Consider the following 57,671-nt stretch of genomic DNA (forward strand, 5'->3'; position numbering starts at 1 on the left):
CCAAGTCTCTGCCATTTTGCTAAGCAGACCACCTGAATAGCCATTCTGTATGATCAAAAATGAATACCCGATGAGCATAAGCAGGATACGACTCGCCAATATCCATCCAATAATATAAAGCCAAGCCTGTCTTCTATCCTGCTCCTTACTCTTCCAAGTCACTTCAGGTGCTGGATTCGTCAAAACAAAATCCGTCAATACAGGTATAGTGCGGAGCCCCAATAGCGCAAAAAGCCCGAAACAGACCACAGAAGCGAGGGTGCCCAACATGGTCCAGCTCTGAGTCGAAATGGCCCAGTAAATAGCCGTCACCATCATAACAAGTATGAAGATGAAGGAAATGATTTTGTCGTGCTTTTTCATTTGATCCTCCAGTTATTTAGTCCGAACAATTGTTTAGGAAAAAAAGGATATAATTACCTATAGAAATATAATAGTCTTTGTGTATTTTTTTGTAAATCACATCTTATCTCTTCGTTCCTTACTCCCCCTCATAGCTGAAATAAAAGTTCAAAGGCAATTCATCATCACTTTGAAAACTGTTCGACATTCTGTAGGTTATATACAATTTATCCTCGCCCTTGCCGTATGACCATGATTCTTCGATAGAGCCTGTTAATGGCTTTAGCGGAAGAGCCATCCTGTCAATCGTTTGGATGGATTTTTCGACTTTGTCAGCCGCCTCCTCATCCGCAGGTTTGTATTGGTTCATAAAAGCAAGTACCAGTTCTCTCGCATCTTGATAACCACTTTCCGATCTGGGAAAGACCGTTCCTACCCGGTAACCAACGATTTTATTGGTCTTAACATCTACCACAATCTGCTGTATAAACTCCTTTTGATTCACGGATAAGATATCATCCTGCATAATTGTACCCAAGGTTGTATCGTATTCACCCACTGCATCGGCAATTTGCAAAGCAGCAAGCCCTTCTTCACGCGGCTGCATGAACACAGCCCGATGCTCTTCCACATGTGTGAAAAGCTCAGCATACTTGGGTCCTTCCTTACTGCATGCAGTGAATACCAGCAAAAGAATGACTATTCCACAAATGAGATTGAAATATGATTTTTTCAAACGAATACACCTCCTGGCCTGACGAAACCGGTTTGGTTGCCCCCCCCTAAACCTTACCATATATTTGAAAAAAGGCACAGATATTCAAATCTTATATTAGGAAATGAAGCCTGCCCACGGTAGTGGGCCCCAAAGAAAAAGCCCGAGCGTTTATGCTCGGACTTATTATCATTCAAATGGATAGATCCAGAAATGCTCTGTTCCAAAACGATCTTGGATTTCTTTATCCTCTAGCGTTTTGCTACCTAACAGTTCAGCGGCTTGGAATTGGGATTTATGCGCCTGAATGGATGCCATCTTTTGCTTCAGGAAATCTTTCACTTCAATGATAACCTGAGGCTTTCCAATCTCTTCAATATTATTGGCGAAAGCTATACAGTGAACAGGAGGTCTCTCTGCCTTGGGCATTCTTCCAACCGTTCGAACCACTGCAGCTCCGGTAGCATCATGATCGGGATGAACGCTGTACCCCGGATAGAACGTAATGATCAGTGAGGGGGTAAGCTCCTTCAGAAGCGCATCAATATGGCCCTCAAGCAGAGCTTGATCTTCAAATTCAATCGTTTTATCGTGGAAACCAAGCATTCTCAAATCCTGTATTCCAATCGCTCGGCAGGATTCTTCCAGCTCCTTTTTACGGATCTCTGGGAGGGTTACACGATTCGCAAATGGCGGCACGCCCATATTCCGGCCCATCTCTCCAAGTGTCAGACAAGCGTAGGTGACTTGGGTGCCGTTTTGCACATGTTTAGCTAGTGTTCCAGATATACCGAAGGCCTCGTCATCCGGATGCGGTAATATAACTAGAATATGTCTTTCCACTGAACTCCTCATCTCCTCTACCATTAGAACGGCTCCCGGCTTAATTGCAAGGATACGACCAGTTTGCCTTGGCTGTCATGACCGGCCAGAATTAATCTTTCGGTCTCACTCTCTTCATAGTGAGTTAGTCCTTCCGAGTACACCCAGCCTTGTGACATTTTTAGACCTACGCGATAAGGTCCATGACCGGAAATCGAACCATGAGAATATCGGATCACAGCATTTGTAATGAAAGTAGCCGCTGGGTGCTTAGAACTATCGAAATGGGCAGCGTATGCTCCCGTCGTCATCTCAAGATGGATATATAGATCCTGATCTTTAAGCAGGTCGATCCTCTCTTGTATTTCGGATTGATTAATTAGCTGCAAGGTTACGCCTCCATATCTGAATGAAATTATACCTACGAAAAATAAGATCCCTACCCTATTAAGGACGGATCTGTTAAAGGATAAGCGGGTCCGTATTTCTCATCAAAGTATAACTTCCAAAGGTTTGTAATTCAATGGTCACTCCTGAGAAGAGGCCTTACACATAAAAAAAGAGCATTAGCCCGCGTAGCTTGATCAAGCACTGAGATCACAATATATGGTAAAATCATTGTGGAGCCTTTGAATTAGGAGAAAGGATGGAGTGACTTGGGATTTCATGAAACGTCTCTTTCAATCAAATATCCAAACGTAATGAAAACACTAATTGCAATGTGTTTTTTAGAAGTTTCCTTAATAATTACTATGTATAATAGTACTAATCGCATACCTGACTTCCTGTTCTTCTTTCCAAGAATATGGTTCATCTTTATATTCATTATTATCATATTTTTACTCTATCGATTGCTCAGTTCCAAGAGTATTTCACTTGGCGACAATTATATTATTTCTTTAAATAAGAAAAGATACGATGCGGATGAAATAAGTTCAGTGTTTATCGATGGTAAACGAATTGGAATTAAGACTGTTGACAAAAAGTTGGTTCCACTACATCTGTACTTTACTTTTAAAAAGGAGAATACGGCTAATGGCATAGAGGAAATTAGGGAGTGGGCAAAAAGAAACAACAAACCCATAAGATATAAGTTCTTCTTTGGATGGATTTAAGCAAAGGGGCGTCCTATATCCATTTTACATGGATTTTTGGACAGCCCCTTATATATTTATTCACACTGCTGTCCAGATTGAATTACTTATGAAAATTGTATTCAGCCATTCATTCTTTCAGCCTTTTATCCAGAATTGGGCGGATGAACCAGATATAATAAACCAGACAGAGAAGCAATACTACAGATGTCAGAAAAAAGGGGATTTCATAATCCTGTCCAATCAAAATCCATCCCGTAAGCAGAGCGGCGCCGGATGATCCGAGGCTCCGAAATACGGATCTCATCCCTGCGTAGAGATTCCTCTCCCGCTCCTTAAAGGCAGACATCAACTGACTATCCAGCAGATTAGACAGCATCGTAAGCCCTCCCCCGCGAACCAGAAACACGATTGTGAACATCCAGACCGGCATAGCCCAGGATAATAAGGCGAACACGAGTATGTTAACCAAAAAGACAGATACGATCGCCACATTGTGGCCGAAACGCTCTAATACATAAGGCGTCATCAAAGAAGCTGCAAACAAAACAACTCCGCTTACCGCCAGCAGAATGGACACTTTATCATCCATCCAGTTCAGTCTATACTTCACAATTACATTAAGAAATGACCCAGTGATGGCTATCGCTCCTCCGAGCAGGGCCATGAATACCGAGAACAGCCAGAGTGTGCCGGAAGGCAGCTTTTTCCTCAAGCTAGAGACTTCACGGTTCACTTCCAGAACTTCAGAGGTTCTAACCGTTTCGCTTTCCCTCCCCTCAGAGGGAAGCCAGAGTCCTCTAATCATACTGTGAACAACGAAAACCAGTGCAGCAAGCAGCAGCGTTAGCCCATACCCATCCCCGCTATCAGCCGAATTCGGCAAGTATCCGGCAGCCAGGGTTCCTGCCCCTGTAAATGCCGTAAACACGGCAAACATCAGGGAGAAGGCACTTGCTTCTTCCTTGCGCGAGCCACAATAGTGAAATAGCAACTGCACCTCAGTCGTCTCCACAAGAGTAAGGCCAATCGAGACCAAAGTTTGAGCCAAATAGAATATGCCGGAATGATTGCCAATCGCATAAAGTGCACTTCCTGCCGCTATAAACATGATGCCGGATACTAGCAGCTTTTTACGACCTATACGGTTTGCCGATATGGATACAGGAATAGCCAATGCACCCATGATCAGTATACCTATGGACATGAGCAGCCCGATTTCATCCTCCTTCATTCCTTTGGACAGCAAATGCAAATTAAGAACTAGCGAATACATACCGATGCCGATGCCATACATGGCTTCGGTCATAAGAAACCGGCGGACGCCGACAGACAGGCGCAGCAAGTTCCTCATATACCCAGACATACCCATAACCCCTTTCTTTGGTGATACAGTCAAATAGGAAGGGCTCCAAACGGAGCCCCTCTACTTTCAAATGTATATTTTAATTGTAGGGACCAAGCCCTATTCCGGCTGTGTCTTCTTTAGATAAGCCCGCCATGTAATACACCACTTTGCAGGATCATCAAGAGAAGATTCCACATTCCGGTGAACGGTGCTGTTGTGCGGAGCTAATTTGACGATATGCGGCTGCGTGTAAGCTTCATTCGAAATATGGGACAGCGCCTCGATATATTCATCAAGATCTTCCTTCGAATAAGATTCAGTCGGCTCCAGGGTGAACGGCTGCGGAACGATGTACGGATGATGGGAAGTCCAATAATGCAGGCCGAAATCACACATCCGGCGGGTGATGTCTTCTGTCGTTACCCCAGTCTCATCCGTAAGCTGCTTCCAACTGTACCTTACCTGTTCAAGACGTCGACCTTTGATGTAAGGAGCGCTGGCTCCGCGGATTTGCAGAATTTTGTGATACAGGTAGTTATTATTCAGTACAGCGATTTGGGCCACATTCTTAAGACCGTCTGGCCCCAGACTCATAATCCAAGCGTAGGAACGAAGTACAGTCTGGGCCACGCCGTGGAAGCTGCGGACTTTGCCGATGCTATCACCGCTTTGCTCTACAAGGACATAACGACTGCCGTCCCAGTCAACAAGCGGACCGGGCAGGAAACGCTTAAGGGAATCGGTTACCCCAAGAGCGCCTGTAGCCGGCCCTCCACACATGTGAGGTGCCGCAAAGGTCTTATGCAGGTTGAAGAAACACATGTCAAACCCGGCTTCCTTGGCCCGGGTGATACCCAGCAGCCCATTCGCGTTCGCCTGATCGTAGAAGCAGATTCCTCCTGCTTCATGAACCACGTCCGTGAACTCACGAATACGATGATTGTATATACCTGTGTCTTCCGGATTGGCCACGACGAAACCCGCCGTGCGTTCAGAAATGGCATTCTTCAGCTTCTCCAGATCCGGGAATCCGTCTTCGTCAGGATGCAGTGTAATAATCTTATATCCTTTAACAGCTGCGGTCGCCGCTTGGGACGGATGTGAAAAGATCGTCGTAATGATCTCATCCCGCTGTTCTCCCTCGCCACGTGAATCATGATATGCGCGTACAATGGAAGCCATGGCCAGCAAGGCCTGGGTGCCACTGCTTGGCTGGAACGAGAAAGCATTCATCCCTGATATTTCACGCATCGCCTGATCCAGCCTATAGTAGATTTCCAGAATTCCTTGAACGGATCCAGCATCCTGCAGAGGATGCAGTTCCATCAGATTTGGGGTACGTATAAGCATTTCATTGATACGGGGAATATATTTCATCGTACATGTCCCCTGTCCGATCTCTACGTTAAGGTCGGAACCCAAAGTCTCTTGAGAGAGTCTTAAAAAATGCCTAAGAACTTTGGCCTGACCGATCTCGGGCAGCGCCGGTGCTTCTTTTCGCCGCATCGCTGATGGAATTCGGGCAGAGCCTAGACCAACAACCTCGGCAATCCCAGCCTCGGTGCCCGGCGGGATCACTCCGCGCTCACCCGATCGGTGAAGCTCGAAGATCACCGGTTCATCCCATTTGGCCTGGTGAAAGCGGCGCACCTTATGATCTCTACGAATCCGTTTCATGGCTTTCCTCCTACTCTTCTGTATTATTAATTCTTGCAGACAATGTTCTCGATAGCTGAGGCAAGCCGGTCCAGATCTGCCTGCATATGAATTTCAGTTACGCAGTATAGAGCACATTGTCCCCACTGGGGATATGCGGAGGATAGATCTTTTCCTCCGAAAATCCCTACTTCCAAAAGACGCTTGTTAATCTCAGCAACAGATATTCCAGTCTCGTTGAAATCTAAGACAAATTCTTTGAAAAAGGCTGTATCTTTAAAGCGCAAAGAGACCCCAGGAATGGCACACAGCTTATTCGCCGCATATTGAGATTTCTTTATAATGGTCTCCCCTACTTCCTGCATCCCCACTGGTCCAAGCAGGGATAGATAGACTCCGGCGGTAATTCCCCACAGGGCTGTCTGTGTTCCCACTGACTCCTTCCCCTTCTCCCGTTGGGCAAAGGATGTACGCTCATAGGCTACATCACCGAAGCCATATTCACCTTCCACTTCAGTAGGAACAATACCGAACAAGCGGGACGGATATTCCATCACATAAGTCTCTTCATCCCGGGTAGCGATGAATCCGGCTTGACCCCCACCATAGTTCATATGCATGCCCAGCGGCTGCAAATCCCCACAGACAATATCAGCGCCATAACGGCTTGGAGGTTCCAGTACGCCAAGGGAGATTGGATCAACGCCCACAATAGAGATAGCATTTACCGCGTGCACAAGCTCAGATATTTCAGCACCCTGATCCTCAATAATTCCGAGATAACCTGGATTCTCGAAGTAGAACGCCGCCGTTCCTTCCTCAAGCTTGCCCTGCAGATCATCCAAATCTATTTTTCCTGTCACCGGATCAATTTCCACGTACCTAATCTCCATTACAGGTGTACAGTAATTGGTAATGATCTTGGCTTTATCCGGATCGACGGATCTGGAGAGTAGCGCAATCCTGCGGCCTGTAATTCGACCTGCCATTCGGATGGCCGTGGAGGCTGCCTGTGCCCAGTCGAAGGTAGGGACATTAACTACGTCCATATCGACGAGTTCGGCCATCAGGCTCTGATACTCGAACAAGGACTGAAATCGGCCGTGGTCTTCGTAAGGCTCTCCTGCATAAGCCGTCACGAACTCCGAGCGCTGATTAATTTCGTCGCATACAGCCGGAACGAAATGCTGCCAGCAGCCAGCCCCGAGAAAGTTGATATAATCGGCGCCATGCTTGTTCTTCGCAAGCAGAGCCTCGATATGTCGACGAAGCTCATATTCATTCATAGCTGGAGGAAGATTCATCTCCCGCTTAAGCTTCAGACTGTCTGGAATAGCATCATGCAGCTGGTCGACGGAGCTCAGGCCGATTTCCTTCAGCATTGCCTCACGGACTTCCGGTGCTGTATTCGGGATATAGGGATGGGCATAAGTTCTGTGTTCAGACAAGGTTAACGCCTCCGTCCTTAAAAGGTTGATTTAAAGTATTTATTTCTTTAACCGTTAGGCAATGCCGCCGCCATCCACAACGAGTACGCTTCCGGTGACCCAGGAAGACAGATCGCTAGCTAGGAACAATACCGCATTTGCGATATCACGTGGTGTACCCAATCGCTCCAATGGACGTCCCCCAGCAGAGGCTATGAGGAAAGTAGCTTCGTCCTGTTGAAGCTGCTTGGCTTCATCGCGTAAAAGCGGCGTATCCGTGTCACCTGGGGACACGCAGTTCACGCGAATGTTCGCGGGACCGTGGTCAATGGCCATGGCTCGGGTGAGATTGACCACTCCAGCCTTGGCTGCACAGTAGGAAGCGGCACGGTCCCCGCCTTTAAGGCCCCAGCCGGAGCCGGTATTAATGATGCTGCCACCACCTCCGCGCTCCATCACCGGGATCATATATTTGGAGAGTAGATAGACTCCCTTAAGCGATACATCCATCACCAGATCCCAGTCGGCTTCCTCAAGCTCGACAACGGTCTTGCGGCGGATAATCCCCGCATTATTGAACAGAATATCGACTTTGCCGTGCGCGTTCTCAATCTCTGAGGCGGCACGCATGCAGTCCTCTGAAGAGGAGACATCGCAGCGCTGGAAGGTAGCCGCCCCTCCCCGCCCTTTAATCTCAAGAACAGCCTGCTCCCCTTGACTTACATTGATGTCCAGCACAACCACATGTGCTCCGAAATCTGCAAGCAGTCCAGCCGTAGCAAGGCCAATACCTGAAGCACCTCCGGTAACAACAGCTATCTTTCCGCTTAGATTGAGTACATCCTGTGTGTGGAGCATGCTGTCTCCTCCTCTCATTGTTGTGGTAACCCAAACAGCATTTGTCTACCAAGCCACTCTGGCGTGGTATCTTCTGATAAAAACGGAGTGAGCAGAATACGGAATGTAAAAGCTTCCGATGTTACCTTATGATCCGGCATCTGGGCAGGTCCACAACTGTTGCTGCCCAGCCCATTCTGCCGGTAATCCAGATTCAGCGTGACGAAGTCACGCGGAACAAGCTCGCTTGCATGTTGTGCCTCTTCAAGATCCTTGTCCGTATAACGGCGCGCGCTGAATTCAAGCGTCGGACTACCTGCAGCAAGTAGACCAAGTCCGGATGCGTCTGTGACGGATAACCATCTGACATCCATCCGGTTCCCATTCTCCTGCGGATATATATATGGAGTGAATAGTCCATCAATTGAAGCTGTGTACACTCCAACACGGCATGCCTCTTTGCTGTCCGAATAATTCTCACCAGGTCCCCGGCCATACCATTTCACCCGATCCATGTCGCCTGGAATCTCCATCTGAAGTCCAATCTTAGGCAGCATTTCTGGTGGCTTGCCCTCCGGTGTGCCCTGCACATCCATAGTGATTTGCCCTATACTGGTTACGGTATAGGTGATTACACACCGGAAACCCCAATCAAAAACTGGCGGAGCAATCCTTGAACTCACAGTGATGCGGATGTTCCCTTCATCAAGCCAGGCCCAGCTAACCTCATCAACACGTTCTGTTAGCCGGTCCAGGTGTGCTTTGCGCCAGTCCGGTAGCACATACATGTCATTGTCGATCGGTGCACGCCAGAAATTCAGCCGCGGTCCGGCTTTCATTAGTTCCTTGCCATTCAGACGAAGCGAATCGATTCGCCCGCTCCGCGTGTCAAAGATCATCCGGAAGTCCTCATTTGCGAGAATGATCTGTCCAGCAGCTTCTGTGCAGTAAAGATTCCGCCTGATCTGCTGACTTCTCATCCCAATAGCAGCATTGGAATGGTCATCTGAATGCCCTGTATGATTATCGCCAACACGATTTCCCAACTCATCCTGCATTAGAAACTGAGCCCAAGCCACTTCATGCCCCTGCTCCGCCCAAAGACAGTCAGCGGCGATCGAGAAGCTGATGTTCAGCCACTGTTCCGCATCCTCACTGCGAAGGAGAGCATCAAGACTGTGGTCATAAGGAATCTCCACTTCTGCCTGTCCGCCCGCTTCAATCTCTGGCAGTGCAAGAACCCCGCTTTGAACGGTACGTCCATCCATGGTAATGCTCCAATCAGCATATAGGTGATCCAGTGTAAGGAAATCATAGCGGTTAATCACATTAACCTTATTCCTGCTTATATACTCGACGCGAACCGGCTCGATAATTTTCTTATATTCAAGCAGGCCCGGTGATGGCGTTCGGTCCGGCCGGACTAGACCATCTATGACGAAGTTGCTGTTATTGGGCACATCCCCGAAGTCCCCGCCATAAGCATAATCAGCCTTCCCATCCGCCGTCTTCCAGCTCAGCCCGTGGTCAATCCATTCCCACACAAAGCCGCCCTGCAGTCTATCGTACTTGTCAAAAGTATCAAAATAAGGTCTTAATCCACCGGGGCCGTTGCCCATGGCATGCGCGAATTCACACAGAATATGCGGCTTCGGATGATCAGTCAACTGACCGAAGCCTTCCATCTTCTCAACGGAGGAGTACATCGTGCTTACCACATCACAGACCTCAGCTTCGCGATCTTCTTCGTAATGAATAAGCCGTGTTGGGTCAGCTTCTCTGCACCACTGCGCCATCGCCCGGAAATTGCAGCCGAAGCCGGACTCATTCCCAAGCGACCAGAAGATCACGGAAGGATGATTCTTGTCGCGCTTAACCATTCGCTGAACGCGCTCCACGTAGGCTTCCTGCCAGGCAGGATCATCGCTGAGTCTGGAAATGTTGCCTAGCAGTTCGAATCCGTGTGTCTCCAGATCGGTCTCTTCCATAACATATAAGCCGTACTCATCACACAGATCATAGAACCGGGGATCATTCGGGTAGTGCGCGGTTCTTACAGCGTTAATATTGTGCTGCTTCATCATCTTGATGTCCTGTAGCATGGTGGAGACGGTGACTGTGCGACCTGTATCCGGGTGATGATCGTGACGGTTGACTCCTTTGAGTTGAATCGCCTTTCCATTCACCAGGAATTGTCCGCCGCGCACCTCAACTGTGCGGAATCCAACCCGCTGAGCCGTCATCTCTACCGTATCTCCACTTTCATCCAACAAAGTGATCTTCAGATGGTACAAATTGGGGGATTCCGCACTCCACAGTTCCGGCTGTCCTACCGGCATTATAAGCTGCACATTCTTTCCTGCAGTAACCCGATCCTCAGCCCATGCAACAGATTCACCACTTCGTTTAAGCAGTTCAAGCCGCAGACTGCCCTGTTCAGCAGCTTCCCCTTGTATGTTCACATGAACAGACAAGATCCCATCACGGCTTGATTCATCCAGTTCCGTTATAATCCGATAATCGGCAATGCGGAGCGAAGACGGCTCGGAGAGCAGATACACATCTCTAAAAATTCCGCTCATCCACCACATATCCTGATCTTCCAGATAACTGCCGTCCGACCATTGGTACACTCTAACGGCTAAAGTATTGTGGCCCGGTTTCACATAAGGAGTGAGATCGAATTCTGAGGTTAGGCGGCTGCCCTGACTGTATCCGACCGGTTTGCCGTTTACCCAGATATGAAACGCACTATCCACCCCGTCGAACTTAATGGCGACATTCCGTCCGTTCCAGGATTCAGGCAGCATGAACTCTCTAACATAACTGCCTGTCGGATTCTCGTCAGGCACATGCGGGGGGTCTGCCGGAAACGGATAATATAGGTCCGTATAATGTGGAGTTCCGTATCCCTGTAGCTGCCAGTGCCCCGGAACCTGAATCTCATCCCAGCCGGAAGTATCATACGCCTCCTCGTAAAAATAATCCGGAGCCCACTTTGGCCCCTTTGCATAATTGAACTTCCATATGCCATTCAAGGATTTGAACCAGGGGGAGCTTCCCCTATTGTAAGTTAGTGCCCCTGACCAGTCAGAATAGGGGATGAAGTAGGCCCGGCTTTTGGCCCGCCCTCGCTGAAGGATGCCAAGATCATCCCAATCCCTCCCGATAGTTTGCTGTGACATGGTTCATTTCTCCTCTCTTTTCTCTACTCTGCGTTGTGTGCTGTTATTAGATTTTCCGAACCCGCTACGGCGAATTAACCTTTAATGCCCGTAGTCGCAATGCCGCCAACGATGTAGCGTTGAGCGAAAAAGAAGATTGCCAGCGGCGGAATCGAGATCAGAACTGTAATCGCCATAATGGACTGCATATCCACACCGTACATCCCTTTGAACTGTGAGAGCCCTAGGGTCAATGTGTATTTCGTCTGGTCGTTAAGGAAAATCAGCGGACCCAGATAATCATTCCAACATCCCATAACCTGGAACACAGCGACCAGGATCAGCGAAGGCCCCATCAGCGGGACAATAATCCGTGTTAATACGGTCAGCTTATTGGCTCCGTCGATTGTAGCTGCTTCGTCTAGCTCCCGCGGGATGGTGAGAATGAACTGCCGCAGCAGGAAAATGAAATAGGCGGACCCGAAGAAAGACGGTACAATAAGAGCTTTGAGCGTATTAATCCATCCCAGAACGTTGAACAGCATATACTGCGGGATCATAGTGACTTCCCAGGGAATCATCATTGTTGCCAACACAACCAGGAACAGAAAATCCCTGCCCTTGAACTGAAATCTGGCGAATCCATAGGCTACGAGCGTGCATGAAATCAGTTGACCAAACGTCGACAGGATGGTAATAATCAGTGTATTTTTCAGAAACATATTGAAAGGTTGAATGTTCCACGCCTCTGCAAAATTGCTGAACTTCCATACAGAAGGAATCCATTTAGGTGGAAAAAGATACAGCTCGGACTGTGACTTGAGCGCAGTCGTAACCGCCCAGAACAGCGGAGCTATGAACAACAGTGAAAAAAAGAGCAGCAGAACGTATACCAGTATTTTCTTCACAAAGAACGTCTCCTTCCTTGAGCCTTCAGCTTCTCCTGAGGATTCTTCTTCATTTCACCTTCGTAGAACACCCAGGCTTCCGAGGATTTGAACACAAGAAAGGTCAAGCCGAGCACGATCAGGAACATGAACCAGGCGTTAGCTGCCGAATATCCCATTTTGAAATACTTAAACGCATTCTCATACATGTACATGGCATAAAAATAGGTTGCTTTCATTGGACCACCTCCGGTCAGCAATAAAGCCAGGGTCAGCTGCTGGAAGGCTGCAATGATGGATGTAATTAAGTTGAATAAAATCGTCGGAGTGATCATCGGAATCGTCACACTGAAGAATTGTCTGAGCTTACCTGCCCCATCAATGGAAGCGGATTCATAAAGATCTCTCGGAATCCCTTTGAGGCCAGCCAGAAAGATCAGCATCATCGATCCTTGTCCCCAGAGACTTGCAATCACCATCGCTACTAATGACCATTGCTTATCATTGAGCCAATCAGGGCCCTGAATACCGATCAGGGACAGAAAGTAATTCAGAATCCCGTAATCACCGCTGTACACCCAAGACCAGATCATAGCCAGAGCGACACCGGATATAACGGAGGGAATATAAAAGGCGGTTCGGAATATAGCACTGCCCCGTGTCTTCTGATTCAAGAGAATCGCAAGCCCAAGCGCCACAATGATGTTCAATGGAACGAACAGAGCTGCAAATTTGAGGGTGACCCCGAGTGAGGTCCAGAATAACGGGTCATCCGTAAACATTTCCGCATAATTGCCAAACCCGATAAAGTGTACTTCGCCGACAATCGGCCAATCAAAAAAAGAGATGATAAGGGAAAATAACAATGGCCCCAAGGTGAACACGAGGAATCCGAAGATCCAAGGAAAAATGAAGAGGTAGGGAACAGCCCTACCCCAACTACGTTTTCGTGTAGGCTTGAGCTGGGCCATAGGCTCCCCTGCTTGATGCAGAAAGGTCTGAGCCATCTCTTAACCTTCTTTCTGTAAATGTGTTATTTCAAATAACGTTGACTATCTTTAACAGCCTGATTCAGCACTTCCTGGGCATTGCTGCCGTGCATAACCGCTTCCACCGCAGCAGAGAGCTGGCGGTTCACTTCATTCCATTTCGGATTGAGCAGGAACGCAGGTGTATTGCTGGAACGTTCCAGCATCGTGTAATACGGTTTATAGAGCGGGTCCTGATCTTTCTTCAGCTCGTTTACGACACTGACCCTTACAGGCAGATCTGCCACACGCATCTTGATCGAATCATTAGATACATAGAATTTCACGAATTCCCAGGCCAGATCTTTCTGCTTCGAATCCTTGGCGATGGACAAAGCGGACTCCGCGAGCACGCCTTTGACCGGTTTGCCCGGGAACGCAGGGATTTCGACCGTTCCTACATTTATGCCTGCCGTCTTGAACGATTCCAGCGGCCAAATACCGCTCTCCCACATAGCGATTTTACCTGCTTTAAAAATGTCATCTCCGCTCTGCTGGCCTTTGCCTCCGGTCAGCACAGCCGAGCCGTTCTTAACCATGTCGCCGAGCATCTGGATAGACTCAGCTGTCTCTTTGCTGTTCATAAATCCTTCAATCGTTTTGCCGTCATCAGAGATGAACGAGCTTCCGTTGCTCCATACGAAGCTCTGAAGGTCATACGTATCGTTCTCTGCCCGAACCCCGAACCCGTACTGCTTCTTCGACTTATCGCTGAGCTTGGCCGCGATGTCCTGGAACTCCGTCCATGTCCATCCATCCTTCGGATAAGGGATCTTGGCATCATCGAACAACTTCTTGTTGTAATAGACCACACGTGTGGTGAACCCTGCCGGAATGCCATATAGCTTGCCGTCAATTTTGCCATAGTTGAACAATCCCGGATAGAAATCTTCGATGTTCAATTCTTTATCTTTGCTCGAATAGCTGTCCAGTGGTTCCAGGGATTGATGATAGGTCGGGAAATCCCACATATACATCACATCTGGCGGATTGGTTGCCCCGAATCCGGCGGCAAGCTTCTGGTCAAAACCGTCTGCATAAGCCTCTACCTGAACCTTCGTGCCCGGATGGGCTGCTTCGAATTTCTTGGCGATGTCTTGCTCAATCTTGAGCGCGTCTCCGGTATCCCATGTCGCAAAACGAAGCGTCTTCGTCTCCCCTGAGCCTGCAGCACCTGTGGATGATGAAGGCTCACTGTTCCCCCCGCAAGCTGTGACCATAGTTGCCATTAACGTAGTGGCAAGTACAATAAGAGAAATTTTCTTTTTCACTGTGGCAGCCTCCCCTTTGAATGAGGTAATAATAATTGAACCGCTTTCATCTTAACTTTTATGAAAGCGGTTCAAAACCGATATCTATTCGAATGTTTGCGTACTTTTGTTCGATTTACAGATCGGGGTGTCCATCTGTTCGAATCACGGCGTCTTTTTGTTGTATGCGGTAATAACTAGGCGTCTGACCCGTGCACCGCTTGAACCATTTGCTGAAATATTTACTGTCGCCCAGCCCTGTCCGCTCCGCAATATCCTGCATCGTCAACTGCGTATCCCGCAGCAATACCTTGGCAAGCTTAAGCTTCCTTTTATATTGAAAAGCCACAAAGCTGTCGCCAACCGTCTTCTTAAATAAGATCGAGAAATGGCTTCGGCTAAGTCCCACCTGGCTCGCCAAATCGCTAACCGACCAATCCGCTCCAGGGTTCTCATGCAGAAGCTTCACGGCCTTCCAGATCGGTTCAGGCCAGTCCTGAGACGAAATACCATGCAGCTTCTCGACTTCCGCTTCCTTGTGAAGCGCCATGAAGGCCTTGCTTAAATCTTCAGCGTTGCCCAGCGGTCCTCTCTTAGCCCATTTCAGCTTCTCGATTTGGCTTTTCATCTGAACGAGCAGACTGTCCGCAATTTCCTGCTCGTCACCAGGTACAATCCAGTAGCAAAGGTCCTCACCGTAAGGGATGATAACAGGTGCACTGTGGGGCATCCGGCTATTCTCATCCTCATTAAGCTTGACGAGATCCAGGTAAGTACAATCGCATCCACAGGTCTTGATCAGATAAATGTACAAGGGTTCCCTATTCAGCGGCAGCTTCTCCCTAATGAGCTTATCTATTTCGTCAACAAATTTGCTGCTGTGTCCACTCTGCCAGGCAAACAAGAGAGAGCCCAGACGTTCTCCATAGATTTCGCTTGTTTCAGCATCCGCTACGGGAGCAGACGATGTCAGCTCCCTCTGGAACTTCTCCAGCATTCCTTCCAGCTCTTCATCTTCAAAGGCCGTCTTAAGCAGATATCCTGAAGCCCCAAGCTTAATTCCCTGCTGAGCAAACTCGAAGTCACGGTGACAGCTCAGCAGAATAATCCGGGTGTCCTTATCGACCTCTTTAACTTTGCGTAACAGTTCAATCCCATTCATCTCCGGCATGACGATATCGGTGATCACTATTTGAGGCAGGTGAATCTGATAGGCCTCCCAGGCTTTAAGGCCGTTTGGCGCATCCGCCACCACTTCCATCCCATACTTATGCCAAGGAATTGTAGAGCGAAGTCCTTTGCGCACGATACTCTCATCATCTGCAATTAACACTTTAATGGTCTTGGTTGTCTCCATGCGGACTCTCCTCCTTCTTGGGCCACCGAATTACGATAGTAGTGCCTTCACCTTTCGTAGAATGCACCGTCAAGCCATACTGCTGTCCGAAATGAAGCTTGAACTTCTGATTCGCGTTCTGAACGCCGAGTCCTCCGCGTCCCTGCGGTTTACTTTCCGGCTTTGCAAGCATAAGCGCCCTCAGCTTCTCTTCAGTGATCCCTGCACCGTCATCAGACAATGTTAACAACAGATGCTCACCTTCCTCCCGTACACTTAACGAAATGTTTCCCTTCCCATCTTCAAATCCATGAAAAAAGATATTCTCGAAGAGCGGCTGAAGGGTCATACGGGGAATCAGATACGGCTTAAGCTCTTCTTCACAGGTCTGTTCATAACTGAATGCGGACCCGTAACGGATCTCTTGTATTTTCAGAAAATGCTCAATCATACGGAGTTCACGTCCTAGTGTGATCAACTCCTGAGAGATATCCAGATTACCTTCGAGCACCATCGTCAGATGATAGAGCATCTGGCGGATATCCTCTGCCCCTTGGAGCCTTGCTTTCCACTGGATAGAATTCAGCGTATTGAAGAGCAAATGTGGATTAATTTGGTAGTGGAATGCCTTAAGCTCGGCCTCCTTCTTCAGCCGCTCACTCTGCTCCACTTCCTGGACAAGGGATTGAATTCCCCCTACCATACGATTGAAACTGGTGTCCAGACTTCCGAGTTCATCCTTGCCTTCCACCAAGGTCCTCGTGTGTAGCTTGCCAAAGCTGACCTTCTGCATCGAGTCTTTCAGCCTGCGAATTCGAGCTGTGAATTTCGATGAGAATATATAAGCTAGCCCAAAGGCAAGCAGACAAGAAACAATGGCTACAAGTACTGTGTTGGAGCGGATCAGGTTCGAGGAAAAATAAAATGCTTTGGCCGGCAATCTTGCTTCAATCTTCCATCCGTTGGCTGCCAGTGTCCTATTCCACACCACGTCGCTACCGTCTGGAGTGAATGGAGAATCTGAATGGTAAACGGGTTGCCCTTCAGAATCAGTTATCGTCAAATGCGCTTTGGTATCTTCTTCAAACATATGGAACATATTTAGAAGAACCTGCGCATTCTCTTCAATTAAGATCGTGCTTCCATGCTGGTTTCCAGCCGGATTATTAATCCGTACAGCGAGCCCCAGTATAGGTTCTCCGGTATCCGAAGCTTCCATGCCATGATTCATAGGATAGAAGCCCAGCCAATAGGGCCCTTTGGATGAATAAGTAATGGCCCGCCAGGCGGGGATATCATTAAGCTTACTGACATTCAGATTATTCTCTCCATAGTAATAACCAGAACGGGTAATCAGATAAATACCTCTTGTCAGATCCGTCTTAAGTGATTTAAGCAGCGCCTCGAAGTCATCTTTATCCATAATCTCCTGATACGTAGTTGGAACGTGATCACCTAGTCCCACCCGTGCAGGATCAAGGAGATACGAATAAATTGTTCCTGTCGTCTGATTCATCCGGTTCAAAGCGGAGCTGATCTGCTGATCAAGTTGTGCCACGGTGTTCTCCCCGTATTTCCCGAATTGAGAGTTGATGACTATAGCGGATTGATAATAGTTCAAGGCTCCCAGTGACAGTAGCGGAATAATCGCGACAATAAGAAAGCAAAAGAGCAGCTTAGTCCGGATGCTGAAATAAGAGCGAATAGAGAAGCGATGATATAACTTCTTAAAGAAATGACTCCACATGACTTCTCATCCCCGCCTTATATATTTCATTTTTATAGTTGAAGTGTAGCACGGACTGGCACGCTCGGGAATATCTCGGAAAATGGGAAAGCACTTCCCCTCACGCCGGTCTTGACCAGGAGGAAGTGCCCGTATGTTTTTAAGTTGTATACTCGTGCCCTAGGATTAAGAAGACACTTGAGGTCCAAGTAAACGCCCTGTCGCGAAGCCCTTGACCCGTCAGGGCATCGAAGTTCTCAGCCATGCCACTCTTGTTCAGCATATTGCAGAATCGGCGGGCTACCTCGCTTGCCAGTTCAACATCCCCCGCCGCGGCCACACCTTCCACGAGCAACATGGTTGATGGCGCCCAAATCGGGCCCCGCCAATAGCCATCCGGCGTGTAGTAAGGGCTCTTCACACTCTCTGTAGCCCAGCCGTTCGGCGTCAAGAAACGGCTCTCATCCCGCAGGCCATCCAGCAGTGCGCGCAGGATTGGCTCCGGCAGCCGCTTGCCAAGCAGAATGGGCACGAAGAGCAGCAGGCTGTCGCCGTCGGATGCTTCGTGAGTTCCAGAACGGCAAGCGGTGAACCTTCCATCCTTCCAGAAATGACGCAGCATTTTCTCCAGGGTCTCCTCGCCTAATCGTCTCCATGCGGTGCTTTCTTCGGTAAGCCCCAGAAGCCCGGCAATTTCGGCAAGCAGTTCAATCTGCAAGATTAAAAATGCTGCCAGATCCGGACTCTCCACCGGAATCCCGTTATTAAAGGCAGTACTGTTGTCCCAACCCGAATCGTTTCCATGATTGTACTGTGGTATACCGTCCTTGTCGTTATCCCGGTAATGGAACCACCAGTTCGTCCACTTGCTCAAGGGCCCATACACTTCACGAAGATGGGATTCCTTAATATAATCCGTCCGCTGCATCATCCAGGCCAACGTCCAGCCATGAATAGGCGGTTTGTTGCAGTTCCAAAGCTCGTACTTGTCGTTAATAAAGTCCGGAATCAGGCCACTCTCATCCTGGCGATCGAAGAAAATCATAAACTGGTCCCAGGCCAGCTCCGGGTGATGTCTGACCAGAGCCATCGCATTGAAGCAGTGATCCCAGCTCCAAATATTCGTCATCCAGTTCTTCGACATATACATTGCTGGCCGGGTCAAACATCCTTCCGCGGGAACCAGACAGGACCAGTTAATATAAGCCGCCAGTTCACGGCCGTCTTGCCAGCGTTCGGGAACGGTCAAGCTGGCACCCAGCCACTGGTCATATTCCTGTTGCACCGCTAGTACCGCTTCCTCCCATGGTGTCCAGGCATCACGCCGTTCCCATACCGTGCGGAATTCTTCCACCGCGAACTCGGCAATTTCCGTACCCGCTTCAGGGGTGAACTCCGCCACAATGCGGGAACTTTTGATTTTGTCCCAAGGTACCTCCATCCGGAGAGCCCCGGTTAACCGGGTGAGCATGAACCGGCATTCATGGGTGAAGCTGTTTACTTCCCAACTGCCTGCGCTATGTTCATAAGCATAATCGTAGGCTGAGGTACGGAAGGTTAGGCGGATGCCACATCCTCTGCTCTTGAAACGGACCGTACGGGCATCTGTGATACAGATCTCCGCATAGATATTGTCGGTATCCGTATTCAATCGAAGCAGTGCAGGCTCTGCCTTAGCCTCGTACGGAATATACTGATTACTCTCATCCAGCAGTTCAATTTGAAAAGCTTCACCAAATTTATCATCCCCACCACGCACGGTCCGTAAGTAAAGTCCCTCCGCCCTGACATCCGATTCAGGTAGTTCAGAAATAGCCAGAAAGGTGCCTCTTCGGCTGAAGGGTACCGTGTTAAGATTAAAGTTCATATCGTCGGACTCCTTTCCAAAGGAAGTATGCGCTTTCAGTTTATCCAAGGCGTCAGAATTACGAAACAGACAGGTGTTAGCGATGGGGCGTCATATTGTTGGAGTGAGAAGTCTGAGGCGTACACGGGTGTCTTTTTGTTAGGTGATCAGGGGGACAAATGTTAGCACGTCTTTGTAAACGAGCATATCGATAGGGAAACGGCATATGAGTTTGATAGAAAAAAAGGTTATCCGTAATACCTCATGTAGGCATTAACGGGATAACCTTTTGCTGGTAATTTAATTTAATGGGATCGAATAAAACAGTCGGGATCCTTTGTTGTTGGTATACCATACAATTTTGTCGCCGCTAACAATAGGGCTGCTTTCTGATAGTACAAAGTTCTTAATCGTTTGGATACCGCCAGTGGTTGCACCCTCTCCATTTATAAGAACATATTTCAGGTCACCCGGATGATTCTCTTTATCAAACTCCTGCCACAGCACCATCATTTTGTCGTCTGTGATTTTTACTAGTTTAGGAATGGAAGCGATCTGGTTCGTACCAACATATTTAGCCAAGGTGATGTGGTTCACTGCTGTGCTAGACAGGTTGGCTTTTGGTAGAACACTAAGAACGATATCTCTCTGATCCTTCTCCAGTCCCACCATCTCATAAGACGTATATTCTTTGACAAGCGAATGGTCAATCGTATTCATAGCGACAACATAGTTCGCCGAAGACATCTCAAACCCGCCTATAGAAACGCCTGTGGTGTTCGCTCCGATTTTGCCGGGAATATTAAACAGGTCTACCTCGTTATAGCTGGTTCCATTTCCTTTATTCAGCACAATCGAACGAGGATAGGCATCACCATGATCCACTAGAACATGCGTAGCACCATCAAACAATACATATTGATCAAAAGAGTGGCTGACATGATTCTTCTGGAATCTTCCCAGATCATTCGTCACGGTCATTGTTTGGGTATTCACGATAATGGTCAGCTGCGATTGATGATTTAGTTTATCTTCTGTCGTGTACCTTGTACGTGAAGTGTGGAATACAAGCGTATCACCAGTCTCGGCCATACTACCAGAGCCAGAATCAAAAGGGCTAACCGTATAACTCTCGCCACCCTTAATGGAGACACTATCTACTCTATTGAAGCTTTTATCATAACGGACAATACGAATCACTTCTTTGCTATCATTCTCTTCGCGATTCTCTTGTCCAAAAGCAATATAGTTATACTTCTCCCCACTATAGAAACCACCAAATATCGGAAGCTCAAAAGGGATACTCTTATTTCCAGTTAGTTCAAACTTCTCATTATATGATTCAATCGTAACTTCCTTATTCACCTCAAGGACACTTTCAGTCCCGTCATTATTATTCACGAGATAGGAAGTGGCCGTACTTTTCCATCTGGGAAAATAAGAAGATACAGCGTTACTTTCGGTTTTCACCGCCGTCTTTACCCGGTAAGCATGATCTGGAACTTTTGAGAACAAGGATATGCGATCAGACTGAACGTCATATTCGATATCGAATGGAATTTTCCCCGCCAAATCTCGCAACTGAACATAGTTATTCTCGTCAATATTGTACGCCGTAATCGACTGTAGCTGTCCGTTCACTATCACTTTAGAGGTCGACAGCGTAGCTGAATAATTTCTATTGCGACTATAGTAGTTGCTGCTAGCTTTCTTTTCGGGAGTATAGGCTTGCCCGGTTATGATCTCTATCGCATTGTTTGCTTTATTCCAAGTGATATCAAATTGACTGGCTGTTCCCGAGAAATACTCCGCTACATCGCGCAGCCGGAAATAATTGTTGTTCGAGATATTGAATCCGTTCAGATCCCTTTGTTCTCCGTCAAAATATGTACTGCTCTCGGTTACCTTAGCCTTCACCGTACTGCTCGCAAAGGTTGTAGTGCCTAGTGCTGGTATAACCAGTAATACAATTAGCAAAACACTAAAAATCCTCTTCATCCAACTTTTCCCCCATTTATATATAAATAAAAATACTATAATTTTTATCGGTATTTTATTCCTATTCCTCCACCACATAACTTACAAACGCCAAGCGCTTACTATCCGGAGACCACGAATTCACGTTAATCGTACCTTGTCCTCCAAACAATTGTACTAGTGTGCGATAATCTCCTCCCGTGCTTGCCATCAATCGAATCTCAACATCCTTATTCGCAGGGTGATCGCCAGGATCTACATCTCCTTTGCGGTAACTCAGGTAGGCTATCGTCTGACCATCTGGCGATACATGCGGGAACCAGTTATTACTCTCATCAAAAGTCATCTGTGTTTGCTCAGTGCCATCGGCATTCATTCGCCATATCTGCATCAGCCCTGTACGCACCGAGTTGAACCATATATGTCCACCATCTGGTGAATATTCAGGCCCATCATCCAGCCCAGGCGAATCCGTCAGTTGTACCTCTACTCCCCCGTCTACTGGAATGGTATAAATATCATACTGACCATTGCGCTCTGCACAGTAAGCTAACTCAGCACCGTTTGGAGACCAACCATGTAAATAGCTTGGAGCATTCGGTGTAACTAGAACCGGTTCGCCACCCTCCATGGGAAGAATATATATACGAGATTTACCATCTTCTTTCGTATGGTGACTAATTGCGATTTTAGTGTTGTCAAAAGACAGAACATGATCGTTATTACATTCCGCAGCAAATCCCGAGTCAATTTGAACAAGCTCACAGGTTGCGATGTCGAACGAATAGAGACAACCTCGACTATTATAAATAAGATGCTTACCATCGCTAGTCCAATTGGGTGCCTCGATTAAATAATCAAATGAGCGGAGCGCAGTACGTTCCCCAGTATGTACATCTACGATTTCTAATGTGCTAATCACTTTCATTGTCCTCTCTCCCATCGTTAAAATATGTACATAACCCACTTCGACAGCTATTCTTAATCCCCTTTCTTCTGGTCATACTATTGTATAAGAAAAAAGATCCGCCTCGAAGAGTTCACTCCTCAAGGCAGATCCATACTCATCTTATAAACGTCCAGCCGCTTTTACTTTTACCAGCAAGGCATTGCCCGGCAAGTATGCAATCGGAATATCCTCAGACAATACGATCTGAACGGTATTGCGATCTGCACCGGCTAGAACAGCTTGCTCTATTGCATGGCTGCGGGCATCTTCCTTAGCTTCATCATAAGACATTTCGTCCAGGGAATAAATGCGCTCTGTCTCCCCGCTCACCTCACCTAACGCAGCGCCAATCGCATTCGCAGCATCATAGTGATCCGGTCTCACAATCCGTGATACACCTTCAAGCTTGTCTGCCACAAGAATACTTCCGCCACCGACCAAAATGACGTCAACAGGATCTGAGCTTGTCTTCATCCGATCAATCGCTTCCTCGATATCCCGCGTAATGATCTCATCTGCTCTCTTGCAGATCGATTCATCAAGTACCTCTGTCTGCGCATCTTTCCACTCGTATCGATTAAGCTTCACCGCCACATCGGTTGCTGTGAGCGTATCACCACCAAAGATGAGGCCGCGCTTCAATAGCTCGTACCCCACGCTATCCGGACCCACTGTTACCTGATCCTGCGTTTCATCTAAGTGAACGATTGTACCGCCGCCGATCCCGATCGATAAGATATCCGGCATGCGGAAGTTCGTGCGAATGCCGCCAATCTCAACCGCAGCGGAGGATTGACGCGGGAAGCCTTGCATCAAGACGCCGATATCTGTCGTGGTGCCACCGATATCAACAACCAGTGCATCATTCAGACCTGACAAGTGTGCCGCACCCCGAATGGAATTCGTCGGACCGCAAGCAATCGTCAGAATCGGGTAACGAAGCGCATATTCACTGTACATCAGTGTTCCATCGTTCTGACAGATGTATAGGCTCGCGTCAATTCCATAAGTGTGAAGCGCCTCTTCGAAGCCCTTTACGACTCCAGCAATGACGTTAAGTAATGCGCCGTTCAGCAACGACGCGTTCTCACGCTCGAGCAATCCAATACTTCCAATCTCATGAGATAACGTCACAGGCATATCTGCGCCAAGTACTTGCTTTGCTAGTTCTTCGACACGTTTCTCCTGCGAGGTATTCACTGGGGAGAACACACCACAGATCGCAACCGCTTCGACTTCACCCTTCATTTTCAAAAAGCAGTCTAGAATCTCTTCTTCATCCATTTCAACAATCGTGCGGCCATCATACTCATATCCACCATGAACAACATAAGCATGTGGGCAAACCGTTGCCTTAAGTGTATCGTCCCAATCCGCAAGTGGAGGAACCGCAGTTGTTGCCGGTGCCCCGATTCGAATCAAGCCGACTTTCCCCAAGTGCTTGCGCTCTACAATAGCATTCGTACAGTGCGTAGTTCCGAGCATTGCATAACGAATCTGCGCCGGATTCACACTACTCTCTGCTAACAAACGACGGATGGATTCAGTAATGCCTTCATTCACATCACGTGTGGTATGCACTTTTATCGTATGAATGGTGTTTAACTTGGAGTCGAGCAAGGCTGCATCTGTATTGGTCCCGCCGACATCAATCCCAATGCGGTATATTTCTTCCATGTTGTCTACATTCGTATGAGACATTACTCTGCTCCCCCTTTCTCTGCTGCCAATTGTTCAATTGGAACATAAGGTGCATCATAGCCAAAATATTGTGGACCTACCGTCTCGAGGCCCTTTGGTGAACGCCATTTCGGATCACAAGGGAAACCAACCACACTCACCCGGGCACCGTATTTCAAATTCTCAGTCGTGATTGGCATACCGGTATCCTGGTCAAGCACAGAGATCAGGTCAGGAGTAATAGCAATTGAATGTCCATCTTCTGTGGCAAGAAGGAACTCATTCTGGAAGAACAAAGTCATCGTACGTCCCTTTTTAGCATCTGTACCTTCGAAGATCGCTTCACCGCGTGTAAATCCGCCTTCTGTACGACGGCGAATGTCTACTGCCTTCCCCTGGAACAACGCATATCCATTCAGCTGCTTCAGCAGCATTTCAATTGGATTCTGCTTCAATTCCTTGGACTCGAACAATGTTTTTCCGATTTCATACGCAAGCGTCAAGGTATGTGGAATTGCACTTTGCTTTACCTGCGCTCCAGTTACCGGATAATCACAAATCGAAGCTGATCCGCCCATTTGAATCGTAACCGCACGCGCCATCCGCTCTTCCCAAACACCGTCGATTGCATGCATAAGCACACCGTTGCCGCGTTCATCTGCCATCGTAATCGGACTGCAGTCAATACCGTCCAAGTAGAATGTCACCATTTGCGATTCTGGAAAAGCCCGTCCCATGGCATCCGCATCTACGATAGGAATATTGCGTTCCGCAGCCGTAATTACGGGAACCAGAGAGTTACCGCCACCGACCTCAATCGGCATAATGGCGCTCACCTTGCGTCCAAGCTCTTTCTCAATCATATCCAAAGGCTTGATCATTTGCTGAATCGAAGGAATCTTCTCATTCATAACCGTAGGTGCGCCAATCATGGATATAGGAACAACCAATGCATCGTCCTCCAGATCCTCAGGACTTAATAAACGAACAGGACCATATTTGCGAATGGCTTCCATCGCCATCAATTTACCAATATGCGGGTCACCGCCCCCGCCTGTTCCAAGAACGGCTGCACCAACAGCAATGTATTGCACCGCTTGTTCATTTAATTCTGTTAGTTTGTGATTTCTCATGTTGTTATCCCTTCTTTGTCATGATTTTGCCGACAATCCACTGCACGATAAAGGCGAACATAAACGCATCTAATGCCGGTACGCTCGTGATTTGGAACCATCCAAATCCATCTGGCGCTGCGGTTGTCATAAAAGCGAACAACGTAGCTGCAACCCACACCGCTAAGGAGCGAATCACCCAGTTCTTATTGCGATCCAGACCTTCAAAAGTGAATTTCTTTCGATCTACAAGCAAAAATTCGGACGTGTAGATCCCCCCGATTGGAGAGACAAACACCGTAATAATATTTAGGAAAGATAAAAACTTATCATAGATGCCAAGTACGGCAAGCAACGTAGCAAAGATACCTGCCACAATAGTAATTAGCTTTTTCGGAACCTTTTGGAACACAACAGAGAACCCTAGCGAAGCAGAATATAAATTGTTCGTGTTTGTCGTCCATTGGGCAAGGGTTAAGACGATAATGGCTGGAAGACCAAGTCCTAGCGCAATGAAAATATTCGTCAGATCATCTGTGTCCATAATTCGAGATAGGAAAATAGCTACAATCGTCATGAAGCTGTTACCCACAAAAAAGCCGATAAAGGCCGCTGTTATAGCATGCTTCGGTGTGCGCGCCCAACGAGCGATATCCGGTGAAAGCACCGTGCCGACAATAAAGATACCAATAACAAGCGAGATCGCTGTCCCCATCGGGATCGCTGCTCCGCTAATCGGTTCCCACACGGCTGAAGCTCCTTTGGTGTGGAACGCGGAATAAATAGCCACTCCGATAAACAAAATAAGCAATGGTACGGACCAGGTGCTTAGTCGTTCAATAGATTGATATCCCCAAATAGCTGTCGACATCATCAGAAGCCCACCTATGAATGAAAGCACCCCTAAGGACAGATGAATATCCCATAATTGACTAAAAGCAGTCTGCATATTCGAAGCGAAGAACCCGACCTGCACCCCAAACCAACCGAGTGAGAAAATACCGAGGATAACCGCTACGACACGTGCACCCACATTTCCGAATAGAAACCGAGAGATCATCGATGTCGATAACCCTGTTTTCGCCCCTACATACGCACATAACGCTCCGATCACCCCTAGGATTAACGAACCGATTATGGTTGCTGTGAGTGAATCCGTCAGATTCATTCCATTGCCAAGCTGAGCACCCAAGAACATCGCTGATAGGTCAATCCCGATGGCGATCCAGACGAGCGACATAGATAGCCATTTTTTACGCAAATGCGCTGGAACCGGCTCTCTCTCAAAATCCCCCGAGCTAAGCTCGTTCCCCTTTACTTCACTTACTTCTGCCATTCTCCCCATCCCCTTGTTGTTATCTTCTTCTGTAGCGCTATGAGGACGCACCCTTCCAATACATTTCAAACGCATGGTTTAGCTTACGCTCATAAATTCCTTTAGAAGTGTAATAGAAATACTGCATGCTTAATCCATCCATCAAGTTGAGAAAAGCATCTGTGAGAAGCTGCACGGATTGATCGCGAATTACGCCCTCTTCCATCCCTTTTGAGATGAATTGTTCAATGATCTTCGTCAGCATCGCGTCGGACTCTAGGAATGCTTCCTCAATCGTTTCCTTTAAGAATGCCGGTGGGAAGACCACATACCTCAGCACAATTTTGCTTGCTTCAGGACTCTTCTGATAGAACTCATACTGTCTAGACAATATGCCTCGTAGACTTTCCTGGGCACTCAGTACTTTCTGTTCTTCCGACAGCTCTTGAATATAAGTGTTATAGGACTGCATAGCCTCACGAAAGACCGTCATAAACAAATCCTCTTTATTCTCAAAAAAGGCATAGATCGCCGGAGTCTTCACGCCAACTTCCTTCGTAATTTCAGAGAGAGCCGTACCCTCGTAACCCTTCTCTCCGAATAGTCGCATCGCTACTTCTTTCAACTTGTTTTTGGTCAAGACATTCCACATCCCTTACTTACTTAATTAACGTTAATTAAAAAACACTATACATCTCTATGCATAATAATTCAATAGTTTTCATAAAAAATAAACCTCAATACATGCAAAAAAGCCGACCAACGTCAGGATAATTCCTGAATTATGATCAGCTGAGCGGTGAAATGGGTTAACTTTAAATGCATAAACGTGCTTGGGTTAATGTAATCTTTCATCAAACATGAGTTGAATTTGAATACCAAAGGGATCTTCAATGATACCGTAGGCTTTACTAAACACATTACTAGATAAAGGAGCAATAATTTTTACGCGCTCATCCGTGATTAAGCTTTTATAGAAACCTTCAATTTCCTCTAAGTCAGCACTTTGAATACATAATGAAGTGTTATTACCCACTGTATATTTCTCATTCGTATTCATTGTATCTTCTGCTATCATTATTTTTGTTTTTCCGATTAACAGGACAGAGTGAGTAATATAATTCTTATTTTCATCCGTAAGCTGTATGGAGCTGTCACGTTCTGCTAGTTGTTGATAGGTAACACGTAACAATTCCTCTGCATTAAAATGCTTTTTGTAAAATTCTATAGCTTCCTTGGCTCTTCCCTTCATCGATAAGAAAATAGCTACTTCTAGTGTTGTACTCATAGTGTAAATCTCCTTCGTATATTTGATATGTGATCTTAAACTTATTATCATATATAAAGGTATCAAAACATGACACCTTAATAAGGAGCTTTTTATATGAAGAAATCAGAACGCTTAAATGACATGATGAGATACTTAAACGGGCGAGAGTTTTTCAATCTAAGTGACCTTATGGAGAAATACAATATTTCAAAAAGCACAGCGCTACGTGATGTTACTTCATTAGAACAATTGGGTATGCCTATTTTCGCGGAACATGGAAGACACGGACGTTATGGTATTTTGAAAAATAGATTGTTATCCCCTATTATTTTCACGATAGATGAAGTCTATGCACTGTACTTTGCTATGCTGACGCTAGAATCTTATCAATCTACACCTTTTCATTTAAGTGTTAACAAGCTAAACGAAAAGTTCGAGCACTGTCTATCGAGTACACAAATCAACCAGATTCATAAAATGAAAAAGGTTCTACAATTCGAAATGTATCAGCATAAGCATGTCAGTCGTTTTTTAGATAAAATCCTGGCAAGTATTCTAAATGAATGTGCCTGTAACATTGAATACACAAAAAATAACGAGACAAAAAGCTACCCTGTACAATTCTTCAGAATTTCCGCGAAGTTTGGTCAATGGTATGCTACTGGAATAGAGTTAAATACGAATACATATAGAGTGTTTAGATGCGATCGAATAACCTTCATTGAAGAAGAGGAAAGCTCAGCCCGCTATTCTATAGAAGAACTTCTTAGTCGTTCCTTAGAATTTTATCAATCCGAGAACAGTATTCACTTTGAAATTGAGATTGCGGAGCAAGCCAAAGATATTTTTTATAAAGAGCATTACCCCTCTATGAAAATAGAAGCTGGCCCGAAAACAGTCATAAAAGGATTCTATAATCCAGGCGAAGAAGAATTTCTAGCTAATTATTTCATGCGTTATGGTCAATATGTTAGAGCGGTGAAGCCTGAAGGCTTGAAACAAATGATTCAGGATAAGCTAGAGCAACTCTTAAGCCACTATCAGAAATTATAAAGCTACTCAAAAGTGGTAAAAAACACATCTTGAAGAATGGCCTTAGCTTTCTTAAGATTGCGTGTATCAAGTTGGTTAAGCATATCTACGATTTGACTCATTTCATCGATTTCCATTGCCTCATGAGATTCTCCAGCATTTAATGGTACTTCTTCAGCAACCGATTCCGGATAAACCCATGATGCTTCTAAAGTATCCTCGAACGCTTGGTTCAGAAATAACAATTCATCTGTGTTATATCTCTGTAGAAACCGATTTATCCCTTTATTCATCTCCTTATGTAGTGCTTGATGCAAATCGAATATTTCTTTTCCAAGAGGTGTTGTAAGAAACAGCACTTCTTTTTTATTATCGGGGAGAAACTCCGTGCGAATAATTTGCTGCAGAACTAATTTTCTAGTGATTTTGGACACGCTACCTTTCGGAATTCCGAAATGCTTCGAAATGGTAGTGCCATTCACCGGCTCAAGCTGTCCAATTGCATCGATTACATGCAGCATCATGACTGTGGAGTCTTGGAGGAAATCAATGATAAGAGGATTACTACAGTTCTGAATCAACCACGCCTTCTCTTCATCATCCTCCGATTGAAATCGCTTTTGTAATTGGGGAATCATATCTATCAATTTTTTTATCATAATATCCTTATTAGGTAAGTTCTCGAAAGAATGCGTCACTGTTAAGTCTCCTCGTAAATTCATCTTATGCTCATTTTAACAAGACACAGCTCATAAATAAAGTTTCCTAGAAATAATATTGACAACAAGGAAACTTAAAACGTATTATTGTTTCCATAGTTAATATTTTATTTCTAGGAAACAATAAAAAGAAGAGAAGGTATTTATATGAATGTCTTAGTTATTTTTGATCATCCATACGGAGCATCAGCGTCCGAGAATATCCCCCATCAGCGAAGCTATTCCGCAGCCTTATTAGCCTCCGTAATGCGAGGTCTTACCACCAAAGGTCATACGATTGATCTTATCGATCTGCATGCCGATGGATTTAATCCAGTCATGTCGCGCGAAGAACTTGCTGCTTGGCGACAAAAGAAAACCACCGACCCCCTAGTCGCCAATTATCAGCAGCGGCTTATGGCAGCAGATCATATCGTCTTCCTATTCCCCATTTGGTGGGAGGCCATGCCCGCTCTCACCAAAGGCTTTCTTGATAAGGTATTCGCAAAAGGTATTGTCTACGAGGAAATTAAACCTGGAAGGCCCTTCAAATGCTTGCTCACGAATCTTAAAGGAGTGTCACTGCTGACCGTAATGAACACGCCCGACTTCTTTTATCGCTGGATTTTTGGCAACCCCATCACCAAAATTCTGTTCAGAGGAACCTTCCGCAAAATGGGAATACGGAAGAACCTCCGTTGGTATAATTATGCCGGGATGTCAGATCGCAGCTTAGAAGAACGGGTGAAGCATCTTAATAAAACAGAACAACGTTTTGCACGACTAGAGTAGATTAGATTACTGAAGCTGGGACTGATTTCGAGAGCTGAACCTCGGATTTGTTCGCCTCCCTGAGCACCAGCAATCCGATGAATAAGGATACAACACCAATAATGATCAGCAGTGCTCCCAGCTCCTGACTGTAGGCTGTTAACGCCACATCCCGAAAAGCCATCCCGCGTATAAGACGATTAAGCCAGTTCATCGGCAATGCCCAAGCGGAAATTTGAAAAAACTCCGGAAACGCTAATGGGCTCAATTGGATTCCAGTGGCAAGAAACGACGGATACAATACGAAATTAGTTCGTAAATTAACTTTGGATACGTCTTTGGCAGTATAACCAATCAACAGGCCCATAAGTGACAGAGCAAAGGCATACACAAACAGCGGAATAATAAAAAGATAAGGCTCTGCTTCAAAGCGCATTCCCCCCACCTGCTTTAACAAGCCATAACACAGGAGCAGCGAGATCGTTGATAAAACAGCGTAAGGTACACTACGAACCCAAATCTGCCAAGGAGACTTCCCGTTTGCAAAAAGTTTCCCCTCCTGCCGTAAGCGAGGGGCAATTGAACCTGCTGCGCTTGTTGTAATCATCAGTACCACAATATTCACAAATCCAATGACCATAAAGCTCACATAACTTGTGGTCGGATTAAACAACATCCGCTGCTGCAGGGACAACGGCGAAGCAAGCCCTTTAGAGGTTTCGGCATCCAACCCTTTCTGAATCAAACGGGTCATAGAAAGAGTCATATTTTCCGTCTGGATGACTTCCTGAATCGCAGTTCGGATGCCGGTTAGACCTGATGGCATGGTGTTATCCATTAAGATGCCGAGATTCGTTGATATCCCCTGCTGCTGATGTTGCCCTAACTCTTTGGGAAGGGTGATGACCGCGACAGCTTGCTCATTTGCCAATAATGTTTCTGGATTTAGGCGACTGGAGTATACATTAGTTACCTTCATATATGGAGAAGCATTTATTTTAGAGATCAGCTGTCGTGAATACGAGCTGTGATCCTCATCAATGACTACAATATGCGATTCGCTGATTTGATTCTTCGAGAACATCAAGCCAAAAAATATAGCCGCGATAAGCGGACCAATAAAAATCAGGCGTAAATACTTACTGCCCGCCACGTACTTCCACTCATCAATCAGTGACTTCATCGAGCTTCACCTCCGCTGTCATCCCCGGAAGCAAATCAGCATTCGCATCCATAGCTATACGGACAAGAAACATGCTTAAATCGGCTTGCCCTTTTTCACGTGACATGCGTAAGCTCGCAAATTGAGGGGCGGCTGCAATGGAAGTAACGACACCCGTCACCTCGGCTGGGCGGTCCAAATACGGAAAATGAACGTCAATACTTTGATTCACCTTTAGCTTTTGGATTTCGCTCTCCTGTATGTAAAGGTCTGTATAAAAGTTGTTTTTTTGCAAAACCGCCATTGGCATTCCTAGCTGTATTTGATCTCCCGGGTTCACAACAATCCTGTTGACCGATCCGTCCTCCGGCGCGAGTACATCTGTTTCTCCTTCTTCAGCGGATTTAACCTTGAACAATACCTCTCCCTGTTTTATAGAATCACCTACAGCCACACTGACCTCTACAATTGACCCTGGACTGTTCTGATAAAATATAGTCTTTTGCTCTGCATCAAGAATCCCTTGTTTCCTGCTCTCAGCTTGACTGACAGCATCCTTTCCTTTTATAGCAAGTAGCGAACCTCCAACGATTAACGCAATCGCAATTCCAATATATAAACCTGCTTTTATCTTCATTTCCCACTCTCTCCCCTTACCATTTTTTTAGCCGTATTTTCGGCAGCCTCCATAATCACTTCTCCCAATGTGGGATGAGGGTGAATGGTCATCGCCAAATCCTCTACAGTTGCTCCCATCTCAATGGCAAGGGCAAGCTCCGACACCAGTGTAGATGCTTCTACTCCAACAATTTGGGCACCCATAACGATTCCCGAGGTTGGGTCCGCTACAATTTTGACGAACCCTTCCGTTTCCCTCAAGGCCAATGCTCTCCCGTTAATCCCAAAAGAAGATTTGCCAATAACCAGCGGGATGCCTTTTGCCTTTGCTTCTGTTTCACTTAAGCCAACACTGGCCAGCTCTGGATCAGAAAAAACAACAAGCGGAATGGCTCTATAATCAACCTCGGAGGAAAGACCTGCAATGGCTTCTGCCGCAATTTTAGCTTCATAGGACGCCTTATGAGCAAGGGCTGGACCCGACGTAATATCCCCAATTGCAAAAATATTCGGGATAGCCGTTCTGCACTGTTCATCTGTCTCAAGGAACCCCCTGCTCGTCACTGGCAAACCTATACGGTCCAGCCCTAAATTGCCGTCTGTATTTGGTTTTCTGCCGACAGTGACTAACACATATTCCGCTGTCACATGCAGCTGCTCCTGATTTTTCAAATAATGCAGTGTGATGGCGTCTGCACTCTGCACTACGTTCACAGCTGTCGCTCCGGTAATCATCTTAATCCCATCAGCTTTCAGCTGCCTTCCAACAGGGCTCACAAGCTCCGCCTCAAATCCAGGCAGCACTTGATCTCCTCCCTCCAGAATCGTTACCTTTGTTCCAAATTTGGCATACATTTGCCCCAGCTCAACGCCTATATATCCACCGCCAATAACTACTAGGCTAGTTGGAACTTCACGGAGCGACAGAGCTTCTGTCGAAGACAAAACACGTCCGCCAACTGGAAAGGCTTGCAGCTCAATCGGACGTGATCCTGTGGCTAAGATGGCATTTTTAAAAGAAATGCTTTGCTCTTGTCCAGACTGACTGATAATAGCGGTATGCTCATCGACCAATCTGGCCTCCCCTTCCAAAATGCTCACACCTGCAGTCTTTAATAAATAGCCAACTCCACCTGCCTGCTTATTCACAATTCCTTGCTTGAAATCCTGAGCATTCTTAAATGAAACTGCCGCATCCGCAGAGCTGAACGGTCTAAGCAACTCGTAACGATGGGATTCAGCAATTAATGCTTTGGAGGGAATACACCCAACATTAGTGCAGACCCCACCTAGCTGATTGCGTTCAACAATCGCCGTTCTCATTCCAAGTTGTGAAGATCGCAGCGCCGCCACATACCCACCCGGACCTGATCCAATGACCAACGTTTCTACGAACTCAAGATTCCCCATCTCCTGATACCTCCTGTACCTGCTATTTTAAATATGATGATCGTAATATATTATTACCATCATATTTTAAAACCGTCAACAACCGTGTTTATCCTTTCATAAGCAGACAGTGCTCAGAATCGTTAAATTGACAGGCTTTATTATGATGCATATAATATTTTAAAAGTAGAATTATGAAGCTATGGAGTGATTATGATGCCCTATCCCAAAGGCCATAAAATAAAAGTACGGAATACGATTGTTGAAAGTGCTGCCCAGGCTTTTCGCACCCATGGCATTCATGATGTAAGTGTTCCATTCATTATGAAGGGAGCCGGATTGACTCACGGCGGGTTTTATTCACATTTTGACAACAAAGAACAACTCGTCGCCGAAGCCTGCCGGTATGCCATCAGCGATACCATCGCACTTTTGCAGAAGGTCGCGGACCAGGAAGAGCAGAACCCAAAAATCAATGCGGTCATTGACTATTATTTAAGTCCGTATCACCGCGACAAAACGGAGATGGGCTGTATTATCCCTGCCCTTTCTGCCGAGATATCTCATTCTTCCGAAGAAGTTCGGCAAGTATTCACCCAGGAACTGGAGCGGATGACTGCTTTTATCTCCGATCTGGCGGGAATTGAACCCTCCAAAGGTAGCGCACTGTTCAGCACCATGGTTGGCTCTCTAGTTCTTGCAAGGACTGTAAATGACCCTGAACTGAGCGACAGCCTTCTTTCGTCAGGCAAACGGTATGCTAAAGAGCTGGTTACGATCTAAAAACAATAAACACCCCAAACAAATGAATCCAACTCAGAAAATTTTCGTAATATTATGAATTATAGATAACTGAGGGGTGTATCCAATGAACGAGCAGTATGCTGCAAGGGTTGAATTGTTCGCAGAGAACGCGCAGAGGATCAAAAAGGCTTTTCCTTGGCATAATGCAATGGTTAGCCGTTTGGCGGGGTTACTGTACACAGCAGAGAATAAAAGTGCAGATGAGGATGCGATTCGTGCGAGCCACGAGCTTATTAAAGAAAATACCGGAATGTTTTCTTCGTTTAGGGGGAATTCGGCAATCAGTATTGCTACTATGCTCTCTCTTTCTGCTGACAAGGAACAACAGCTTGCTAACACGCTGACCGTGTATGACTTATTGAAGGATGTCAAATTTAGAGCCTCTGATTATCTCGTCGTTGCCGCTTATCAAATCGCCGCTAATACGACAACAGATCAGTATCAGCGTACGGTAGAACGCGCAAAGATGTTTTACGATAGCATGAAAGCGAAGCACCGTTTCCTTACCGGACATGATGATTATATCTTCTCTGCCATGCTCGGCCTTTCCGATATCGACGTGGACAGCGGCATCGACCGGATGGAGCAGCTTTACACTACACTAAAGCCTGAATTTATGTCGGGGAACAGTGTGCAAGCTCTGACACAGGTACTGGTTCTTGGAAAAGAAGCTTCAGAAGCAGCGGATCGTGTACTGGCATTACGAGATGCGTTCCGTGCACATGGCATCCGGTTAGATAAGGAATATACCCTTTCTTCGCTGGGCGTGCTAACTTTGCTCTCCTCCAACAATAAGGACATGGTTACGGAAGTCTCAGAGACCTTCGAATTACTGCGTACCAAAAAAGGCTTTGGCAGCTGGTCCATTGTAAAGCAGGAATTGCTACTGCTGTCAGCTGCGCTGGTAGCCTTCAAATATGTAGAGGATGTGCAAAGCGGCATTGTAACCTCGATGCTTTCCACCAGCATCACTAATATTGTGATCGCACAGCAGGCTGCTCTTGCTGGGGCTGCGGCTGCGTCGGCTGCGGCTGCAGCTTCATCTTCTTCGAATTAAGTGGAAATGTGAGGGAAGACATGGACTCGATACAACCAATCACCGCTAGAAATGAAGAATGTTTATACCGTCTACTGAATATTTGGGAGTTATCTGTGCGGCATACACATCTATTCCTGTCTGAACAGGACATTGATGCGTTGCGGCCACTGGTTATACAAGGGATGGAGCATATAAGTCATCTGCTTGCTTTTATAGATGACCATGACCAATCGCTTGGATTCATAGGGATTCAGGATAACAAGATTGAAATGCTATTCGTAGAACCTGCTGCAATGGGAAAAGGAATTGGTAAATCGCTCGTTGCTTATGCTATTCAGACACTGAACGTACGTTACGTTGATGTAAATGAACAAAATCCGCAGGCCTTAGGTTTCTATGAGCATATGGGTTTTCAAGTTTTTGAGCGTTCTGCACTGGATGAACAGGGGAATCCTTTTCCTATCCTGCATATGAAGTTATCGATCGGCTCACGTTAAAAGATTCCATCTCCTCTCAAAGCAAAAGAGACCGCTTCGAGTAGCCATAACAATGGCTGTTCGAAGCGGTCCTTTGTGTTTAAGTAGGATCAACTTTTGTTTTTGGTGTGGAAGCTCCGCTTATTCTACCGACTTCAACGCCTCAATCATATGAATCCGTTTGAGCTTAATATGCATGAAAGCCATGACTATGCCTGAGAACAGCAGTGTTAATAGCGCGGCATACACATAGCTTGGCCACTTAATAATCGGCGCGAACATCGTCGCATCCAGCTCAGCTGTATTCAAGACGAAGCTGTGCAATATAATGCCAAGACCCGATCCGGCTACAATGCCAAGTAGGCTTAGCAGCATATTCTCGCGGTAAATATACAACGTTACTTCCTTATCATAAAATCCCAATACCTTGATGGTTGATAGTTCCCTGATCCGCTCAGAGACATTAATATTGGTCAAATTGTAGAGGACGACAAAAGCTAAAGCAGCAGCCGATACAATGAGTACCAAGGTTACAACATCCATACTCTTCATGGTGTCATCAAAGGCAGTACCTACGTTGCTGGAAAAGCTGACCGCGGCCACTCCCTCATTATCCGTTAGCTTCTCGCCGAACTTGTCCTCCCATGCTTTATCGTGCGTGGTATACTTCAGCAGCTCTGTGTTGAACACCGGTTCTTGTCCAAATACGGAAGAATAATACGCAGGTGTCATATAAACATAGTGCATTACATAGTTCTCTGTAATCCCTATGACCTTAATCTTGAATGTCTCGTTATCCTTGTCCACCACATTCAACTGGTCGCCGGGTTCAAGCCCGTATAATTTAGCCAGCTTCTCCGAGATTATAGCGCCCTCGTCCGAAAGCGTGCGTTTTTCTCCACTCACTCGATCCCGCAGCTCCACATAATCGGATATCGCATCAACAGATGCAGGGATGAACATATGCACATCCTGATCATTTACACCACTGCCATGCGCTTTCATCGTTTCCTGTGCCACACTTAGTGATCCAGTTATAGTGGACTCGCCAGTGATCAATTGCTCGTAGGCATCCCGCACATCAGCAGACGCATCTTCATGCAGCGCTACAAGTGCATCATATTTCATAATCGTGCCGAACTGCTGAGGGGCAATGCTGCCGATCGAGTCTTTAAGACCAAACCCGGTCAGAATTAGCGCCGTACAGCCGGCCACGCCGAACACAGTCATGAACATCCGCTGCTTGTAGCGGAATAAATTCCGTGCGGTAACTTTCTGAACAAAGCTCAGCCGTTTCCATACAAACGTAACTCTCTCCAGTAGAATCCGCTGCCCGCTCTTTGGCGCCTTCGGACGCATTAACACAGAAGCATTGCTACGCAGCTCTACACGTGCGGCAATCCAAGCCGTCAATGTAGTGCAGATAAGCGCCACTATAATGGAAATGATGGAATACGACGGATAGAAGCTTTTGATAAGATCCGGCAGATTATAAAGCGAACTGTACGCATTATAGATAATGGTTGGAAACATGGTAAAACCGAGCGCAAGTCCCGCAACCGAAGCCGTCAAGCTGGCGAGTGTACCATAAACCAAGAATTTGGCCATAATGTCACGGTTGCCATACCCAAGCGCTTTAAGTGTCCCGATCTGCAAACGATGCTCCTCGACCATTCGAGTCATAGTCGTCAAGCTGACCAGCGCAGCAATCAGGAAAAAGAATACCGGGAAAGCACTTGCTATTGCCGACAATCGATCAGCGTTGTCTTTATATTCGGCATATCCTGGATTGGCACTTCGGTCTGTGACATAGACCTTCGGGAGCCCTAGTTCTGCAAGCTTTTGCTCCCCTGCAGCCAGTTCCGCCTTGGCAGAGACCAGTCCATCAGCAATGGCTTTCATGTTTGCAGCTTGTCCCTGCTGCACCACTTCTGACTGGCGCTTTAAATCGGCGAGCTGCTTCTCGGCGGCGGCCACCTTGCCCCGTCCACTGGACAGCTCTTTCTCACCTTCCGCGCGCATCTCCGCAAGCCGAGCTTCCGGCACACTGGACATCACCTGCTCTACTGACTTGGTATGCTGCTCGATCAATCCCTCATACTCTGGTGAATAAGCCTTCACTCCGGTTGTATCCTTGAAGGATAGATAGGCTTCCGTATAGACCGGGAGCTTAAAATCTGACTCTGGGATCGCTGCGAATGCATCCGCCGTCCCTTTACCAATTCCGCTGGTGCCCCGGGTACTCTTCTCTATAAATTGAGGACTTCGCACAAAGCCCACAACAGTATAATTCAAAGTTTCAAAGTTGTTCGACAACTCCGCATCCGTTCCAGCTCCGCTGAACGTTATTTTGTCGCCCAGCGCATACTTTCCAGCCAGCTTGTCATCCAATACGATTTCTCCGGAATCCTCTGGAAGACGTCCTTCAATCATACTGTACTGGTTAAGAGGTTTATCTGAATCGTAAGAATGGACTTTGAGTATCAAAGCATTATCGCCGCTAAACACATCTGCGCTGTAACCTGGCTGAACTTCATCGATCCCCGGTACATCGCTCAGCAGTTCGATATTATCTTTGGTCAAACCATAGTTGGTCTGCACCTTCAGATCCATCAGCCTCGTCTCTTTGTAAAAGGTTCCGGCTGTATCCAGCATATCTGGACCGGCTGACTTGATGCCAGAAAAGAAACTAACGCCCAGCATGATAATTGCAAAAATCGAAATAAATCGGGCCTTAGTGTGCCTAATTTCACGAAAAATATCTTTCCATAACGCACGCTTTTTCATAGATGCCTTCTCCTTACCATTCGATATCTTCAACGGATACTGGCGAAGGATTGGTTACCATCTTCCGTACCTTAGCATTATTAATCTCAATAACCCGGTCTGCCATTGGCGCAATCGCCAAATTATGCGTGATTACGATGACCGTAGTGCCTGTGTTACGGCAGGTATCCTGAAGCAGCTTAAGCACTTGCTTACCAGTATTGTAATCTAGCGCACCTGTTGGCTCATCGCAAAGGAGCAGCTTCGGCTGTTTAGCTAGCGCTCTGGCGATAGCGACACGTTGCTGCTCACCACCAGACAGCTGAGCCGGAAAATTATCCAGCCGTGCACCTAATCCCACATCCTCCAACACCTTACGCGCATCTAGTGCACGCGGGGAAATCTGAGAAGCAAGCTCAACATTCTCCAGTGTGGTAAGATTCGGCACTAAGTTATAGAACTGGAACACAAAACCCACGTCATTGCGGCGGTAGCCCGTCAACTCCTTGGCACTGAACTTGGCTATGTCCGTACCGTCCACAATGACCTGGCCTTCGTCAGCAGAATCCATCCCGCCAAGAATATTAAGCACCGTCGATTTGCCCGCACCGCTGGGGCCGACAATCACTGCAAACTCACCTTTATTTATCTCAAAATCAATTCCGTCGTTGGCAACGATCACACTTTCACCCATTTTGTAACGCTTGTACTCATTTTTGACAGCAACAAAGCTCATTCTCCATCCTCCTGTCTCTATCCAAACCAAGCCTAATCACTTTACATTGTTTCAGTTTATCATAATTAGAACGCCCAAGTCCGAATGGCAAACCCTCATTACTCAAGGATAAATTCACATCATTAATAAGTTCATTTTTTTGTAACAATAATGTAACAAGGAAATTTTACCGTAAACGATACTTAGTCAATTGATAATGTTATAATCACTTTGTTTTATTCACTCTTTTCAGGCAAGAGTGAAAGAACAAGAACAATCAGAAACAGGTGATCAGATGTTCGAACTGAAATGGCTATGGCAGAACTTAGAGGGCAACCGGACACGATACATTCTAGCGCTCTGCCTCTCAGTAGTGGGTTCAAGTCTTACGATTGTAAACCCTTACATCAGTCAGCGCATTGTCGATACGTTTATAGCAGGTGACAATGCGCTGCAGAATCTTACACAAGAACGGCAATTATTGATTATGCTCTGTCTGGGCATGATTGGATTTTCTCTACTGCGCACAGGACTTGCTTATATTACAACTATGCAGTACGAAAGATCCTCGCAAAACATGATGTACAATATCCGTATTTTTTTGTACAACAAGATTCAAGGACAGGACAGAGAATATTACGACCGTAACCGTACCGGTGATCTCATGACCAAGATGACCGGGGATCTGGACATGGTTCGGCACTCGATGGCATGGATTTTCAAAACGATCATTGAATCGCTAACGATCTTCATTGCTGCTGTTATCTATTTTTTCACTATAGATGCTCAGCTAACGCTGTGGATGCTAATCCTGTCACCGCCCATTTTTATCGTGGCTTACATATTCGCTAAACGCGTCCGTCCTATGTATATTGACCTGCGTGAGCGGCTGTCCCAGCTTAACACGACTACTCAGGAGAATATTTCAGGCAACCGTGTGGTTAAGGCTTTTGCCCGCGAAGAGTTCGAAGTTCAAAAATTTACGGAGAAGAATGTCAACTACTCTACAGCGAACAAAAAGGCCGCCCTTGTATGGCTTGATTACTTTCCTTTTCTGGAATCCTTCGCTCAGGGCTTCAACGTCATTCTAATGCTGGCTGGTGGTTTGTTCCTGATGAACGGCCGGATCACCTTCGGTGAATTTACAGCTTTCTCTTCACTGATCTGGGCTATATCCAACCCTATGCGCAACATTGGTATTATTATCAACGACATTCAGCGCTTTTTTGCGAGCTTGTCCAAAATCATTGATATCTATTACGCAAAGCCTAATATCGTAAACGAGCATACGTCTACTGACAAACGCCGTTACGAAGGCCGTATTGAGTTCGATCATGTCCGCTTCAAATATGACAGCGCTATCGTACTTGACGATGTTAGCTTTACCGTAGAACCTGGTGAAACCATAGCAATCATGGGCTCGACCGGATCAGGCAAAACAACAATCATCAACCTGATTCCTCGCTTCTATGACGTAGCCGAAGGACGTGTACTCGTCGACGGCGTTGATGTCCGAAAGCTGGAGCTCGATGAGCTGCGTGATAATATCGGCATGGCGACCCAAGATGTGCTCTTGTTCTCTGATACTATCGATGGAAACATCGCCTATGGTGATCCTGATCTTCCGGAAGAAGATGCGATAAGCTTTGCCGAGCTCGCAGCCGCACACGACTTCATTACCAAAATGCCTGAAGGTTATGATACCGTTGTCGGAGAACGAGGAGTCGGCTTATCTGGAGGTCAAAAACAGCGTATCGCTTTAGCACGTGCTTTGGCAGTTCGCCGTCCGATCCTCATTCTGGATGATACGACCTCTGCTGTCGATCTTGAGACGGAGGAGCATATTCAGAAAAGTCTACGCGAGCTGGATTATCCTTGCACGAAGATTATTATCGCGCAGCGTGTATCTACGACCGCGCAGGCTGACCGTATTCTCATTCTGGATAACGGGAAGCTGGTTGAGGAAGGCACCCACGCCGAACTGCTAGCGAAACGAGGCTACTACTATGATGTGTTTAAACTGCAGAACGAGGGTATTGGAAGGCAGGTGACCGCAAGTGGCAAGGAATAAATTCGACGTCGATGAGAATCTGGAATCGCCGTTTAATATAAAACACTTCCGGCGTGCGATGGTATACATCAAACGAAAGAAAACGCCAATGATTGTTGCATTTATCCTCAGTGCACTTTCAGCGGCCATTTCACTATCAGCTCCACTGATCATGCAGCATGTGATCGACGTGACCATTCCGGCAAAAGCGAAGCTTGCGCTACTGGGCTGGGCTGGACTGATGCTTCTGACCATTGTGGTCAGCGTTTATCTGGCTACTATTCGTTCACGTATCATGACGAGTGTTGGGCAGGATATTATTTTTGACATCCGTACAGATTTGTTTAAGCATCTGCAAGAGTTGCCCTTTAAGTATTATGACGACCGTCCGCAAGGCAAGATTCTCATCCGGGTCGTAAACTACGTTAACGCCGTTTCAGATGTGTTATCCAACGGTATTATCAACTTTATTCTAGAAATCGTGAATTTGCTCTTTATCGCAGCCTTCATGTTCGCTGTTGACGTACGTCTATCATTTGTCATCCTTGCAGGGCTGCCAGTATTCTTTGTCATCATGATGCTGATCAAAACTCGGCAACGCCGGGCTTGGCAAGCAGTATCCAATAAAAGCTCCAACCTAAACGCCTATTTGCAAGAAAGTATCAGCGGTATTGGTGTGACGCAAATGTTCTCCCGGGAACAACGCAACGAAGGAATCTTCACACGTCTCGCGGGTAATTTCCGTACAGAATGGATGAAGGCTCAACGTTACAACTTACTTATTCCGTTCTCCGTAGACAACTTGTCTACGATCGTTACATCATTGATTTTCCTTGTAGGCCTACTAACACTGAGTCCACAAGATATGACCCTCGGCGTCATTCTGGCGATGAGCAGCTACGCTGCCCGCTTCTGGCAGCCTATTCTGAATCTTTCGAACCTGTACAATAACTTCATCAACGCCGTTGCCTATCTCGAGCGTATCTTCGAGACGCTGGATGAGCCCGTTACCGTCAGTGATATTCCGGATGCGAAGACACTGCGGCCTGTAGAGGGCCATGTCACTTTCGACGATGTGACCTTTGCCTATGACCCAGGACTCAATATTCTGGAGAATATCTCCTTTAAGATCAAAGCGGGAGAAAGCATCGCTCTAGTGGGACCAACAGGTGCAGGCAAAACTACGGTCGTCAATCTGATCTCGCGCTTCTATAATATTTCAAGCGGTAAGATTCTTATCGACGATCAGGATATCTCGCAGGTTACGCTGAAGTCCCTGCGCAGCCAGATGGGGATTATGCTACAGGACAGCTTCATCTTCTCCGGTACGATCTTGGACAATATTCGTTACGGTAAACTCGATGCCACCGAGGAAGAAGTGATTGCTGCGGCGAAAGCCGTGTGCGCCGACGAATTCATCCGTGAATTCGATCAAGGCTACATGACGGAGGTCAACGAGCGTGGCTCCAAGCTGTCTCAAGGACAGCGGCAGCTCATCTCGTTCGCAAGAACGCTTTTGGCTGATCCGAGAATTCTCATATTAGATGAAGCCACTTCATCGATCGATGCGAAGACTGAGCGTTTGCTGCAAAAAGGTCTGAATGAGCTCCTTAAAGGACGTACCTCATTCATTATCGCGCACCGCCTGTCCACCGTAAAAAACTGCGACCGCATTATGTATGTGTCTAACAAAGGTATCGCAGAAAGCGGCTCACATGATGAGCTTATCGCACAAAAGGGGCTTTACCACCGCCTTTATACGGCGCAGAAGATGGAAGCTTAATTGAATAAACACCAAAAAAGCTCAGGCCGAATTGTAGCCTGAGCTTTTTTGGTGTTTATATTTTATTAAAAATATGAAAACTAATCTATCACCGTCCAAATATTTAGCGCAAGTGAGCGAACCGCAATATTCGTGTGATTTCTGTACACCCTCAAACGCTCTGCAGGCTCTGGACTCCAGAGTAGAGCACTTCCAGCAACCTCAAGCAACGAAAGTCCAATATACTGAGATTCGTAACTCCCCTCAGACCCTAGCACATCTACAATTTCCAATAAGGTCTCCGGACTCCAGTAGCCTGTGCTGTCTTTTAAATTATAAGCAACCTGCTTGTAGGCGTCGCTCAACAGCTGCGGCTGATTTGAAATACAGTTAACCATCTGATTCAGATAAGCGGCGGATTCCTGCACATTATTCCAGTCTATTACTGCTATATACAGCTTCATCACAACTTGCTGTAAAGTCTCATCCGATGCTAGACACTCAATCAATCCCGTATACAAAGGTTTAAGGTGCACCCGGGTGATTGTTGGCAAAGCGTTTAGCTGGTTGATAAGTTTCAGGAGACGTTGCCGATGAGGCAAATCTCTACTGGTAGTTGCATTCCATTCATCCCTTATCGCCGCACTAGCTAATTTCTGACAAACGCCGATTACAACCTCATTGATCTTACCATCGCGGCAGGTTTGTATTAGCGTGTTCATGGCAAATTCCCATCTGGTGCTGTCTTCCAAATCCATAATAGCTTGAGCGGTGGCAGCTGCAACAATGCCTTCATTTCCATTGGTCCACCACATCATAGAACTGAAAGCATACTTGCCAACAAACCCATCCGGATGATTTCCAATTTCAATGATTAATTTTAAATAGCGAAGTCTATAGTCTAGCGGAAGATCATTAGGCTGTTGGGATAACAAGCTTCTTGCGATATCACTTTCTGATGAAGCAGCCATTGCACTTAAAATCTCCCAAGCGCGCTCATCATCTAAAAGCTGTTTTGCAGCATGCCCTATGGCAATGATTACATCCTTGTGTGCATTTGGTTTCTCGAACTCGTTTATCAATAGCGGAATGCTGTCATCGCTTCTATAAGCACCCAGTAAGCGGATGGCCTCTTTTCTGACAGTGATCTTCAGCTTATCCCGATTCAGAAGCCCTTTCAGCATGGTAACCAGTAACACCGGATTCACCCTGCGGATGCATCTGGGTATCGAGTACATGGCTACACGTGCCCGGTCCCCATCCAGATTCTCCAGCAGAATGGGAAGTGCCTTCTCCGGTTCTTCCATAAGTGAAAAGGCATGAAGTGCAGCTTCTACTACAGTTACTTCCTTATCCTGCATAAGCCCAAGTAACCTATCCGAACCGAGATCAGGCATGCTTGCCATGATCTTAATAACTCTTGCACGCTCCCAAAGATTACGTTTGGCATCGTATGCAATTTTTTCTAATAAGGCACTTAATGCTTGTTGCTGACGTGGCAGCCATCTGTGGAATCCATCCGCGGCCGGCACAAGATAGATAGTTTTGCCTGATAGGAACTTGCCCTTAATGACAGCCCCTGAAATAAAAGGATCGAGCCATTCTTGACGCTTCAGATGCAGATGCTGGAATACTTCATGGATCGTAATATACGATTTATCTAAAGCTAATAATTCCTTAACTCTGGCATCACGTGTTGTACGAGGCGCAAGCCAGTATCTGGCCGCTTGTATGGCTGTAGAATCTGCCTTTGCCCTCGTTGCTTCCTTTAACAGATTCTGAAGTTTTATGATGCCGTAACCTCTTTTACCAAATGAGCTAGCCAGGCTAAGCACCAGATTGTAGTCTTCTCTTTTGTTGCCCTGTACAGCTAATGTATAGATTTCATCAAAGATGACCTCTTCTACTCCCTGTGGTAAATTCTTCTCCAACGATGGAAGTGAAAGCTGTCCGTTCTGCTGGGCCAGTTTCCGGATCGTATTTAAAGAGAACTTGAACAACTCACTGTGAGGATTTAGTGCGTTATGCCGGAGAATAGCAAATGCCAGTTGTTGAACGGAAAACTTCGTACCATATGAAGTATCTCTGGCATCTATAACACTATCAACAAGCATAGTAAGTTCTTGTACATGGGCATCGGTGAACACAGATGCAGGACTTTCTGAAAGCTCCTTAAACACAAAACCTCGAACAGGATCTTGCTCATTTCTAATCCGGCCCAAAAATACCAAAGTCTCATGCATACCCTGTCTCGACAGAACCGTACTTCTGATCAGTTGCATAAGCGCCGTGGAACGTTCTTCTGAACTGGATACCTTTGTTGCCTGTTCAAGCCCCGCTCTTGAATGAAGAATCGAACGGCAAGCGGTGAGTCTGATTGTTCTCTCCCGGTCATCATTGATTTCACGAAGGCCAAGCATCCGGGTGGCTTCCTTGTCACGCAAGGCATGCGGTAATACATAAAGTAATCTTTCCGGAAAAACACGTTCTTGGCGTTTATCTTCTTCATACACGGCATCAAAAATCACTTGGCGGTTGGAAGGTGCACTATTATGCAGCAACTTCGCTAAATGCATCGGGTGATCTGCGAGTAATTTCGCTATCTCAATCCATTGCTCCATGGATAAATATTTTTTTCTTTTTAGAACCCCTTCAGGCACACCATAAGAAATCAGATTGCTCCGCGACTCCGTTCGAGTCAGCAGCTGATACACCATATTCGGATTTTGGCGTACTAGCGTGCCAAGTTGTTCCTTTAACGCAGGATGTATGACACCCTCGGGTCCATGATTCATCGCACACGCAAGTAGCAGATCCGCCTTCAGATTGCATAGGATCTCCATAGCTGATGAGAACCTCCACCAGACATATCCTTTTTCCCTGATTGGTGTGCTTTCTAGCGTTGTTTCAAAGTATTCCGCTACTACGTCAAGATGCCTGCTGGCTAGTTTCTTCCAGTCTTTTATGGCATATCCGATATCAGCAAGCCACTTACTAACTGTTTCCGAATAACAGGCCTGCAATATAATCGCGGCTTCCTCCGCTCCCCACCGGGCGTACACCATAGGCAATAAACGTTCCGCCAATTCCTGACGGTTAATCTGTGAAATACTGTGCAACAGCTTACGGCGGCAATCATATGATAAATGGGGGAGCTCACGTTCAATATCAGCATCTGAAGCCACCTTTGCCAAAAGACCCGCAGCCGTATTTCTGATACTTGCCATGGGATGCCGCAGGGCTGACAGAATAATAGGGGCATCATGTGTTGCAATGGCACCGATTAAGGCAAGACGTGCTTCATAAACGCCATCCTCCAGCAAGGAGGCTAGTAATTGGGAGTACTGGACAGATCCAAGATGATCACGGCCTAATATCGCTACTTTTTTGACTCTGTCGGAATAGCCTAGTGAATCCAATTCTTTAAGTAAGCTCTGTTTGTCCAATGGATCTCTTTTAAAAATCATAAGCCCTCCTCTTTCACCTGTTCTTATTCCATCCGAACTTTATTCTCTATACTGCAATCTATCCCCTTTAAAAAACTAGAATTTCCCATCTGTTTTCGTTGACCAAAAATAAAGGTAACCCTGAAGCTGGTTGTTCAACCACCTCCAAGATTACCCATAGTACTACTTACTCTATTCATTCTTTTTTTGTATAAACACATACGTACTCTCATCCGACAGCTCATCAGCAAAGCTGAAATCAAACCCGTCGAAGCCTTTGATATCCTCCACACAGGTGATTTGCCGCTCAGCCATGAAACGCACCATTTCACCTCTGGCCATCTTAACCAAAGTCGCTCTCTCAACGATCTTACCGCCGATTTCCTGCCCGAATACACAGCTAATCATTCGAACGTTTCCGCCAACATACGGGGAGATGCACTTGCTGTATTCCTTGGAGGCCAGATTCAGAATGATATCACTCTCCGAAAATAGCTGATCTGCCAGTTTCCTGTTCCAGAACTCATAGATAGACTTGAAACCTGGTCCGCTAAGCTTAGCCTGCATCTCCAGCCTGTAAGGAACAACGCCGTCAAACGGCCGGACGATTCCATAGAATCCGGACAATATCCGTAAATGCTGCTGAAGATATTCCAGCTCCTCCATTTGAAGTACCCCAGGTGCCATGTACTGGTACTGGATACCCTCATAAGAAAAGATAGCCGGTGTAAGATTCCGAGTTACATCCATATCCCGAATCCGTTCCACATTCAGCGTGGCGATGGCATCATTGCATTTCCATAGCGATTTGGCTTCTTCATAATTCAACTTTTGTAATAAGGCCAGAAGAGTCTGCGACTCGCTTATGAATTGCGGCATCTGGCGGCAATCCATAAAATCCGTATCCATCTTCATCTTCTTGGCAGGCGATATAATGATTCTCATGTTGCTCCCTTTTCTCTTTTCTTACCCCCGCGGGGAATTTAAATGTAATCTTATCCTATCACACTTAATCTTCGTAGGCTTGGGGCAAGTTCATGAAATTTGTTCACTGTCGCCCACTTTGCCCGCTAACTCCTCCATCTGTACCTTGGCTGCCGTTTCTTCTTGTCCCGCCATTCATGGCGGGAGAGCTACCTCCATCTTTACCCCGGCCACCGTTAAAGCTCTGTCCCCCGTTCGCCCTTGAACCAGAATCTGTACTTGATATCTTCTGAGCGGTGATGGCGTCACAGGAGATGAGCACCATGGAACAACTAAGCACTGCTATGAGCAAAGCGAGATATCGCTTGATCCGCATCTTTGAACCCCCTCTTTCCGAGCAAACATGGTCAACGTGGAAAATATCTTTTTAACAAATAATCATATACATCTTTAAAACCCATGTAGGATAACACGATCAGCAGCGGATATACCGGGTATATATATCGAGACTTAATCTCCCATAGTAGATAGAATCCGATAAAGCCCAGCACCACAAGAATCAAAGAGGTCTCTTCAAATCTTTTGGCTCTTATTCCACCGATTAAGCGAACGAGTATACAAACATACATCAGAAAATTTAGGACATACAGCAACCACAGCAGCCCGTTGCGGTAGCTCGAATCCCCCTTAAATAGATCCGTAGCAGCATTAGTGTAGCTATAACGGTCCATGACAAAGCCTATTCTTCCACCGTTACTGGATGATCCATCATTCCCAAGTCCATATCGTTCCACCTGGTATGTTCCTTCTGTCCAGGTCCAAACGATTTTTTTATAATACATCTTCACTACGTCGCTTAGGCTCGCCTCGGAGAGTTTATGGCTGATTTCCTCTTTAAATAGCTGCGTACTTTCTGTCTTATTATAATTGGCATCCTGCTGATAGATAGCGTAGCTCTCCCAGTTGTCCCAGAACCCAAACGTGTCCAGATTGATCCCCATATTCAGCCACATATAGACTGGTGCGGAATTTTCGTTAATCGTTTCATCGACGACATTCGTCGCCTGCAGCACAGCATTTTGCGTCCAGCCTGGAACATTAAATAATAAAGCTGTGATAAACAAAGCGCTTAGAGACTTTTTCACCCCGATTGCACGCATGTTGAACAATAGACTGACTACCACAGCTATCAGAAAAATAACACCAATACTTCGGAAATAGTTGCCGACTGCCAGGAAAATGGCTGCGAACACAATATCCTTTAAGGACTTTCTTTTGATAAATTTCACGGCAAAATATAAAGCACTTGTCAAAAAGGCAGTCGCGATCACATCGTTATAAATTAAATTACTCATAAACAAAGAAGGGATATAGGTAGCGGCAAACACGAGAATGCCATAATCATGATTCTTAGACTTACCCTTGAGCTCTTTATACAGCAGGTAAATCATTAACGAGGTTAACAGTGTAAAAAGAATATTGAATACTTTGATCACCAAGTAATTATCCGGAAATAACTGTAGCAACGTCTTTAAGTACACAACAATCGAGAAGTTAAACGGGAACATATGCAGATAACCTGTCGTGTCAAAAGATGAATAATCATTTCTGTACAGCATATCGAGTGCCAGTGAAAGCACCGTCTGCGAATCATCCGTCGGCAAGCGAGGAAACAGAAAAATGATCACGAGCTGAATGGCAAAAGAACATAGCAATATGGCTGGAATGACGATTTTCCAACAGTACTGATTAAGCTTCAGGCATATTTTATACAAAATAACGCTTAACGCCAGCACCACCACAATCCCTAGAATAAAAAGGCCGAGCTGTTGTTTCTCCAAAACTGGCGTGTCCCCATATACGAAATAATTATATTTCACCCGGATAAAAAAGGAGGAAGCGATAAACAGTCCTATGAAGCATGCCAGTATGAGATACAATGTTTTTTGAATTGCCCTTACCATGGAAAACCTCCTTTTCACAGTCGAAGTCTATACAAGCACATCCCCCGATTCATAAAAAGCATTATAAACACCCAAACTGAATATTGAATGAAAGCAGCGAACAAACGTAAATAGACCGCCTCCCTCGCAAAGGGTTGCGGTCTGTATTGTAATTCTTTTTAAGATGAAGTTCATTTAAACCCTTGGAAATCCAAATCTTTCAGGAAGCGATTACTTCCCAGTATGCTCTTTACCCTCTTCGATACATTAGGTCCTTTAGGTGTACTGCCTCGTCTATTCAGTAAGATCCATCTTAGACAAGCCCATGCTTCGAACACCTCAAGCTCTTCCTGCTCCATAAAATTGTCCAATAGATAAGCAGAACGGAACATATCAGCGTAACGCTCAGAGATGTGGATTTTCAGCAGAATAAATGACCATGCAAAATCATATCTAGGATCTCCCAACTGGCCGTTCGTCCAATCGATGACGGTAAATCGCTGTTGTTCCTCTACTATATTTCCTAAATGAAAATCTCCATGAATGATACGATCTTGTCTCATAGGCGTTTGCTCCACTAGAGAAATCACAGCTTGATTAAGGTCTGTATGCTCTCTCACTTCAGGAAAAAAGTAGTCGATGAAATCGTACTTAGGTAGTTGTATATGTTCCAGCTCAGCGATATCTATTTGATGAATTCTGGCTAAAATGCTCGCGAGCTCCTTCATTGTCTTATTATTCACTTTATGAATTGGCGTTCCGTCAAAGCTTGTTAACAACACCTTATTCCCGTCCGGATTGATTCCCCCAACCCACTGGTTTAGAGACGGCTACCCCTTGTTCAGACAGGACCTCCAATAAACGGTATTGAAACTGAACATCTGGTTTGGAGCTCTTACTCCATGTTTTCAAGACATAGCTTTCCCGATCTAGATTGATCTTTAGAACCTCAGCTTCAAAGCCATCATCCATCGGATGCGTGGTTAAGCTCGCTTCATGATAGAGTAGCTCATCCATGATTTCATGGTGTTCAAGCCAGTTTACATTAGTTATAGGGGTTCTCAAGAGCAATTCTTCCTTTCGGGTGATTGTATATATCCAATTATTCTTGTGAAATGCCAGCTACGATCTCAAGCAAATTGCCTTCTGGGTCAGCCACAACAGCTTCACGCAACCCATAGGGCTGTGAAATAGGTTCTTTTATAGGAGTTGCACCTGCCTTCACCAGACGCTCAAATTCCTTGTCGACCTCTTCAGGTGAGAGAACGCCAAATGAGACTTCCATTGTCCCATTCAACCCATTGGGATAACCTAGTCCTGAAATACTCAGCGCATCCCGCTGACACAAATTAAAAAATACACCACTCTTTAGCTGGACCCCGGTAAATACGCCACCATCCCATTCTATAGCCATGTTCATGACGTCCCGATAGAATGTGGCCATCTTTTCCATGTCTTTTACAATCAAAGTTACAGCACCGATTTCCATGAAATCCACCCAATCTTCTAAATTATTCCTTTTATGATCGTAGATATAGTAGCATAGGCGGTAAAATATTGAAATGAATTATAACAATAATAAAAAGCTCTGTAGAAACTCTACAGAGCTTAGTAGCAAGCAATCGCTGTTCAACTAGTAACTTACTTAATCGATTTCATAGCCAACGGTAAATCTTGAACTGAACAATTCATAACCGATCTGAGTATATAGCCTAATAGCTTTCCTATTATCTCCATGCGTGCCCAAAGTAGCGATTGTTTTGCCCTGCTGCTTTAGATAATTCAGTGCGGTGCAGATGATGTTACGGGCGACACCTTTTTTCTGCCATTCAGGAATGACGAATACATTCTCCGTTGCACTTCTCTCGTCGGTGATTCTCCAGGTTGAGGTGTTGCCGATCAATTGATCGCCATGAAACGCGCAGAAATTAACGATTTCGGGAGATCCCTGCATCCACCCCAAATGGTTCAGACTCCACGCCACACCGTCAAAGGCTGCGAGTTCAGCATGACGATATTGTTCCTGAGCTTCACTATTGTTCAGTGCAGTTGGCTTCACCAGAACACCTTCTGGTAAAGGATACTCAGGAATCTCTCTACTCAGGTCAAATTTAAACACGACAATCGTATCGCAAATCGTAAATCCGCGTGCTAGACAGAAGCTCAGCTCTTCGAGATTATCTGTGTCGAGATATTGAGCCATGATAATGCGCTTCTCTTGATACCCAGCTTTAATTTCTCTGACCCGTCCGATTAATGCTTCAATCAGTGCAGCTTTGATACCTTCATCCTCTGCGTTCTCTGCAAATATAATTTCGTAATTAACATATCGTTTGAAGTTTTGGTTTTCATCATGTCCAACCGCATGAAAAGTATCATGCTCCATCAGATGAGCAACGGCCAGAACCTGTCCGTCGCCACTCACTGCACAGAACATATTTCGCTTATCCAGATCTCCATGGTACAGATATAGCATTTTTAGAACAAAGTCCATGCTTTCAATTTGCTCCGCGTCTTCATCCTTTGGATTTCGGATTACAAAGTCCCTCATGAATACACATCGTCTCCAATCTTTTATAGCGCTGCAATGATTCATTAGTTAAATAATGGATGATACAGACCACGCTCAGCAAGGGAGAGTTTAGTTATATTCATTGTTACGGGGATGCTGGATTCCCATAAGTGTCCCGCTCCAAGCGCCAGTGGCTACACTTATGTTCTCTTGGGACAGTGCATTTAAAGCAAATGTATCAGCATATAGTCCGTTCGTTTAAAAGTATAATCACACAAATTCAGGAAATGGTAATACCCATTTTTTTATTCATTAATTTAATATTAACCCCCTCACCTTAACATCTTCAGGCTTTTCTCTTTAAGCTTAGAAAGCTAAAGAAGACGCTATACACGCTCAGGAAGATTCATGGACGCAATATCTATTATTGTGATAATATGTATGGGAATTCACATTATTTCTCTTAGAGGTACTTAATTATGATAATAATGCACAATTTGTCTGCTCTAAATGCAAATAACTTGTTACGGAAAAATGCTAAAGCTGGTTCTAGTAGTATGGAAAATCTATCATCAGGCTTACGCATCAATAAAGCTTCTGATGATGCTGCAGGATTGTCAATATCTGAAAAAATGAGGGGACAAATTAGAGGACTGGATCAGGCATCCAGAAATATACAGGACGGCGCTTCACTCCTTCAAACAGCAGAGGGCGGCCTACAAGAGATAAATGATATATTACAAAGACAAAGGGAATTGATTATTCAGGGTCTAAATGATACGAATACGGATAACGACAGGCAACAGATTGAGGCTGAAATACAACAACTTACCCAAGAAATAGACAGCCTTTCAAGGAGAACAGAATTTAATTCAATTAACTTGTTGGCTAGAGATGATTATACGATACTTGCTGATCGATCGAGCAGTAATACAGCCTATACTATCAGTGACCCGCCACCAACTACTAGAGTAACTAACAGTATAGTCTACAAACCTCAAGGAACATCAGCAGAAACAAGACATGTAATTAGTAGTTCAGATACATCAGTAACGACCAATACATATTCAAATACCAATACATATTCAAATACCAATAATATTTCTCCAATCGCCTCTCCAGATGGAAGAGCAGGCTATAATGAATATAATATTGATATTCAAACAACAACTAAGACGGACACAAATAATACTGTTTATGAAACGTTAACAGCATCAAACGATCCACAATATGCTACACCTGCCTACTGGTTCTCTGTTGGAATGAATAAAACCAGTTTTGGACCCAAAGATCTTGGCGATGTATACGGTTCAATGCTCGAAAATATTGAAGTTAATGGAAGTTCAAGACCCATCGAGTATACATCTCGCAGTGGTTCAGGATCAGATCCTGCCTGGGATCATATGTGGTTCCCCGGCACAAACCTATCAATTATGAGACATAGGACTGTACTGGCTGATAACTCCATGGAAATCAAATATGTAATTAATAATATGGATCCAACCGATGCCAATATCAAACTAGATAATATAATCGCCCCTCCAATAAATTCAGTTATCACTGATGCAGGAGGAAATCCGTTAGCTACCGGAAATACCATAATAAATCCACCTTCAGGAAGTTCATTTAACCTAACGGGATCAGATGCCAACGCTGGCTTAAAATTTGATGATTTGCTTGGATTTCTGACACCTTCAGAGCTTACGATTAATAATCCGGCAGCAGGTCAACCACAAATAAATTTTGATTGGCAACTCACTATCCCCTCTGGTACGAGTGTAACATTGGGCTTCAATTATGGTCCGTTTTCATTAAATCTTGATGTATTTGAACTAACACATGAACTAGTAGAAACTAAGCATATTGAAACAACAGTGAAAACGGATATAAAGGATATTGACTATGTTCCACCAAGTCTCGATATTCAAGCAGGGGCTAACCATAATCAAACAATCATCATCCCCCTGTTCAATGTAACCTCTCAAGGATTGGGCATTGCAAATATGGGAATATTGCCGCCCGGTATACCTGATAAGACATTAGCTCAAATAGATAAAGCCATAGGAAAAGTAATAAACTATAGAGGGATGTATGGTGCATTACAAAACCGTATGGAGCACACATTGAACAATGTGAAAAACTCTGCAGAGAACTTAGCTTCGGCAGAATCACGTATCCGTGATGCGGACATAGCTAAAGAAATGATGAATTTCACAAAAACCAACATATTAACTCAAGCTGCCCAAGCAATGCTGGCACAAGCAAATCAGAATCCTCAAGCTGTATTGCAACTCCTAAATTAGTATTAAAATAGACTACAAACTCAACGTATAGCATATTCGCTTTACAACAAAAAGCTCAAGCATCGGCAGGTTAGCCGCAGCTTGAGCTTTTAAATGTTATAACCATGGATGGTTTTTCCGTTCCTATGCCGATATTATTAGTCCCCAATAGTTCTAATAATCGTGTCATACGGATCTAATTCCAGGGTGTGTTGTCCATATTCCGTATGAATCGTAGTGCTTTGAAGCTGATCGCTATTGTTAATGACCACGAGTATTTTGCTTTCCGGATAATAAGCACACTCTGTATATAAGTTGTCCGTAATGTACTTGGTCTCCGTGAACTCATTACCCGCAAAACGAATCAAATTCAGCAGCAATCTTGTATTCTCAAAGCTGAAGGTGAAAGAAGGCAGGTAGATCCCCTTTCCTTTACCGAAAGCATGGGTGGACAGTGTTATTAGACCATCCGTTTCATTCACAACCGCTGCTGCTCCATCGGTAAGATAAATGTTATTCTTGGGTGTTATGCTAGCCCCAATAGGTACTACACCAAGCTCATCCTTCACTTCATATGTCCATTTTCCATGGGCTACTCTGGAGCCTGTATCCTCATCTACACCGAGAACATGTGCCATTCTGAAAAAGCTGTCATACCCTTCAAGCGCTGAAGGTTGATTCACGCCTATAAAAGTACCACCTTCATACACCCACTTTGTCAGTAAGTCCACACACTTGTTGTCCCTCCAGCGTTCTCCACCACTCCATGCTGAGCCAGCAGATCCGGCATTGATCACTACATCACAATCTTTTAATATTCCCTGACGGATATCCTCAAAATCAATGAACTGTAATTCAATCGGCAATCCGGATAAAGCCTCGTTGATATGAATCAAATCATGCATATACGTTTCGTGGAAATGCCCAGACAAGGTCCACGATCTCAATTTGCCCCAAGCGTGCAGAATGGCTACCTTCGTCTTAATATGATACGGTTTGCCTTTATGATGCAGCTCTTTAATTTCTCTGAATTCACCCGCAATCTTTTCGATATAATCACAAAAATCCGGATAAGGCTCTACAAGATGCAAATATCCACCCAATCCAATTCGATCTATAGGCTCTCTGAGCAGAGCACGCCGAATATTGATCCAATATTTTTTGGCATCTAGTGTAGGGTTCCCTCCCTCCATAAAGGTAGGCAGACCACCTAAACCAACCGGAAACAAGTAGGGATGCAGCCTAATCTCATGGGTATCTACTTTTACACCTGAACACATTCTTGCCTCGAACCCTGAGAACACACATTTAATCATCCCGTCAAAACCAAACTCCTCGAAACGATCATTGTAAGGCTCCATGCCAACCCAACTATCATCATAGAAGACATATGCCAGCTTGTCGTACCCATGCACAATATCAATTAATTTCTTACTAAATTCGATGACAAAATCATTGATAAATGCCATCCAGTCCAGCTTGCGCTGCTGCGCCGGGATATGACTCACACGATATTTTCCACCATTCACAAAATCCTCGGCCGTGAGCGAATACCCATATTTTTGAGCAAACAGATCAAGCGCTCTTGAGCTTACCGTAAAATCATATGAACCCCAGTCCGAGAACAAATGGCGATTGCGCTCATTGCTGCCCCAGATCCAGGCGAAATTATAAAATAGGGACGTAAACCGAACCACCGTTGTTTCCTTATGCTTACGGCACCAATCTTCAAGGAAGTGGAGCAAATACTTTTGCGTTTCAACATAGATGGGATCAATCTGCATTAAATGTTCTTTTTCCCAGTGATTCGTGGTGTGATTGTACATGGAGATCTCTTCCCAAATCCGGTAGACCATGAAGCTGACCGTATATTTGTGCCAAGGCGCAATTCCAGTAATGACTACATTTCCTGATTCCCGTTCATAATTCCACTGTTCTTTTGGAACCTCTTCACCAGTAGTTCGGTCAAAAACCTGCCAGTACTTAAACGCCTCTTTGGAATCATTTACTCGGAATTGCTCAGCGAAAAAGTCCTCCATCAAATAGATGGATAAATAATCTTCGACCGCTACCTTCGGATTAGTAATTAAAAAGCTTTGCTGTAGCTTATCAGGGTTTTGAGATGCCCATTCATTATGATCTCTGATGATACAGATTGTAGAATAAATGCCGTATCCTGCGTTGATAATCTCATCGGACAACTGTGTACCGTCACTGTCACGGATGACATCGGCACCCCACCGTTCAGCTAACTCTAAGGTCAGTGCCTCATAACCGGATTCGCCCGGTAGTGTAAAGGCCCCCGTTGTTTGCTTGGACAACTTGGATCCCTCCTATTTGAGCATATCGGACAGAAACGAGAGTGCTAAGCCTTGGCCCCAGCCTTGAATCCAGTCTTTTGGAATATTGCGATAGCCTTCCCGGTCTTTCATAACCGCTGTTCCACCCGATACACCCAGTACTCGTCCATCCTCGCTGATATTGCTTAGAACACCCTTCAGGGCCTTTTGCACATACTTGGTATGCAGCGGATTGCCGTTATTGATCATTGCAGCCGCTATCCCGCAAGAGGCAGATACTTCTTCATAAGATTCTTCGTCATCAAGCACTGTCCGCCACAGGCCGTTCTCCGTTTGCAAAAGCTTGAGTGCCGCCAATTGATCGCGCAGCGAACACTCCACGTCCATACACGCCGGATACAAATACCATTCTTTCAAAAGCTTTTTGACTTGCGACATGGTATATGCGCCCCAAGCATTTGCTCTGCCCCAATATAGTCCGGACATATGATCCTGCTTCACATTATTGTAGCCATGGTACCAGAGGCCGCTGCTAGGGTCTTGCAGGTATTTGATATGCCAGTAATATTGATTCAGGGCATCCTGGATCATTTCCTGATCGTTTAATTTACTTCCTACGCGTAGCAGAAAAAACGCCGCCATAAACAATGTATCTGCCCATGCCTGCTCTGGAAAATCATTAGAGACGGATACGGTATGCTGCAGCACATGATCTCCGAATCTAAGCGCATGGTTCTGCAGATAATCCACCTTGCTCATTACAATATCCCAATATTTCTGATTGCCTGTTTCTTCATACAAGGTGATCAGCATATGCCCCATGGCACAGGTGTTTACCGTCCAGTCCGGCAGGCCCAGCTCAATATATTCATCCGCCCACTGGACAAGCATATCCAAATACTCTTTATTTCCTGTTGTTTTATAGGCTCTGGATACCCCATAATAAGCCACACCACAAGGCCAGTCCCATGTTAAATCCATCGTCATTGTTTTTATAACGACTTTGTCGATGACGCTTAGAATCTCTTCTCTGTCATAAGTTAATTGAAGCATCTTGATTCTCCTCTCTTTCGCACACACCCCCATTGGCGCTGAGAGCTGTCCGTCCTATGTAAACGCTTTACTAACTCTATTGTAAGGAGTAAAATGGTCTGATTCTAAGCATATTCATAACTAAATTGTGCAATTTCAACCATTAACT

General features: G+C 45.6%; 47 protein-coding genes (1 of these 47 only partly in view). 9 read left to right on the forward strand and 38 right to left on the reverse strand.

Going from position 1 to position 57,671, the window contains the following annotated elements:
- The 4 genes from ACQKMP_RS27000 to ACQKMP_RS27015 all read right to left on the reverse strand — a co-directional run.
- Nucleotides 1-363 carry the 5' portion of a hypothetical protein gene (locus ACQKMP_RS27000; RefSeq protein WP_339244920.1) on the reverse strand. The gene continues 1,011 nt to the left of window position 1, outside the view, so only the first 363 of its 1,374 coding nucleotides appear in the window; its start codon is at nt 361-363; its stop codon lies off the left edge, out of view.
- A 118-nt stretch (nt 364-481) separates the two neighbouring features.
- Nucleotides 482-1,078, reverse strand: coding sequence for a hypothetical protein (locus ACQKMP_RS27005; RefSeq protein ID WP_339244917.1), 597 nt, complete (start codon nt 1,076-1,078; stop codon nt 482-484).
- Nucleotides 1,079-1,246: 168 nt separating this feature from the next.
- Nucleotides 1,247-1,900, reverse strand: coding sequence for a bacillithiol biosynthesis deacetylase BshB2 (bshB2, locus tag ACQKMP_RS27010; RefSeq protein WP_339244914.1), 654 nt, complete (start codon nt 1,898-1,900; stop codon nt 1,247-1,249).
- A gap of 23 nt (nt 1,901-1,923) precedes the next feature.
- Nucleotides 1,924-2,268: a YojF family protein gene (locus ACQKMP_RS27015; RefSeq protein ID WP_042184926.1), complete on the reverse strand. Its 345-nt coding sequence runs from the start codon at nt 2,266-2,268 to the stop codon at nt 1,924-1,926.
- 267 nt (nt 2,269-2,535) lie between these two features.
- On the opposite strand from ACQKMP_RS27015, the gene ACQKMP_RS27020 reads away from it, so the two are divergent.
- Nucleotides 2,536-2,994, forward strand: a complete 459-nt coding sequence (locus ACQKMP_RS27020; RefSeq protein ID WP_339800495.1) for a hypothetical protein — start codon at nt 2,536-2,538, stop codon at nt 2,992-2,994.
- Nucleotides 2,995-3,103: 109 nt separating this feature from the next.
- Here the strand turns inward: ACQKMP_RS27020 and ACQKMP_RS27025 are convergent, their stop codons facing one another.
- The 18 genes from ACQKMP_RS27025 to ACQKMP_RS27110 all read right to left on the reverse strand — a co-directional run bounded on the left by ACQKMP_RS27025 (nt 3,104) and on the right by ACQKMP_RS27110 (nt 27,799).
- Complete coding sequence (locus tag ACQKMP_RS27025; RefSeq protein ID WP_340974142.1) at nt 3,104-4,339, reverse strand: MFS transporter; 1,236 nt, start codon at nt 4,337-4,339, stop codon at nt 3,104-3,106.
- 99 nt (nt 4,340-4,438) lie between these two features.
- Nucleotides 4,439-5,998: an aminomethyl-transferring glycine dehydrogenase subunit GcvPB gene (gene gcvPB / locus ACQKMP_RS27030; RefSeq protein WP_427471986.1), complete on the reverse strand. Its 1,560-nt coding sequence runs from the start codon at nt 5,996-5,998 to the stop codon at nt 4,439-4,441.
- A 26-nt stretch (nt 5,999-6,024) separates the two neighbouring features.
- Nucleotides 6,025-7,425: an aminomethyl-transferring glycine dehydrogenase subunit GcvPA gene (gene gcvPA / locus ACQKMP_RS27035; RefSeq protein WP_427471988.1), complete on the reverse strand. Its 1,401-nt coding sequence runs from the start codon at nt 7,423-7,425 to the stop codon at nt 6,025-6,027.
- Between the two features lie 54 nt (nt 7,426-7,479).
- Nucleotides 7,480-8,262 (reverse strand): SDR family NAD(P)-dependent oxidoreductase, encoded by a 783-nt coding sequence (locus tag ACQKMP_RS27040; protein ID WP_427471990.1) that lies wholly within the window; start codon nt 8,260-8,262, stop codon nt 7,480-7,482.
- A 14-nt stretch (nt 8,263-8,276) separates the two neighbouring features.
- Nucleotides 8,277-11,426, reverse strand: coding sequence for a glycoside hydrolase family 2 TIM barrel-domain containing protein (locus ACQKMP_RS27045; protein WP_427471992.1), 3,150 nt, complete (start codon nt 11,424-11,426; stop codon nt 8,277-8,279).
- 74 nt (nt 11,427-11,500) lie between these two features.
- The gene (locus ACQKMP_RS27050; RefSeq protein WP_076286144.1) at nt 11,501-12,313 is read right to left on the reverse strand and encodes a carbohydrate ABC transporter permease; all 813 of its coding nucleotides are present in this window, start codon (nt 12,311-12,313) and stop codon (nt 11,501-11,503) included.
- Nucleotides 12,310-13,263 (reverse strand): sugar ABC transporter permease, encoded by a 954-nt coding sequence (locus ACQKMP_RS27055; protein ID WP_339271492.1) that lies wholly within the window; start codon nt 13,261-13,263, stop codon nt 12,310-12,312. The genes ACQKMP_RS27050 and ACQKMP_RS27055 overlap by 4 nt, the downstream gene beginning before the upstream one ends.
- A gap of 62 nt (nt 13,264-13,325) precedes the next feature.
- Entirely contained in the window at nt 13,326-14,549 is a 1,224-nt protein-coding gene (locus tag ACQKMP_RS27060) for an ABC transporter substrate-binding protein (RefSeq protein ID WP_179085840.1), read from the reverse strand.
- A gap of 157 nt (nt 14,550-14,706) precedes the next feature.
- Nucleotides 14,707-15,927, reverse strand: coding sequence for a response regulator transcription factor (locus ACQKMP_RS27065; protein WP_076300300.1), 1,221 nt, complete (start codon nt 15,925-15,927; stop codon nt 14,707-14,709).
- Complete coding sequence (locus ACQKMP_RS27070; protein WP_427471995.1) at nt 15,905-17,653, reverse strand: sensor histidine kinase; 1,749 nt, start codon at nt 17,651-17,653, stop codon at nt 15,905-15,907. Before ACQKMP_RS27070 ends, ACQKMP_RS27065 begins: the two co-directional genes overlap by 23 nt.
- Before the next feature lie 139 nt (nt 17,654-17,792).
- Nucleotides 17,793-19,499: an amylo-alpha-1,6-glucosidase gene (locus ACQKMP_RS27075; RefSeq protein WP_427471996.1), complete on the reverse strand. Its 1,707-nt coding sequence runs from the start codon at nt 19,497-19,499 to the stop codon at nt 17,793-17,795.
- Nucleotides 19,500-19,778: 279 nt separating this feature from the next.
- Nucleotides 19,779-21,476: a hypothetical protein gene (locus tag ACQKMP_RS27080; RefSeq protein ID WP_427471998.1), complete on the reverse strand. Its 1,698-nt coding sequence runs from the start codon at nt 21,474-21,476 to the stop codon at nt 19,779-19,781.
- A 61-nt stretch (nt 21,477-21,537) separates the two neighbouring features.
- Entirely contained in the window at nt 21,538-22,383 is an 846-nt protein-coding gene (locus tag ACQKMP_RS27085) for a TolB family protein (RefSeq protein WP_339268773.1), read from the reverse strand.
- Nucleotides 22,384-22,524: 141 nt separating this feature from the next.
- Complete coding sequence (locus tag ACQKMP_RS27090) at nt 22,525-24,105, reverse strand: hydantoinase/oxoprolinase N-terminal domain-containing protein (RefSeq protein ID WP_427472000.1); 1,581 nt, start codon at nt 24,103-24,105, stop codon at nt 22,525-22,527.
- Nucleotides 24,105-25,217, reverse strand: a complete 1,113-nt coding sequence (locus tag ACQKMP_RS27095; RefSeq protein ID WP_076300296.1) for a DUF917 domain-containing protein — start codon at nt 25,215-25,217, stop codon at nt 24,105-24,107. Before ACQKMP_RS27095 ends, ACQKMP_RS27090 begins: the two co-directional genes overlap by 1 nt.
- Before the next feature lie 4 nt (nt 25,218-25,221).
- Nucleotides 25,222-26,532: a cytosine permease gene (locus tag ACQKMP_RS27100; protein ID WP_076286137.1), complete on the reverse strand. Its 1,311-nt coding sequence runs from the start codon at nt 26,530-26,532 to the stop codon at nt 25,222-25,224.
- 37 nt (nt 26,533-26,569) lie between these two features.
- Nucleotides 26,570-27,151, reverse strand: coding sequence for a TetR/AcrR family transcriptional regulator (locus ACQKMP_RS27105; RefSeq protein WP_042184917.1), 582 nt, complete (start codon nt 27,149-27,151; stop codon nt 26,570-26,572).
- A 198-nt stretch (nt 27,152-27,349) separates the two neighbouring features.
- Nucleotides 27,350-27,799 (reverse strand): VOC family protein, encoded by a 450-nt coding sequence (locus tag ACQKMP_RS27110; protein WP_379425881.1) that lies wholly within the window; start codon nt 27,797-27,799, stop codon nt 27,350-27,352.
- Nucleotides 27,800-27,895: 96 nt separating this feature from the next.
- On the opposite strand from ACQKMP_RS27110, the gene ACQKMP_RS27115 reads away from it, so the two are divergent.
- Nucleotides 27,896-28,834: a helix-turn-helix transcriptional regulator gene (locus ACQKMP_RS27115; RefSeq protein ID WP_379425879.1), complete on the forward strand. Its 939-nt coding sequence runs from the start codon at nt 27,896-27,898 to the stop codon at nt 28,832-28,834.
- 2 nt (nt 28,835-28,836) lie between these two features.
- Here the strand turns inward: ACQKMP_RS27115 and ACQKMP_RS27120 are convergent, their stop codons facing one another.
- Nucleotides 28,837-29,511: a MarR family transcriptional regulator gene (locus tag ACQKMP_RS27120; RefSeq protein ID WP_427472005.1), complete on the reverse strand. Its 675-nt coding sequence runs from the start codon at nt 29,509-29,511 to the stop codon at nt 28,837-28,839.
- Between the two features lie 168 nt (nt 29,512-29,679).
- Here ACQKMP_RS27120 and ACQKMP_RS27125 point away from each other — a divergent pair, with 168 nt between their 5' ends.
- Entirely contained in the window at nt 29,680-30,303 is a 624-nt protein-coding gene (locus ACQKMP_RS27125) for an NAD(P)H-dependent oxidoreductase (protein ID WP_042184911.1), read from the forward strand.
- Nucleotide 30,304: 1 nt separating this feature from the next.
- Here the strand turns inward: ACQKMP_RS27125 and ACQKMP_RS27130 are convergent, their stop codons facing one another.
- The 3 genes from ACQKMP_RS27130 to lpdA are packed head-to-tail and all read right to left on the reverse strand — an operon-like array spanning nt 30,305 to nt 33,472.
- On the reverse strand, nt 30,305-31,465 hold the full coding sequence (locus ACQKMP_RS27130; RefSeq protein ID WP_427472007.1) for an ABC transporter permease: 1,161 nt from the start codon (nt 31,463-31,465) through the stop codon (nt 30,305-30,307).
- On the reverse strand, nt 31,449-32,081 hold the full coding sequence (locus ACQKMP_RS27135; RefSeq protein WP_427472009.1) for an HlyD family efflux transporter periplasmic adaptor subunit: 633 nt from the start codon (nt 32,079-32,081) through the stop codon (nt 31,449-31,451). Before ACQKMP_RS27135 ends, ACQKMP_RS27130 begins: the two co-directional genes overlap by 17 nt.
- A complete protein-coding gene (gene lpdA / locus ACQKMP_RS27140; RefSeq protein ID WP_427472011.1) occupies nt 32,078-33,472 on the reverse strand; it encodes a dihydrolipoyl dehydrogenase in 1,395 nt (464 codons plus the stop codon). Before lpdA ends, ACQKMP_RS27135 begins: the two co-directional genes overlap by 4 nt.
- A gap of 195 nt (nt 33,473-33,667) precedes the next feature.
- On the opposite strand from lpdA, the gene ACQKMP_RS27145 reads away from it, so the two are divergent.
- From ACQKMP_RS27145 to ACQKMP_RS27155, 3 genes are all read left to right on the forward strand, one after another.
- A complete protein-coding gene (locus ACQKMP_RS27145) occupies nt 33,668-34,234 on the forward strand; it encodes a TetR/AcrR family transcriptional regulator (RefSeq protein ID WP_076286126.1) in 567 nt (188 codons plus the stop codon).
- 85 nt (nt 34,235-34,319) lie between these two features.
- Complete coding sequence (locus tag ACQKMP_RS27150; protein ID WP_076300281.1) at nt 34,320-35,312, forward strand: DUF4003 family protein; 993 nt, start codon at nt 34,320-34,322, stop codon at nt 35,310-35,312.
- 20 nt (nt 35,313-35,332) lie between these two features.
- On the forward strand, nt 35,333-35,791 hold the full coding sequence (locus tag ACQKMP_RS27155) for a GNAT family N-acetyltransferase (RefSeq protein ID WP_341127179.1): 459 nt from the start codon (nt 35,333-35,335) through the stop codon (nt 35,789-35,791).
- A 120-nt stretch (nt 35,792-35,911) separates the two neighbouring features.
- On the opposite strand, the gene ACQKMP_RS27160 is transcribed toward ACQKMP_RS27155, so the two are convergent.
- A complete protein-coding gene (locus tag ACQKMP_RS27160; protein WP_427472014.1) occupies nt 35,912-38,557 on the reverse strand; it encodes an FtsX-like permease family protein in 2,646 nt (881 codons plus the stop codon).
- 13 nt (nt 38,558-38,570) lie between these two features.
- Complete coding sequence (locus ACQKMP_RS27165) at nt 38,571-39,272, reverse strand: ABC transporter ATP-binding protein (protein ID WP_042184895.1); 702 nt, start codon at nt 39,270-39,272, stop codon at nt 38,571-38,573.
- Between the two features lie 274 nt (nt 39,273-39,546).
- Here ACQKMP_RS27165 and ACQKMP_RS27170 point away from each other — a divergent pair, with 274 nt between their 5' ends.
- A complete protein-coding gene (locus ACQKMP_RS27170) occupies nt 39,547-41,322 on the forward strand; it encodes an ABC transporter ATP-binding protein (RefSeq protein WP_341050305.1) in 1,776 nt (591 codons plus the stop codon).
- The gene (locus ACQKMP_RS27175) at nt 41,309-43,084 is read left to right on the forward strand and encodes an ABC transporter ATP-binding protein (protein ID WP_042184891.1); all 1,776 of its coding nucleotides are present in this window, start codon (nt 41,309-41,311) and stop codon (nt 43,082-43,084) included. The genes ACQKMP_RS27170 and ACQKMP_RS27175 overlap by 14 nt, the downstream gene beginning before the upstream one ends.
- Nucleotides 43,085-43,164: 80 nt before the next feature.
- Here ACQKMP_RS27175 and ACQKMP_RS27180 read toward each other — a convergent pair whose 3' ends face one another.
- From ACQKMP_RS27180 to ACQKMP_RS27215, 8 genes are all read right to left on the reverse strand, one after another.
- Nucleotides 43,165-46,530 (reverse strand): HEAT repeat domain-containing protein, encoded by a 3,366-nt coding sequence (locus ACQKMP_RS27180; protein WP_427472017.1) that lies wholly within the window; start codon nt 46,528-46,530, stop codon nt 43,165-43,167.
- Nucleotides 46,531-46,701: 171 nt separating this feature from the next.
- Entirely contained in the window at nt 46,702-47,454 is a 753-nt protein-coding gene (gene yaaA / locus ACQKMP_RS27185; RefSeq protein WP_341147066.1) for a peroxide stress protein YaaA, read from the reverse strand.
- 103 nt (nt 47,455-47,557) lie between these two features.
- The gene (locus ACQKMP_RS27190) at nt 47,558-47,809 is read right to left on the reverse strand and encodes a hypothetical protein (RefSeq protein WP_427472020.1); all 252 of its coding nucleotides are present in this window, start codon (nt 47,807-47,809) and stop codon (nt 47,558-47,560) included.
- 31 nt (nt 47,810-47,840) lie between these two features.
- A complete protein-coding gene (locus ACQKMP_RS27195) occupies nt 47,841-49,397 on the reverse strand; it encodes a glycosyltransferase family 39 protein (RefSeq protein ID WP_427472022.1) in 1,557 nt (518 codons plus the stop codon).
- Nucleotides 49,398-49,567: 170 nt separating this feature from the next.
- Nucleotides 49,568-50,158, reverse strand: a complete 591-nt coding sequence (locus ACQKMP_RS27200) for a phosphotransferase family protein (RefSeq protein WP_427472024.1) — start codon at nt 50,156-50,158, stop codon at nt 49,568-49,570.
- A gap of 1 nt (nt 50,159) precedes the next feature.
- The gene (locus ACQKMP_RS27205; protein WP_427472026.1) at nt 50,160-50,441 is read right to left on the reverse strand and encodes a phosphotransferase; all 282 of its coding nucleotides are present in this window, start codon (nt 50,439-50,441) and stop codon (nt 50,160-50,162) included.
- Nucleotides 50,442-50,478: 37 nt separating this feature from the next.
- Entirely contained in the window at nt 50,479-50,865 is a 387-nt protein-coding gene (locus ACQKMP_RS27210) for a VOC family protein (protein ID WP_427472028.1), read from the reverse strand.
- Between the two features lie 156 nt (nt 50,866-51,021).
- Nucleotides 51,022-51,927, reverse strand: a complete 906-nt coding sequence (locus ACQKMP_RS27215) for a GNAT family N-acetyltransferase (RefSeq protein ID WP_427472030.1) — start codon at nt 51,925-51,927, stop codon at nt 51,022-51,024.
- 440 nt (nt 51,928-52,367) lie between these two features.
- Between ACQKMP_RS27215 and ACQKMP_RS27220 the strand changes: the two genes are divergently transcribed.
- The gene (locus tag ACQKMP_RS27220; protein ID WP_427472032.1) at nt 52,368-54,191 is read left to right on the forward strand and encodes a flagellin; all 1,824 of its coding nucleotides are present in this window, start codon (nt 52,368-52,370) and stop codon (nt 54,189-54,191) included.
- Between the two features lie 137 nt (nt 54,192-54,328).
- Here the strand turns inward: ACQKMP_RS27220 and gnpA are convergent, their stop codons facing one another.
- Both gnpA and ACQKMP_RS27230 read right to left on the reverse strand, forming a co-directional pair.
- Complete coding sequence (gene gnpA / locus ACQKMP_RS27225) at nt 54,329-56,491, reverse strand: 1,3-beta-galactosyl-N-acetylhexosamine phosphorylase (RefSeq protein ID WP_427472034.1); 2,163 nt, start codon at nt 56,489-56,491, stop codon at nt 54,329-54,331.
- Nucleotides 56,492-56,503: 12 nt separating this feature from the next.
- Nucleotides 56,504-57,523: a glycoside hydrolase family 88/105 protein gene (locus ACQKMP_RS27230; RefSeq protein ID WP_427472036.1), complete on the reverse strand. Its 1,020-nt coding sequence runs from the start codon at nt 57,521-57,523 to the stop codon at nt 56,504-56,506.
- Nucleotides 57,524-57,671: the final 148 nt, after the last annotated feature.

Origin of the sequence: Paenibacillus sp. NPDC101420, from assembly GCF_050277435.1 — a bacterium.
Lineage (GTDB): Bacteria > Bacillota > Bacilli > Paenibacillales > Paenibacillaceae > Paenibacillus_AQ.

What these genes read in the sequence shown, in the direction of transcription:
- ACQKMP_RS27025 (WP_340974142.1), bottom strand. Translation starts at nt 4,339, where the DNA reads ATGTCTGGGTATATGAGGAACTTGCTGCGCCTGTCTGTCGGCGTCCGC.
- gcvPB (WP_427471986.1), bottom strand. Translation starts at nt 5,998, where the DNA reads ATGAAACGGATTCGTAGAGATCATAAGGTGCGCCGCTTTCACCAGGCC.
- ACQKMP_RS27040 (WP_427471990.1), bottom strand. Translation starts at nt 8,262, where the DNA reads ATGCTCCACACACAGGATGTACTCAATCTAAGCGGAAAGATAGCTGTT.
- ACQKMP_RS27045 (WP_427471992.1), bottom strand. Translation starts at nt 11,426, where the DNA reads ATGTCACAGCAAACTATCGGGAGGGATTGGGATGATCTTGGCATCCTT.
- ACQKMP_RS27055 (WP_339271492.1), bottom strand. Translation starts at nt 13,263, where the DNA reads ATGGCCCAGCTCAAGCCTACACGAAAACGTAGTTGGGGTAGGGCTGTT.
- ACQKMP_RS27060 (WP_179085840.1), bottom strand. Translation starts at nt 14,549, where the DNA reads ATGGCAACTATGGTCACAGCTTGCGGGGGGAACAGTGAGCCTTCATCA.
- ACQKMP_RS27065 (WP_076300300.1), bottom strand. Translation starts at nt 15,927, where the DNA reads ATGGAGACAACCAAGACCATTAAAGTGTTAATTGCAGATGATGAGAGT.
- ACQKMP_RS27070 (WP_427471995.1), bottom strand. Translation starts at nt 17,653, where the DNA reads ATGTGGAGTCATTTCTTTAAGAAGTTATATCATCGCTTCTCTATTCGC.
- ACQKMP_RS27075 (WP_427471996.1), bottom strand. Translation starts at nt 19,499, where the DNA reads ATGAACTTTAATCTTAACACGGTACCCTTCAGCCGAAGAGGCACCTTT.
- ACQKMP_RS27080 (WP_427471998.1), bottom strand. Translation starts at nt 21,476, where the DNA reads ATGAAGAGGATTTTTAGTGTTTTGCTAATTGTATTACTGGTTATACCA.
- ACQKMP_RS27085 (WP_339268773.1), bottom strand. Translation starts at nt 22,383, where the DNA reads ATGAAAGTGATTAGCACATTAGAAATCGTAGATGTACATACTGGGGAA.
- ACQKMP_RS27090 (WP_427472000.1), bottom strand. Translation starts at nt 24,105, where the DNA reads ATGTCTCATACGAATGTAGACAACATGGAAGAAATATACCGCATTGGG.
- ACQKMP_RS27095 (WP_076300296.1), bottom strand. Translation starts at nt 25,217, where the DNA reads ATGAGAAATCACAAACTAACAGAATTAAATGAACAAGCGGTGCAATAC.
- ACQKMP_RS27100 (WP_076286137.1), bottom strand. Translation starts at nt 26,532, where the DNA reads ATGGCAGAAGTAAGTGAAGTAAAGGGGAACGAGCTTAGCTCGGGGGAT.
- ACQKMP_RS27110 (WP_379425881.1), bottom strand. Translation starts at nt 27,799, where the DNA reads ATGAGTACAACACTAGAAGTAGCTATTTTCTTATCGATGAAGGGAAGA.
- ACQKMP_RS27115 (WP_379425879.1), top strand. Translation starts at nt 27,896, where the DNA reads ATGAAGAAATCAGAACGCTTAAATGACATGATGAGATACTTAAACGGG.
- ACQKMP_RS27125 (WP_042184911.1), top strand. Translation starts at nt 29,680, where the DNA reads ATGAATGTCTTAGTTATTTTTGATCATCCATACGGAGCATCAGCGTCC.
- ACQKMP_RS27130 (WP_427472007.1), bottom strand. Translation starts at nt 31,465, where the DNA reads ATGAAGTCACTGATTGATGAGTGGAAGTACGTGGCGGGCAGTAAGTAT.
- ACQKMP_RS27135 (WP_427472009.1), bottom strand. Translation starts at nt 32,081, where the DNA reads ATGAAGATAAAAGCAGGTTTATATATTGGAATTGCGATTGCGTTAATC.
- lpdA (WP_427472011.1), bottom strand. Translation starts at nt 33,472, where the DNA reads ATGGGGAATCTTGAGTTCGTAGAAACGTTGGTCATTGGATCAGGTCCG.
- ACQKMP_RS27145 (WP_076286126.1), top strand. Translation starts at nt 33,668, where the DNA reads ATGCCCTATCCCAAAGGCCATAAAATAAAAGTACGGAATACGATTGTT.
- ACQKMP_RS27150 (WP_076300281.1), top strand. Translation starts at nt 34,320, where the DNA reads ATGAACGAGCAGTATGCTGCAAGGGTTGAATTGTTCGCAGAGAACGCG.
- ACQKMP_RS27155 (WP_341127179.1), top strand. Translation starts at nt 35,333, where the DNA reads ATGGACTCGATACAACCAATCACCGCTAGAAATGAAGAATGTTTATAC.
- ACQKMP_RS27160 (WP_427472014.1), bottom strand. Translation starts at nt 38,557, where the DNA reads ATGAAAAAGCGTGCGTTATGGAAAGATATTTTTCGTGAAATTAGGCAC.
- ACQKMP_RS27165 (WP_042184895.1), bottom strand. Translation starts at nt 39,272, where the DNA reads ATGAGCTTTGTTGCTGTCAAAAATGAGTACAAGCGTTACAAAATGGGT.
- ACQKMP_RS27170 (WP_341050305.1), top strand. Translation starts at nt 39,547, where the DNA reads ATGTTCGAACTGAAATGGCTATGGCAGAACTTAGAGGGCAACCGGACA.
- ACQKMP_RS27180 (WP_427472017.1), bottom strand. Translation starts at nt 46,530, where the DNA reads ATGATTTTTAAAAGAGATCCATTGGACAAACAGAGCTTACTTAAAGAA.
- yaaA (WP_341147066.1), bottom strand. Translation starts at nt 47,454, where the DNA reads ATGAGAATCATTATATCGCCTGCCAAGAAGATGAAGATGGATACGGAT.
- ACQKMP_RS27190 (WP_427472020.1), bottom strand. Translation starts at nt 47,809, where the DNA reads ATGCGGATCAAGCGATATCTCGCTTTGCTCATAGCAGTGCTTAGTTGT.
- ACQKMP_RS27195 (WP_427472022.1), bottom strand. Translation starts at nt 49,397, where the DNA reads ATGGTAAGGGCAATTCAAAAAACATTGTATCTCATACTGGCATGCTTC.
- ACQKMP_RS27210 (WP_427472028.1), bottom strand. Translation starts at nt 50,865, where the DNA reads ATGGAAATCGGTGCTGTAACTTTGATTGTAAAAGACATGGAAAAGATG.
- ACQKMP_RS27215 (WP_427472030.1), bottom strand. Translation starts at nt 51,927, where the DNA reads ATGAGGGACTTTGTAATCCGAAATCCAAAGGATGAAGACGCGGAGCAA.
- ACQKMP_RS27220 (WP_427472032.1), top strand. Translation starts at nt 52,368, where the DNA reads ATGATAATAATGCACAATTTGTCTGCTCTAAATGCAAATAACTTGTTA.
- ACQKMP_RS27230 (WP_427472036.1), bottom strand. Translation starts at nt 57,523, where the DNA reads ATGCTTCAATTAACTTATGACAGAGAAGAGATTCTAAGCGTCATCGAC.